Genomic DNA, 46,751 nt, shown 5'->3' with positions numbered 1-46,751 from the left:
TATAACTAATAGTTTATCCCTTACAACCTTGTAAGGGATAATAGTATTCTATTATTGATATAATTCTTTACGAATATTCACTAATACTTGTTTAATTAATTCGGGATTGATTTTTTCTGGTAATTGACTTTGTTGAAAAGCTTGCTCAATTTTTTCTATTAATATTTTACTTCGCTCAAATAATGTTTCATAACTTAAAGCGCCAGATTTAATTTCTAACAATTCATCCCTGTTATCACACCAAACTTTGACTTTTTTTTCAGTAGCAATTCCTAATGCAATATAAAGCAACCTAAAAGTGTGCATCATATTTTTACTATCGTAACTTCGTCCATGTTCAATATTTTGCTGATAGCGGGCTTCATTACGCTCCTCAACCCATTGCCAATAAGCATGATACTGCTTGCAATAGGTACTGTAGCCGTCTTTATTAAAACTAAGATAGGCTTGTAATATAGCTGTTTCAGAGACACTGCTTAGTAAAACATCGGTGGCATTATCTTTTTTTATTACGCCTTGATAATCACTATTTGGATCATAAAAAACTGCATAAAGATTTTGTGCATGATTGATTTTAACCAACCCAATATTTTGCTGCTCCCAACAACGTTTTTTAAGCCAATTATTCAGTAATAGGCTTTTTCCATCTTCAATGATATAACAGAAATCAAGGATTGTTTTTAACTCTTTATCTATAGGATCCATGATCTTCTTATTTAACCCTTGCGCTTTTTTTATTTGCCCTTGAGCATAATGCACAAAAGTCTGTACGCATTCCTTTGATAAAAACCATTCTGGGTTAAATTGCATAAATAATGGATGACGATAAATAACAACATGCTCTGGTGCATTTAATAATTCTAAAATATTAGGATTAGACGCACACAGTAATTCAACAAATCGCCCTAATTCATAATAAACGATATCATTAGTTTTATTACTTACTTGTGGCACATAATCAGAGCAATAAAACATCTCTTTAGGTAGATAAAAAACACCTTTAATATCAGTATCTGAACTATCTGTTGCCAAATTTTGTGAACGACTACCTGAAATTGTTTCAAATAAAAGGTAAGGCTTTATATTGTCAATGGTCAGTTTCATCAAGTATTTTCCTAAACCAATTATTTAATATTTCACTATCTGGTACGGTGCGTTTCGCTAATTGAGTTGCTGTTTCTTGCCATAAAAAAGTGATCAGTTTTTGTATATTATCGGTTGGTAGCCAAGTAAAGTGTTCATCTTTATCTGCTTTAAAGCTCACTAACTCTCGAATAATTATTTGCTCATCTGTAGTTAATATATTTATTAGCTGATTAAGTTCCATCGGTGGGATATTCCCCGTTTTTACTGTCCAATAAGCAGCTAAAAGTGAACGTAATAGATAGAAATATTTTTTTAATTTTATGGGCTCATCTATCGCTTTACTTGCATGACTCTCTTCAAAATGATGTCTACTAACGGCTTTTGCGATCCCTCTATAATGATGAACAATGATTTGGGGTTGATAATATAATTGTGCCAACTCAAATAATTCTTTTTGGATACCAGCATATTGTTGATAAACAATAGGTGATTGTAACCACTCAAATAAGATAGCATTTGACTTACGTAATAGATGCAATGCTTTCGTAATATCCCAAGCTCCTACATCAAACCAATTATTTTCTATCCACTCAAATGTTTCTTTAGGTTTATCAATTGAAAGATATGCATTGCGAGGCCGTATAAAAATACCTCGTACATCATAGTCACTATTCGTTGATGCGAAGCCCCAAGCACGGCTTCCACTTTCAGCAACATAAAGTAGTTTTATTTGATGCATTTGCTCTATTTGTGGCAGTTTTTTTAATATCTGATTATGCATGATGATGTTACTCGGTATTTCCTTACAACTCTTAAATTTAATAATGTTGCCAATTATGATGATGACTAGAGCTAACAATAGCAACATAACTACTTTAGTGTCTTAATTTTATAATTTATTTTTTGATACCGTCTCCTATACCGTCATTTTTTTCGGTTCTTGTCAACCATTAGCAACCATAGAAAACAAAAAAGCCACCAGTAACTTACTGATGGCTCTTGGTTTTTTAACCTTTATCAACTATTGCTGATAAACGTTATTTTATTCCCACTCAATCGTTGCTGGTGGTTTTCCGCTGATATCATAAACCACGCGAGAAATACCATTTACTTCATTGATAATGCGATTAGAAACACGGCCTAAGAAATCGTAAGGTAAGTGTGCCCAATGTGCAGTCATAAAGTCTACGGTTTCTACAGCACGTAATGAAACTACCCAATCGTATTTACGGCCATCGCCCATAACACCCACTGAACGGACAGGTAGGAATACTGTAAATGCTTGGCTGACTTTATTGTATAAATCGGCTTTATGTAGCTCTTCAATAAAGATAGCGTCAGCACGACGTAGTAAATCACAATACTCTTTCTTGATTTCACCCAATACACGCACCCCTAAACCTGGTCCTGGGAATGGATGACGGTATAGCATGTCGTAAGGTAAACCTAACTCAAGTCCGATTTTACGCACTTCATCTTTAAATAGTTCTTTTAATGGCTCCACTAAACCTAACTTCATATCTTCAGGTAAGCCACCTACGTTATGGTGTGATTTGATCACATGCGCTTTACCTGTTGCAGATGCGGCTGATTCAATCACATCAGGATAGATTGTGCCTTGTGCTAGCCATTTGACTTGCGGTAATTTAACCGCTTCTTCATCAAAGATTTCAATGAAGGTATGACCGATAATTTTGCGTTTTTTCTCCGGATCGTTTTCACCTTTTAACGCAGTTAAGAAACGATCTTCAGCTTCAACATGGATAATATTGAGGTCAAATTTGCCTTTAAACATCGCCATAACTTGTTCGGCTTCGTTAAGGCGTAATAAGCCATTATCAACAAATACACAGGTTAAGCGTTTACCAATGGCACGATTTAATAATAATGCGGTAACAGAAGAGTCTACACCACCCGATAGCGCGAGAATAACGTGATCGTCGCCAATTTGTTGTTTTAAACGAGCAACAGTATCTTCAATAATCGCCGCGGATGTCCATAATGCGTCACAACCACAGATATCTAACACAAAGCGTTTTAAAATGGCTAAACCTTGATGGGTATGAGTAACTTCTGGGTGGAACTGTACACCATAGAAACGCTTCTCTTCATTTGCCATAATCGCAAATGGGCAAGTTTCAGTGCTAGCAATAGTGACAAAATCAGCGGGAATAGCCGTAACTTTATCACCGTGGCTCATCCATACATCTAATAAAGGTTTGCCATCTTCACTTACGGAGTCTTGAATATCACGGAACAGTTCGCAGGTTTCGCGGATCTCAACTTGTGAATAACCAAATTCACGCTCACCTGAGACTTCAACATCACCGCCTAATTGCATAGACATAGTTTGCATGCCATAGCAGATACCTAATACCGGCACACCCGCATTAAAGACGTATTCCGGAGCGCGTGGGCTATTGTCTTCTGTAGTACTTTCAGGGCCACCAGACAGAATAATACCATTGGGGTTAAATTCACGAATTTGTTCTTCGGTAACATCCCATGCCCAGAGTTCACAATAAACGCCGATTTCGCGAATACGGCGAGCAATAAGTTGTGTATATTGCGAACCGAAATCAAGGATAAGAATGCGATGATTATGGATATTTGCTGTCATTTGTGGTGAATTCCAAAACAAATAAAAAGTCATTAAATTGAAAGGCTTGTTAACATAATCTGTTTTCAAGCCTTTCTCGAATAATTACATACCTAAACGATAGTTAGGCGATTCTTTCGTGATAGTCACATCATGAACATGGCTTTCCTGAATCCCCGCACCACTGATGCGAACAAATTCAGCTTTGGTATTTAATTCTTTGATGGTTGCACAGCCTGTTAAGCCCATACATGAACGTAAGCCACCCATTTGTTGGTGAACGATATTTTTCAGTAAGCCTTTATATGCCACACGACCTTCAATACCTTCTGGTACTAATTTGTCTGCTGCATTATCAGTTTGGAAATAACGATCTGATGAACCTTTAGACATTGCGCCTAAAGAGCCCATACCACGATAAGATTTATAAGAGCGACCTTGGAATAGCTCGATTTCACCCGGAGATTCTTCTGTACCTGCAAACATAGAGCCAACCATCACACATGCTGCTCCAGCGGCTAATGCTTTAGCAATATCACCAGAGAAACGAATACCACCATCGGCAATCACCGGAATATTGCGATCTTTCAGTGCTTCAACAGCATCAGCAATCGCAGTGATTTGTGGAACCCCAACACCTGTTACGATACGAGTGGTACAAATAGAGCCAGGGCCAATACCCACTTTAACAGCACTCACACCTGCATCCGCCAGCGCTAAAGCCCCTTCTGCGGTTGCCACATTCCCCCCAATAATAGGTAAGTTTGGATATAAAGCGCGAGTTTCACGAATACGCTGTAATACCCCTTCGGAATGACCATGTGAGGAGTCGATAAGAAGAACATCAACACCAGCTGCCACTAATGCGGCGATACGCTCTTCGTTACCTGCGCCAGCGCCAACCGCAGCACCTACACGTAAACGACCATGCTCATCTTTACATGCATTAGGCTTGCGTTCTGCTTTTTTGAAATCTTTAACGGTGATCATGCCTTTTAAGTGGAAATGATCATCGACTACTAAGGCTTTTTCTACGCGCTTCTCATGCATTTTTTGCATAACAACATCACGCGCTTCACCTTCTTTAACGGTAACTAAACGCTCTTTTGGCGTCATTACCGCAGTGACAGGTTGGTCTAAATCAGTGACAAAGCGAACATCACGACCAGTAATAATACCCACTAATTCATTGTCTTTAGTCACTACCGGATAGCCAGCAAAACCATTACGCTCTGTCATTGCTTGGACTTCGCGTAAAGAAGTTTCTGGTGTTACCGTGATAGGATCCGTCACAACACCGCTTTCATGTTTTTTAACACGACGAACTTCTTCAGCTTGGCGTTCGATAGGCATGTTTTTGTGGATAAAACCAATTCCACCTTCTTGAGCTAATGCAATAGCTAAAGATGCTTCAGTCACAGTATCCATTGCAGCAGAAAGCATAGGCACATTTAAGCGAATTGTTTCAGTCAGTTGAGTAGATAAATCAGCAGTATTAGGAAGGACAGTCGAGTGTGCAGGAACTAACAAAACATCATCAAATGTAAGTGCTTCTTTTTTAATTCGTAACATAGCAATATCTCACCAAGGCGGCTTTTAAGAAATGGAAAATATTGCCGCGGCATTATACACACCGTAATCGGTTGCTTCTAGCTTTTTTTGAAAATTTTTATTGATCCTCTGGCTAACTTAGGTAGTATCAGTCAATTAAGTCTTTGTTTTAAAATTTGATCTGGCTCACATGACTCTACCGATAAACAATAATATTTTTACTGTTAGCCGTCTAAATAAGACCGTTCGCCAGTTATTAGAAATGGAAATGGGTCGCATTTGGATCAGTGCTGAAATTTCCAATTTTACTCAACCTGCTTCTGGTCATTGGTATTTCACGTTAAAAGATACCCATGCTCAAATTAGAGCGGCGATGTTTCGCGGTCAAAACACAAAAGTCACTTTTCGCCCTCAACATGGTCAGCAAGTATTAGTACGTGCGACTATCACGCTGTACGAACCCCGTGGTGATTACCAACTGATTGTCGAAAGTATGCAACCGGCGGGTGATGGATTATTACAGCAGCAATTTGAGCTTTTAAAACAAAAACTAAGTGCTGAAGGTTTATTTGATGCTCTTCATAAAAAACCACTACCAACACCTGCTAAACAAATTGGGGTGATCACCTCCTCAACTGGCGCAGCCTTACACGATATTTTAAATATTCTACGTCGTCGTGATCCCTCATTACCTATTATTATTTATCCCACAGCCGTTCAAGGTGCGGAAGCACCAATGCAGATAGTCCATGCCATTGAGCTGGCTAACCGTCGTAAAGAATGTGATGTGCTAATTGTCGGCCGAGGCGGCGGCTCATTGGAAGATCTCTGGGCATTTAACGATGAGCGCGTAGCCCGTGCTATTTTTGCTAGTGATATTCCTATTGTCAGTGCCGTGGGTCATGAAACTGATGTGACTATTGCTGATTTTATTGCCGATCTTAGAGCGCCAACCCCTTCTGCCGCCGCAGAGTTAATTAGCCGCAACAAACTCGAGCTATTACGCCAATTGCAGTCACAGCAACAACGTCTTGAAATGGCGATGGATTATTATCTAGCAAAAAAATTACGCGCACTAACACAACTTCATCATCGCTTACAACAACAGCATCCACACTTACGCCTTGCTCGCCAACAAAATGTATTGGCTGCAACTAAACAGCGTTTAGTGACCAGTTTTCAGCGCCTCCTACAAACAAAACAGAATCAACACACTCAGCTAAAAAAACGCCTTAACTATCAAGAGCCAAGTCCACAAATACAAACACTACTGCGCCAACAACAACAGTTAATTTATCGTATGAGAGAAAGTATTTCACAACAGCTTGCTCGTCAACGTGAACAATTTGCAATTAGCTGTTCACGTTTAGAAAGTGTGAGTCCTCTCGCAACCCTTTCTCGTGGTTACAGTATTAGTGAAGTTGCTTCAGGTGACGTACTGAAAAATACGAAACAAGTTAAAAAAGGTGATACGCTAAAAACGCGTGTTGAAGATGGCTGGATCACCAGTGAAGTGATAAATACACAAAAAATACCTGCTAAACGTAAACCAGCCCCCAAGAGTAAGTCATCCATTTAAACCATACATGGCAACCATAACAACGGCATCTTAATGATGCCGTTTGTGTTACTTGGTAACGATGGATAGCAGAAAACGCTTTCGTCCTGCTTTCAGGGTATATTACCGTTTATATTAAAAACGAATTTCTCCACCAAACAGGAAACTTCTGCCTCTAGCCGTTTGTTTATTTTGTCCCTGTTCATCCATAATTGGCGCTGAATTACTTCTATCAAGTGCATTTGAATAATTTTTATTCATGAGATTATGTACCGCAAATTTTAATGACACATTTTTATTCATTTGATAGTTAGCGTACGCGTTGATCACGGTAGGGATTTTTTCTTGTTCGACCATGGGAATAGTGCCTGTATCAAAATCAAACCCTTCAGCTGAAGCTTTACGACTTTTACCGGTAATTTGAATGATGGTGCCTAATTCGAGAGATCGGTCATCGAATAACCTCACACCAGCATCAATCGTTGCGTAGTATTTGGGAAGTTCTGATGCAGGACTTTGCCCAAAATCCCCCATCGCAAGAGAAGTGGGTTGTGAGGTACGCTCATTGCTATAAGAAAGTGTGGTATAGAATACATCAGCATCATAGTTTACTTGTAGTTCATAGCCTCTCATCGTGACAGGATCAAGGCTATTTGTGTATAAATAGATATTTCCATCGTATTCCATGCCACTGTAGTCATCGTCAGTAAAAGTGCCATCGATTTTACAGCGTTTACCCCCTTTACAAACATTATAAGAATCACTGGAAATATAGTTTTTAACTTTAGTATGATACCAAAGTGCTTTTAAGCGAAAGCTGTCTCCAGCAACAATTAAATCAGGGCGATAACTATTAAAACCTATTTGGAAAGTATCTGCTTTCTCACTTCTTAAAAAGGGGTTCATCGATGCCCCACCTTCATTAGCAAAGAAAATTTCCTGTGGGTTCGGCGCCCTTGTCGTATGGGCATAACTGATAAATGGTTCAAATTCAGGGATAATTTGTGCAGAAAAGAGTGCTCCCGGCTCCCACGCTTTTTCGTGGCGATTAACATTCATCGCACCTTCAGGAAAACACGCTGCTTTGGGATCACAAGCGGGTTTATATCCTTTAATATGATAATCCGTATAGTTTAAATTTAATGCGAGGGTATAAATATCGTATTCAAATTTTATTTGTGAAAAAAGACTGCTGATGTCGTTTTTTCCTTGCGGAGCAAATACATTGTATTCAATCATATTTTGTGATTGCCATGGGTCGCTCGAAGGAGCTGTCACTTCTCGATTATAATCAATCGACATCAGTTTAGTGCCTAATGTTAGTGCCATATCCAGCTCATGATAATTAAATCGACTGGTATTTTTAGCGACAAGTGCATTGGAAATATTTTTCGCATGTCCATTGCGTAATGACATTAAAGAGTCACCGGCAAATTTTTGCGAAGCTTGGCTTCTACTCAATAATATTTCACTATCAAAAAGATCGTTTAGCGGGGTATAACGATATTTAGCATAATAATCTTGGCTCTCTATGGTTCTTCGATTAAATTTATTATTATAAAACCGACCGCTTAATTCTATTTCATGAGAATCATTGGGTTTAAACGATATTTTTGCTAATTCAGAATGTGGCTTTTGGTTAAAGTCTTTAGTGGTTGCAAACTCATGACTATTAAAACCTGCCCCATTTTTATAAGAAGATTCAATATTATGTCCACTTATGGCAAACATAGCGCCAATATAACCATCATGATTAAATATCGGCTGTTTTCCTGCAATCGCAACCATACCGTTATAACCTAATCCATTAGTCCCTCGAGCCGCTTTACTTCTTATTCCCCAACGATGATTAGAAAATAAAACATCATCAATACCTATTGTTTTAAAATTAGCACTCCCCGCTAACGCATTAATACTATTTTCACCATCTTGTTGACCACGAGAAATATCAATTTGCACAATAAAGTTAGGATCGATCATGCTATTAAACTGGTTGTATGGTTGTCCACCATGCGCATATTGGCTAGGTGACGTGCTATACATCGTTTGTGTCACCCCATCAATCATCATATTGACTCGACCAAAACCACTTAATCCCCGGATATTAACCCCAACCCCCGGCTGACTGGCATCCATTTGGGTGTAAGTTCCCGGTGTAGATCGTAATGCTTGTTCTACCGAGCCAAGATTATTGATTTCACCAATAGCGCTATAAGCCCCCGGCTTAGCTAACGCTTTTTGCTCTGGTGTTTGTTTTTGTGCCGATGAGACTTTTAAACTACTAAATTGAACTGTTTTTTCCGTTTCAGCCGCAAACACCAGAGAATGAATACCAGAAAATAAAATACAAGAGCCAAGTATGTTCCTTGTTAATTGAGTTTTCATAATAAACCTATTCTTTGTTTTATTTAAATAGGCTCACTTTGCTTTCTATAAGCTAAAAGTTATTTAATTTAATAAATAACGATATTGTTATTATTGTTTTATAAGATAAAAATTAATAGCATTAACCCTGTCTCTCATTAAAGAGAGACAGGTTAATCATTAAAAATTTAAAAGGCTTGGTTTAATTACTTGATATTTTGTGTCTTAAAATAAATATCAGGCTGCTCTAACATTAAAATAAAGGCATATTCTCTCGCAGTATCACGTAGACGATTAAAACGACCGGATTTACCTCCATGTCCTGCACTCATATCGGTTTCAAGCAGAAGTAAATTATTATCTGTTTTTAATTCACGTAATTTAGCCACCCATTTTGCCGGCTCCCAATATTGAACTTGAGAATCATGTAAACCTGTAGTGACCAATAAATGAGGATAGGCTTTAGCCTCAACATTATCGTAAGGGCTATAAGATTTTAAGCGGAAATAAACGTCTTTATCCGCAGGATCACCCCACTCTTCATATTCACCTGTTGTGAGCGGAATAGAAGCATCCAGCATGGTTGTCAAAACATCGACAAATGGTACCTGAGCCACAACACCACGGTAGAGTTCAGGTGCCATATTAATAACGGCTCCCATAAGTAATCCACCAGCACTACCGCCCATCGCGTAGACATGTTTGGGTGCACCATAACCTTGGTTAATAAGGTATTTTGTGGCGTCGATAAAGTCAGTAAAGGAGTTGACTTTATGCTCCATTTTCCCTTGGTTATACCAGCGTTTGCCTAATTCACCACCACCTCTAACATGGACAATGGCATATACAAAACCTCTATCTAATAAACTTAAACGGGCAGAGCTAAACGAGGGGTCGATACTGCTGCCGTAAGAGCCATAACCGTATATTAAGATTGGGTTTTCGCCTTTCTTAAATAAGTCTTTACGATAAACCAGCGATACAGGCACCTCTACACCATCTTGTGCTTTTACCCAAATACGTTCACTTTCATACAAATCATGCTTAAAGCCTTTCACTTCCTGCTGTTTAAGCAATTGTTTTTCTTTGGTTTGCATATTCCATTGATAGGTAGAAGAAGGCGTGGTCATTGAGGTATAACCAAAACGTAACTCTTCGCTATCAGCTTGTGGATTGACACTTAGCCATGCCATATAGACAGGATCATCAAAAATAATATTTGTTGATTGTCCTGTTTTCCAATCAATTTGGCGTAATGACACTAAACCTTGTTTGCGCTCTTCAAGCACTAACCAACGATTAAACAGTTCGAAGCTTTCCAAGTCTACTTCTGGCTGAGGAGCAATTACGGTTTGCCAAGGTGCATCGATAGAGGCCGTTTTATAAAGACCATATAGCTCACTTTCATGATTAGAGCGAATATAAAATTCACCTTTAAAATGATCGATATAATATTCTCGACCTTCTTGGCGAGGAGAAAAAACCACCATGGGTTTTTCTGGTGCATTGGCATCAATTAAACGATATTCAGAGGTTGTAGAGCTTGCAATAGTGACTAGAATATAATCTTCTGATTTGCTTTTCTCCATCCAGGTATAAAAACGATCATCATTCTCTTCAAAGATTTTCACGTCTTGTTTTCTATCACTACCGTATTGATGGCGATAAATTTGGTATGGCAATAAAGTTTGCGGATCTTTATCTACATAGAACAGTGTTTGGCTATCATTTGCCCATACTAAATTCGCTGAAATATTGGTTAAAACATTCTCTTGCCATGTTTTGTCTGTCAGATCTTTATAAGCAACTGTATAGTTGCGACGTCCTTCTTTATCTTCAGCAATAGCAATACGTTTGTTATCTGGACTAATGGCTAAATCACCTAATTGATAAAACTCATGTCCTTTAGCTCGCTCATTACCATCAACAAGAATTTCCCATTCTCCATCACTTCCTATTGGTTTACGTTGATAAATAGGAAAGTCTTTACCTTCTTGGTAAATGGTTTGGTAAGTATAGCCATTATAGTCATAAGGCACTGAGGCATCATTTTGTGCCATACGCTCAACCATCTCATTATAGAGCGTATTCTCTAGTGTTTTGCCCGCTGCCATTACTGACTCAGTATAAGCATTTTCAGCCTTAAGATAGTCAATAACTTGTTTATCTTTGCGTGCATCATCCCTAAGCCAATAATAATTATCAGTACGAGTGTCACCATGTTCTGTCATCACATGGGGGATTTTATTCGCTTTCGGTGGCATCATAATAACGTCCTTCTCTGTTTGAGCCATTGTCGGTGTTGCGGTGATCAAGATTGCCATCATGGCACCTGTTAATCCCTGCGTCACCGTTTTTCTTGTCGCGGATAACATGTTTAATTCCTTGTTATGTTAGGATTATAAAGTCAATGTGGAAAATTCAATTGCCATTTCAATTGTTATTTGACCATTAAAAAGCAGTTCTTCTGGGGGCTTTGGTAATGGCTGAGCACGCTTAATAACACTTTGTGCCTCTTTATCTAGTGAGCGCACACCACTGCTATTAATCAATTCGCAGGCTATGACATAACCTTGTCCATCAACAATAAAACGCACTTTAGGTGCTCCCGTACGCCCTTTTCTTTTCGCTTCTTCAGGATAAGCTTTATAACGATTTAAATGACCTTTGGCTTTAGCTTGCCATAATGCCAAGGCATCTGCTTCTTTATTTGCATCACTATCATAATTTGCAGAAACATCGTTAGCCTGTTGTTTCGCAACAGAATGGCTTGTTGAGGGCGCGGATAGGCTAGATACATTTTCACTGACAATAGGTGAAGGTTTGGTTGGTGCAATTGAAGGGGCAACCTTAACTGAAGTCTGGTTTTGTAGCACTTTTTTCGGCTTTTCAAGCAAAATATCTGCATTTTCATTAATAATAAGATTGGGTTGTTTCTCCGCAATCTCTTGCTGCTGCTTTTTTTGGCTGGCGACAGCCATTTGCTGATCAACACCGACAATCTGTTTTTCTTTATTCACCGCTTGGACGTTTTCACTTAAGCTAAGCATAACAGCCGGTGCAGGTTGATGGATTATCACCGGGCGTTGTTGCGTGATATAGAAATAACTAATAACTAAAGTAAAATGAAATACTATTGATAAAATAAAGCCTGAATATCGACAAGGCTGTAATTGCGCCATTTGGTTAACGGAAGAAGAGATCAACATATGCGTATCATCAATAATCAAGGATGGGCTGCAGGGGTTATCCACAAATAATCGGCATGTTCAGAGGTAATATCGCTACCTTCTTCTGCCATGATAAGTACCGTGACTGTTTCATTAGGGGCTAAATCTTTAATATGTAAAGGTACACCCATTAATTTAGTGGCATGAAATGAGCCGGCAATCAACAGTGCGGGCATAGGGGCATTTAATAAACTTTTTGCCATTGCACGATCACGCAGTTGTTGGATCACGGTCATTTTTTCAATTTGTGTTTTATCAAGTGCACCACCATGAGAAAGCTCAATAGTTTTACTAATAAGCTGACGAACAGCAGGTTGCGTTGAATATTCACCTTCAATATTAGGTGGATTTTTATATGCATTTGTAATATCACTGCGATCGATATTAGCAGCTAACAATGGATAATCTGCTTGTAGCCCTTCTTTAATCAGATTGCCATACCCTTTCCAAGACCAGCCTTTATTCCAATTGAGTACAGACATTAAACGTTCATCACGTAAATATTGTGAGCTAGAGTAACGTTTTTTCGTATTATCAACTAAGTTTTGCTGATCTGGCGTCAACATCTCTAATAAAACCGCACCTTGAGGACGTTTATTGGGAAGTTGTGTCATTAACCAATACTCAATCTCATGGTGATATTGATTGTCATGTTTTTCGCCAACAATCACCCGCGATTGGCTGGCTAATTGAGTTAATAGCGCATTAGCTGTGATTGTCTTTCCTGTACGCGTATCAATAATATTGGCTGATGTAATAATAGCGGGAGTTGTGCTAGGTACGGTGTTTTTTTCTACTGTACTACATGCGCAGACAGTAATAAGTGAAGCTAATAACAGGAACCATTTAGATATTGAAAAAAACATATTAACCTTATAGTTATATTTACTTATTTTTAATATAGGCTTAGATTAATATTAATAAGAATAATTATCAATATCATTGTTATAATTATTTGTATTTAATGTTGACGGATTGATACCGTAAAATAAAAACGCCTTTTATTAAAAAAGGCGCTTTGCTTAAAGTGGTTATTTTAATCAGTTTAGCGATTAGCGTTGAGATTGTGTTTGTGCTTCAACCACAGCTAATGCCACCATATTAACAATGCGACGAACAGATGCAATTGGCGTTAAAATATGGGCAGGCTTAGCAACTCCCATTAACACTGGACCTACCGTTACCCCATCGGAGCTAGTGACACGTAATAAGTTATAGCTAATGCGCGCCGCTTCCATTGTTGGCATCACTAACAGATTAGCTGAACCTTTTAGTGGGCTGTCTGGCATAATATCGCGACGAATTGACTCAACTAAAGCAGCATCAGCATGCATTTCACCATCAATTTCTAATTCTGGGGCGCGTTGTTTAATAAGTTCTAACGCTTTTCTTAATTTTATAGATGATGGGCTGTCAAAAGAGCCAAAACTTGAGCGGGATACTAATGCTGCTTTTGGCTCAATACCAAAGCGACGAATAGTATCTGCCGCCATTATAGTGATATCAGCAAGTTGCTCAGCGGTAGGATCTTCATTTACATAGGTATCAGTAATAAAGGTGTTACCACTCGGCAGTAATAGTGCATTCATCGCCCCTGCAGTATTAGATCCTTCACGTAAACCAAAAACATTTTTATATATTTCAAAATGTTCCGAATAACTTCCCACGGTTCCACAGATCAAGCCGTCTGCTTCCCCTCTACGTACCATAATTGCGCCAATCAGTGTTGGATTACCAATAACGGCTCGACGAGCTTGTTCTTGCGAAACACCGCGACGTTTCATTATTTGATAATATTCTTGCCAATATTCTTTAAAACGCGGATCGTTTTCATTGTTTACAACTTCAAAATCTCTACCCGCTTGAATATGTAAGCCTAATTTCTGAATACGCATTTCAATCACACTAGGACGACCAATTAGGATCGGCTCAGCAAGTCCTAAAGTGACTAATTCTTGAGTCGCATGCAGAACGCGGTTATCTTCCCCTTCCGCCAATACAATGCGTTTTTTCTCTTTTTTCGCTTGAGCAAAGATAGGTTTCATAAATAAATTCGTTTTATAAACGAATTCATTGAGGTGTTCGATATAAGCGGCGAAATCTTCAATTGGACGGGTTGCCACACCTGAATCCATTGCAGCTTTTGCAACGGCAGGCGCAATTTTAACAATTAAACGTGGATCAAAAGGTTTTGGAATAATGTATTCTGGGCCAAATGACAGTTCTTGATCGCCATATGCGCTAGCAACCTCTTCATTTTGTTCTGCTAGTGCCAATTCAGCAATTGCATGTACACAGGCAAGTTTCATCTCTTCATTGATAGCGGTTGCCCCCACATCCAGCGCACCACGGAAAATGAACGGGAAACAGAGAACATTATTGACCTGATTAGGAAAATCAGAGCGTCCGGTACAAATAATCGCATCTGATCGTACCGCTTTGACTAACGGTGGTAAAATTTCTGGCTCCGGATTTGCTAGCGCAAGGATCAGCGGGTCGCGTGCCATTTTTTTCACCATCTCTTGGGTCAGTACCCCCGGCCCTGAGCACCCTAAGAAAATATCGGCATCGTTGATCACATCATCAAGTGTGCGGCTGCCGTTATCTTTAATCGCATAAGCCGCTTTAGTTTCTGCCATATTGGCTTCACGGCCTTGATAAATAACCCCTTTTGAGTCACAAACAACAATATTTTCACGCTTTAACCCTAAAGCGACAAGTAGGTTCATACACGCGATAGAAGCAGCACCGGCACCTGAAACCACTAAGCGAACTTTATCAATATTTTTACGAACAATACGTAACCCGTTGATAATAGCGGCCGTAGAAATAATTGCCGTACCATGCTGATCATCATGAAAGACAGGAATATTCATTCTCTCACGCAGTTTTTGTTCAATATAGAAGCATTCCGGTGCTTTAATATCTTCTAAATTGATCCCACCAAAAGTCGGTTCCAATGAAGCGATAATATCCACCAATTTATCAGGATCGGTTTCATTCACTTCAATATCAAATACATCAATGCCGGAGAATTTTTTAAATAATACGCCTTTACCTTCCATCACAGGTTTTCCTGCTAAGGCGCCAATATTACCAAGTCCTAAAACAGCCGTACCATTAGAGATAACGGCAACCAAGTTACCTTTCGCTGTAAAGCGATACGCAGCTAAAGGATTAGCCGCAATTTCAAGGCAAGGAGCCGCAACACCCGGTGAATAAGCTAATGCTAAGTCACGTTGTGTTATTAGTGGTTTAGTTGGTGTCACTGTGATTTTGCCAGGATTAGGGAATTCATGAAAATCCAATGCACTTTGTTGTAGTTTGTCTTCCATCTTCATATCCTTTGTATCAATAGGGTAAGGGCTTGGTTAGTATAATGGTAATAGCTCGTTAAATCATGATGGTATCGACACTTTTTTCAAATTAGTTCATCTCATTTATTATAAACCGCTCATACCTATTTCTGGGTATATTATTAACCCAGTTTAATTTCATTATGGAAATAAACACGAACAGAAAAAATACAATCTTTGTTTATTATTTATCTATAACTAAATTAACTCTTAAAATAATTAAACTTTTTATATTGTTTTATAAATCAATAACTATTTTTACTTGTAGTTGCATTTTAATATAGTTAAAAATTAACTTAATACATTGTAATAAAAGGATTTATCTATCATTAGAACTTTTATTAGTCGTTTTGGTTATTTTCTTTTTTACCCGTAACAATAATTGGTGTAATATTGCCAACCGTCAATTTTATTTTCTTATTGTTTTAATAAGATATCTGATTCTAATTTTTATTCCTTATTTGGAATTTATTTTTTATTTTCTGCTGTTGAAAAGATTACGCATATTATTTTTTAGGGAGAGGGGTTATGCCTAGCTACTCAATTATGATAGTGGATGATCACCCTATCATGAGATATGGATTACGGCTATTGTTAGAGCAAGACAAGGAATTTATTGTAGTAAGCGAAAGTGGCAATGCTCAAGAAGCAATCACCACAGCAAAACAGTTAAATCCTGATCTTATTATGATGGATTTACACCTTCAAGGACGCTCTGGTATTGATATTATTCGTTCTCTGCGTCGCTGTGGTTTAACATCTTATGTATTGGTTTTATCAATTTCAGATTCTCGCAATGATGTGTATGCTGCATTAGATGCTGGTGCTAACGGTTATTTATTGAAAGAGTGTGAACTTGATATGTTGCTACTCAGTTTACGTAAAGCGGTGGTTGGGCGCCCCGTTTACAGTGAAAAAGTTTGGCAATATATCCAATTAAGACAAAACTATTCTGATCCGCTATCTGCATTAACAAAAAGAGAGCTTGATGTCCTTCAAGAAGTGGCGGTGGGAATGAAAAATAAACAGATTGCCGAAAATCTGTTTATCTCAGAAGAAACCGTCAAAGTACATATTCGTAATATCTTAAAGAAACTACAAGTGACATCACGTTTAGCGGCGAGCCTTATCTTAATTAAGCATCAGCACTAAACGAATTTACCCCGACATTAAGTCGGGGTAATTAAGTTCTTAAGGAAGCCATTTTCTCACTTTAGAAAATCACTCAATAGGGACAGGATAACTTAATACTTTGAAGTGATTATCGGGTAACTTTTCAATTTTTAACTGATAAAGCTCTCGATTGATACCGTTAATCACTATATCCAGTTCACTAAATGCTGACTGTACATCACTATTTCTAGCCCAAGCAGGAATATCTTTGACACCATAATAAAAATAGATAGTACTTTTATCTGAATCGATAGGTTGTATCTCTTTTATTTGGCTAATAAAAAGGTGTCCATAACAAAAATCTTGATATGGTTGCCAAGCTTTTCGTCCTTTCTCGCTTAGAGAGAACACCCACTCGTCACCATCGACAGTTTGTTCAATTAAACCAGCATCCATTAATGCATTCATTCGCTCTAAAACCCATGGAGCATCATTTTCATTACTGTAAACGGGCCATTTCCCTTCGCCTAAACACAATAAATAATCACTGTTAAAAAATGCCTGTAGGGCTGTTTTATACTCATCAACCTTTTTGCTGTCTTCATCTTCATTAGCCCAGCTAAAAGTAGAGAGTAAAAGCAATATAAGACTCAGTGAAATACTTTTCATATTTTCTTTTACCAACGGAAATCTTTATTTCTATTACTCTACGTTACACAATTCGTTACACTTAGGTGACAGGTTAATATCCAATATATTTTATAATGTAAATAGGATTTTTCACTACAACAAAACCTGCTACTTTGGATCTGTATAACACTTATACGTATTGATACCAATATTACGTATTGTCATATAAGGAAAATATCATGTCTACTACTAACCTGACATACACGATGTACGGCATAAAAAATTGCGATACAATCAAAAAAGCACGTAAATGGCTAGATGATAATCATATTCCTTATGTTTTTCATGATTACCGTAAAGACGGTTTGAAGGAAGCATTATTACTCACCTTTACAGAAAATTTAGATTGGCAGACATTGGTGAACAAAAGAGGAACAACTTGGCGTCAATTATCTGATGAAGAAAAAAATGCTATCACTGATGTGAATGCAGCCATTGCACTTATGCTTGATAAACCTGCCATTATTAAACGTCCAATTTTAGTCTCTTCTGATAATCGTTTTATGGTAGGTTTTAATGCTAATGATTACCTGACTTTTACAGGAGCCTAATTTTTATGTCCTGCCCTGTTATTGAACTTGCACAACAACTTATTTCTCGACCTTCCGTAAGCCCAGATGACCAAGGTTGTCAGCAACTGATCATCGAAAGATTAACACCTTTGGGCTTTACCATTGAAAAAATGCCTTTTGGTCAGACCGAAAATCTTTGGGCATGTCGTGGTGGTGAGGGAGAAACCCTCGCATTTGCAGGACATACCGATGTTGTTCCTCCCGGCGCTAATGCATTATGGGATAACCCGCCTTTTGAGCCATCTATTCGTGATGGAATGTTATATGGCCGAGGTGCCGCCGATATGAAAGGCTCTCTCGCAGCCATGGTTGTCGCGGCTGAACGATTTGTGCATGCTTATCCGCAACATCGTGGACGTCTTGCTTTTTTAATTACCTCCGATGAAGAAGCCGATGCGCATGATGGTACCGTTAAAGTGGTCGAGTCATTAATATCTCGAGGAGAGCGACTTGATTATTGCTTAGTGGGTGAACCATCAAGTCAGCATCAACTCGGCGATATGATAAAAAATGGCCGACGGGGTTCAATAACAGCAAATGTCACTATTTATGGTACGCAGGGCCACGTTGCTTACCCTCACCTTGCACAAAACCCTATTCATATGGCGTCACCTTTTATTCACGAGTTAGTGAATACAGTATGGGATAATGGCAATGAGTATTTTCCCGCCACTACCATGCAAATTGCCAATATTCATAGTGGAACAGGCAGTAATAATGTGATCCCAGGTGAGTTATTTATACAGTTTAACTTTCGTTTTAGCACCGCTATTACAGATGAAGAAATTCGTCAACGTACTGAAGCATTACTACAAAAATATCAGTTGCGTTATCACATTTCTTGGTCTTTATCTGGGCAACCTTTTATCACTGGTGAAGGAAAATTACTGGATGCGGTACGTTATTCAGTAAAACACTACACCAATATAGAGCCAACGCTTTCAACTAGCGGAGGCACCTCCGATGGACGATTTATCGCCCAAATGGGTGCACAAGTTGTTGAATTAGGGCCTATTAATGCCACCATTCATAAAGTAAATGAGTGTGTCAGTGCTGCTGATTTACAACAACTTAGTCGCATCTATCAGCGGATCATGGAGCAGATTATTTTATGATAACCCCTTTAATGTTAACGGGTCGTTCTACAGATCATTTAGTGACTTTATCAGAGCGACATCATTTACAGTTTAATGCGACAAAAGCCTTTTTAGCGTTACAACAACAAGCGGCCAAAGCGGGATTTAAATTAATGCCTGCCAGTTCATTTAGAAGTTTTGAACGTCAGTTAGCGATATGGAATGGCAAATTTGAAGGCACTCGCCCTGTATTAGATGCTGAAAGTCAACCTATTGATATTCAGACATTATCAGAAGGCCAACGCTGTGAGGCGATTTTAAAATGGTCTGCATTACCCGGAGCAAGTCGCCATCATTGGGGCACCGAAATTGATTTTTACGATCCTTTCCGTTTACCTAATGGGCAATCATTGCAATTAGAACCTTGGGAGTATGAACAAGGGGGCTATTTTGCACAACTTAATGACTGGCTGACTGAAAATATGTCAGCTTACGATTTTTATCGCCCTTTTACCGATAAAGAGAGTTATATTGCCTATGAGCCTTGGCATATCAGTTATTTGCCTCTCTCTTATGAAGCTTCGCAGGCCTATACTATCGATATCCTTCGCGCTGTTTTAGAAGAAGAGCCGATTTTAGGTAAACAATGGCTATTAGATAACTTAGAAACGGTTTATCAACGCTATATTGTGCTACCAGAATAATTAGATTTTACTTATCTCAGGAGACATCTTGTTTATCTATTACAGGAAGTCTCCACATAAATATCAACAGACAGGCTAAAATTATCAGCAATAAAATTCTCACCCACCACATTGAGACCAACCATAGCGAGATAGCAAAAGTTACTAAAATGACTAAAATAGCTTTCGGCTTAGCCCCCTTAGGCATGGCGCGATAAGTTTGCCAATAACGCAAATAACCACCAAACCAAGAGCGATATAGCAACCAGTGATGAAAGCGTGTTGATGAGCGAGAAAAACACCATGCCGCTAATAACAAAAATGGTGTAGTGGGTAACACAGGTAAAACAACACCTAATGTGGCTAATCCAACACATAACCACCCTGCTATAATCAATAATATCCGTTTCATGTTATGCTTTCCAAATTATGCTTGGTCGCTCTAGGGTAAAGAGTAAATAAAAAAGCTCCTCATTCTCAATAACAATTTTAAAACATAAGGCGGGTTTATGCACTGGATCACTGACTATTGGTGGGTTATTTTAATTCTTTTAGTTGGAATAATTATTAATGCCATAAAAGATATGAATAAAATAGATCCAAAACAGTTTCTAAAAAATAAACGGAAACTGCCTCCCCATCGCGATTTTAATGATAAATGGGATGATGAGGACGATTGGCCCAACAAAAATGACCAGAAGAAGTAGTCGTTAACCAATGTTGGTAAGCCTGTGCTAATTGCTCATCTTTTTCTGCCATCAGTTGTTGGCATTGCCGACGTAGTGTCGTGACAAGGGCTTTCTTACCCGATAACGAAAATTGTTTTACACAGGCCTCTACAGATTGCTTATCAATAAAAAATGCCACTAATAACGGGTAGCGTGATCTATCACCTTGCAGAAAATAACCAACACTTTGATATACCGTTAATATAGAGCGATGGGCGAAAGCAAAACCTGCCATCATCAGCCAGTGATCTGCTTCACTGGCGCTAGGCAATGCAGTAGCAAGAGAGATACCTGTTTGCTGAGTGATATAATCACTTTGTAATGCGAGTGCTTGTTGTGCAACTTGTAATAATTGCTGCCCCTGAGCACTGATTGGGTAAATAGCCATAGCAGTATAACAGCCACTACTGGCTTCTTTATGAACGCCTAATCTCACCAGATAAAAACCACATTGTTGCCAAAAATTGGCTAATGCGTCGGTATAGCCAAAACTGACAGAAAGGTAATCAATATTCTGTTTCTGGCACTGCTTAGCAATATCCGCAACTAATTTTGCAGCGACTTTTTGACGTCGATATGCTGGCAATACCGCAATTCGGCTGATGCGTAATGAAGTTAAACACATTGCCTCAATGGATAAGCCGTAAGTGACTAACGATTGGGCAACAAGATTACCTCTTGGTCGACGTATACCTCGCCAAACATCTTGTGCTAAGGCTTTCGCTAGTCCCCCTTCTTCAATACACCACACCGCCCCAACAAGATGCCGATGAATAAATGCAGACCAATAGTGCTGCTTTTGTCCATCGAATAAACGTCGAAGATCTAAAGGCGTGGTTCGATAATGAGCACTAGTTAAAAGTTGATAAAAATTGGCTCGTTGTTCACTATCGAAATGCTGGCATGAGGTGATCACCACCTCGCCAGATTGGTTAGCATGATGAAAAGAAGGCTCATCAAGTAACAACAGTTGATTAAGCCAATTTTCGAGTGGATCGTCCTGCGCCCAGCGAATAGGTACGGTAAGTTGATAATTTTGTAACGTTGGAATGCTATCACCCAGTTTTAAAATAAAGCCGCGCCCTGTTCCTTCATAGCCTTGTACCGTGGTGGTCATTAACACTCGAGGGAAGTGCTGACAAAGAGCTATAAGTTGAGCAATGGGTATAGTCGCCGCTTCATCAATAATTAACCAATCTCGACACAAATGCTCTGTATGACAAAGGGCTAACAAATTATCCGGTGAGTAGAACTCGATGGTTTTATGTGTATGAGATAATAGCACTTCAATACTGTTTCTCGCAGGGGCACAAACCGTCACTGAGCCAGGCCACTGCTCTATCAACATTCCTGCTAACGCTGATTTTCCTCTGCCTCGTGGTGCCGTGATACTCCATACGCCAGATTTTGCCTGTAAAAGATGCGCTAATAACTGTTGCTGTTGTATGGTTGGCATCCCTTGAGGCAACGCCCACTGTTGGCCTGTATTTTTTATTTCAGGTAGAACAAGGGGCTGCGATGCTTGCCAAATAATGGCCTGTTTATCTGCTAGTGTAATTTTTGCTAACCAAGCCATAAAATGGGGAGTAGATATAACCCCTTGCGCATCATTCCAGCGCTGACTATCGTTATCAATATAATGTTGCCACTGAACAATATCGGGTAAACATAAGATAAGCCAACTTCCTGCTTTCAACGTTCCCGTTAGCATCGCTAGTGCATCAGCATTAAAAGCATGGTTAGCGTCAAATACAGCGTGAAGATATTCACGGCCTAATAGTTGATGAGCATGTTCTGGTTTTATCGCCTCAGACATCTCTGAAGAGAGTATTAGCCAATCGCCTTTACACTGCTGTTGGATAGCTCGAAGTTGTTCCCTTTGCCATGTATAGCTCCCCGCTAAAAGGAGTAATCGCCGCTGACCTAGTCGAGCGAAGGCTTGTTGATAGCGCAATAAATCTAAAGATGGCACTACTATGACTTACCTATCAATAACGAAAGGATCCCCGCAGCAATCAGTGGACCTACTGGAACCCCCCTAAATAGGGCGACACCAATAACGGTTCCTACGAGTAAACCCGCTACCGTTGACGGTTGGTTATTCATAAGTGACACCCCTCGTGCCCCTAACCAAGAGACGATGATACCAATTGCAATCGCTAGTAATGATTTCCAATTTAAAAAAGAATTGAAAACTTCTTGTGCGGAAATGCGGCCTGTGGCAATCGGTGTCATAACACCTACGGTGAGGATCAAGATCCCAATGGTCATACCGTATTTTTCGACTAATGGAAAATATTGGTTTAACGGTGTGATTTTAATAACCAATAAAAAGATCATTGCTAAAGTGACAGTCATATTATGACTAATAATGCCCAGGCCTGCGAGTACCAGCAAAATTAGCAATGAGGGATCAACATTACTCATCTATTTTTATAATCCTTCTCTTTCTCTGAATCATTCTAATATCATTTAAGCGTGAGATGGTATTAGTTCAATGACGAAGAAGCAAATGTATCACAAGATTTAATATCGCCACTATTGTAGCCGCGCATAAACCATGTCTTACGTTGTTCTGCAGTGCCGTGAGTAAAGCTATCCGGTACAGCGTAACCCTGTTGTTGGCGTTGCAGCCTATCATCACCGATAGCTTGTGCGGTTTTAATGGCCGTCAGTAAGTCCGCTTCATCAACACGGCCTTCACCGGCAATAAAGCGCCCCCACATACCCGCAAAACAATCAGCTTGCAGTTCTAGTCTTACTGATAAGCGATTTGCTTCCACTTTTGAACGTGCCATTTGCTGTTTTTCACGCATTTGTGTGGTGATACCAAGTAGATGCTGAACATGATGTCCCACTTCATGAGAAATCACATAACCTTGAGCAAACTCTCCCCCCCCACCAAGGCTGTTTTTCATTTCATTATAAAAAGAGAGATCGAGATAAATTTTTTGGTCTGCAGGACAATAAAAAGGCCCCATCATTTTAGTGCCGGTACCGCATTGCGTTGTGGTACTGTTGGTATATAGCACTAATTTAGGATCACGATATTGTTCGCCGGCTTTGGCAAACATCCCTTGCCAAAAATCTTCCGTACTGGCTAATACAACACTGCTAAAATCTGCCGCTTCATTATAAAGGGCAGATTGTTGTTGGCTATTTTGTGTTGGTTGTGATGTTTGCCCTGTAAGCGAATTAAAATCAAACCCCATAAAGCTTGCGATCACCAAAATAATAATGATCACAAAGCCATATTTTGTACGCAATAATAGTGCAATTAATCCTAATGGGAGATTACCACCACCGGATGCAGAAGAAGGCTGCCCTCTTCTATCTTCAACATTATTGCTTCTTCGGCGATCATTCCAACGCATAACCCTTCCCCATTATGTAATTCACTTAATTTTAATTGCTAGGTCATTTTGATGACAACTTATCTTAGATAATAACAAAAATTATCTCATCACTATTGCCTATTTTTTAAGAGCAAAATAATAGCACCCATTAGTCACTTTCAATTCATCTTAGTTAATTTTTCTTTATAGCATATTAAAAAGGTCAGTTTTTAAGCTGACCTTTTTCTTTTATGGATAATATTGCTGACGTAATCGATTGCGCAGTTAGTCTAAAGAAACACCAATTCGACGTGCAACTTCTTCATAGGCTTCAATTAATCCACCTAAACTTTGACGGAAGCGATCTTTATCCATTTTATCTAAGGTGTTTTTATCCCATAAACGGCTACCATCTGGTGAGAATTCATCCCCCAGTACAACTTTACCGTTAAAGAGGCCAAACTCTAATTTAAAGTCAACGAGGATCAGACCGGCTTTATCAAACAGTTCACTGAGGACATCGTTTGCTTTATAACTAAGACGTTTCATTTCTGCGAGGTTTTCTTTTGATACCCAACCAAAAGTTTCACAGTAAGATTCATTAACCATCGGATCATGACGGGCATCGTCTTTTAAGAAGAGATCAAAAATAGGTGGGTTTAAGACAGTACCTTCTTCAATACCTAAACGTTTAACCAGTGATCCAGCCGCTCGGTTACGAATAACACATTCAACAGGCACCATATCGAGTTTTTTTACTAGCACTTCATTATCAGAGAGCAAACGTTCCATCTGCGTTGGGATACCCGCTTCTTCCAATTTGTTCATAATGAAATAATTGAACTTATTGTTCACCATTCCTTTACGATCAAACTGTTCAATACGTTGGCCATCTAACGCTGATGTATCGTTTCTGAATTCAAGAATAAGATAATCAGAAGACTCAGTGGTATAAACCGTTTTCGCTTTACCACGATACAACTCAGCTTTTTTTTGCATCTGACACACTCCAAAGATGTGATAGGTTTAACAAGAAACTTGCTTTCCATACTCTACTCTAGATTGGATAAAAAAGCTTTTAAAACGTGGAGGGGATCACTAAAAAATATCACTGTCGACTATTTTTTAGCGGCTCTAATCAATAAGAGAAATAAGTGAATTGAGTGATAAAAAGGCCGCACATTTTCTGTACGGCCTGATATTTAATAGATAAAAAGAGCTTTTATTTTATTGGCTTACTAAAGGCCGCTTTCATTGCAGCAACCATCTGATCATTTTCAGACTGTGTAAGAGGTTTACCTTTATCACTGATAAATTGCAAACTACTGCGGTTATTTAAGTCACCGACTTGTAGTTTGTAATCCCCTTCATTAATTGTTGGTTTATCAACCCCTAATGTGCTCCAACTTGCACTACTTAAGCCTTTATAAGTCACTTCAATTGAACCTTTCGAACGAGTACGATCGCCCATTTTCATACCCACGCTTTCTAGCGCGATAGGTAATCTATCCCACACAACATCAAATGGTGCTCGAACAATAATGACAGGCAGCCCAGCATTATCACTTCCCGTTTGTACGTCGATAATACCTTGCAAATTACTCGTTGCGCTATTTTCACTTAAGTTACGCATGCGGTTTAAACCGTCAACCACTTCATTTAATAGTAAGGTGTTATAACGCTTCACTTCCATTGGATCGGAAATCTCGTTTTCACCTTGGCGTAACCCAGTATTCGTAATCGTTAATATCACAACATTACCTGACTGGCTTATCGTTAAATTATGGCGACTTTGGAAAGGCACATTTTCATCAGCACGAGTCCAAGTGATCCAATCGGTAACAATCTGTTTTTGTCCTGCATCACTTTTAGCCAGTGCCACACCTTTATCCGCTAAAACAGCAGAAACTTGCTCGTATAAGGTGGTATTTTCGGGCGTGTTGGGTAATAACAGTCGGCTATTATCCGCATTATTCTCACTACGTGAGCCACTTAATAAGTTTAAAGCCTGTGTTGGTGGGCGAATATCTAATGCTAAACCCACAGGCTCACTCTTTTTAGGCGTAGGAATATCATATTCCCCATTTTGCAAAGGCAACACCATACCCGCTGGGACAACTAAATTTTTTAGCGCTGCTGACTCTAAATACGACTCGTCACCACTGACTTGACGTTTATAGCGCTGATCACTGGAACAGGCTGCCAATAAAACCACCAGCGACAGACCCGCGACTTTCATAATCTTTGATTTATGCAATAGTGTTGCCATTAAAATTCCCTAAGTTTTACAGTATTCCCGCTGTTAACAGCGCTTTCTCTACGATATCCTGACCCGCTGATGTTAATGGAGTCATCGGTAAGCGCAATGTGGCGTCTTCAATCAATCCAATACGTTGACACGCCCATTTAGCTGGGATTGGGTTAGGTTCAACAAATAACTGATGATGTAAGTCCATCAGGCGTCGATTAAGTTCACGTGCTTTTGCAAACTCACCCGCTTTTGCCAATCGACATAATTCTACCATTTCTAACGCAGCAACGTTAGCAGTAACCGAAATAACACCATGACCGCCAAGTTGCATAAAGTCTAATGAGGATGCGTCATCTCCACTTAATAAGATAAAACTATCATCATTAACTAACTGTTGGATTTGACTAACACGACTTAAGTTCCCTGTCGCCTCTTTAATTGCCACAATATTATCCAACTGAGCTAAACGTGCAACTGTTACTGGCAATAAATCACATCCTGTACGGCCGGGCACATTATACAAGATTTGGGGTAAAGCCGTGCTTTCAGAAATCGCTTTAAAATGTTGATAAAGCCCTTCTTGGGAAGGTTTATTATAGTATGGAGTAACCGTTAAGCACCCTGCAATACCTTTATTTTCAAACTGTTGTGTAAACCAAATAGCTTCAGAAGTTGCATTAGCCCCCGTGCCTGCAATCACAGGAATACGACCATCAGCCATATCCAGAGTCATTAATACGACATCAACATGCTCATCATGGCTTAATGTTGCCGATTCTCCCGTTGTTCCCACAGAGACAATAGCATCTGTACCTGCTTTAACATGATAATCGACCAACTTGCGTAAACTAACTCGGTCAACATTGCCTTTCGCATCCATAGGGGTGACTAATGCCACCATACTGCCTGTAAAATCAAAATTGTTACTTACCATAATTCATTGCTCCGAGATAGACTTATACACAATGGTACTCATTCATTGCTCTATTGAAAACTACTTAACTCTAGGTTTCTAATGAAATTTGCTAATATTCTTTGATTTGAATTAAAGAGAGATAATAATGAAAGATAGTGCGCTTCTGATCTTGGCAGAAATCAAATTTTGTGTTTACCTGTTAGGAATAAACTGAAAGTCAAAAGGAAGCCTATTTTGCCTATACCTGATAAACATTTTCTCGTACTCACTGCATTAGGGACTGACCGTCCTGGTATCGTTGATACCATTACGCAATTAGTTAGCCAATGCGGGTGTAATATCGAAGACAGCCGGCTTGCGATGTTCGGTCAAGAATTTACGTTTATCATGCTACTTTCTGGTGGTTGGAATGCGATTGCCCAACTTGAAGCATTACTGCCGATAAAAAGTGCAGAACTTGATTTATTGACTGTGATGAAAAGAACCAAAATGGGTGCGCCAGTCTCTTACCCATCAACCATTACTGCAAAAGTAGATATAGAAGATGCCCCCGGCATTGTTGAACGTTTTACCAATTTATTTAGTCAACATCACTTTAATCTTGCAGAATTAGTTTCTAAAACTCATCCTTCTGAGGATGGTACTCCTGCTCGTTTAGAAATTCAGATCACGGCCCATAATCCGTTAGATGATCATGGTCTCGTTATTCATGAGAAATTCAATCAATTATGTACAGAGTTAAACGCTCAAGGCACAATAAGTATCGTAAATAGTCTGATGATGAAACAATAAAAGAATGGAGAATTAGGTAATGAACCCATTAAAAGCCGGTGATAAGGCACCTCAATTCAGTCTGCCTGATCAAGATGGAGAAATTATTAATCTGTCTGATTTTGCTGGCCAACGTGTGCTCGTTTATTTTTATCCAAAAGCGATGACACCAGGCTGTACAACGCAAGCTTGTGGCTTACGTGATGAGATGGATACACTAAAAAAAGCCAACGTCGAGGTATTGGGAATTAGTACTGATAAGTCAGAAAAACTTTCCCGTTTTGCCGAAAAAGAGATGTTAAACTTCACCTTACTTTCTGATGAAGATCATAAAGTTGCAGAGCAATTTGGCATTTGGGGTGAAAAACAATTTATGGGGAAAACTTACGATGGCATTCATCGTACGACGTTCCTAATTGACAAAAACGGTGTGATTGAACATGTGTTTGATAATTTTAAAACCAGCAATCACCACCAAGTGGTTATCGATTATTTAGCTGCACACCCATAGTTTATGATCACAGCTTAATGCTGATAAATAAAACAGACAGCCATTAACTATCGCTGTCTGTTTTTTTATTATCAATAAGTTGATGATAAATCGCGTCTATATTACTTTTTCTTTTCTAATGTTTCTAAAGGCGGCTCATTGGCAATTTCATCAGGCAGCGCATGTAATACTGCTTTGATTAACGTCGCTAAAGGAATGGCGAAAAACACCCCCCAAAAACCCCACATACCACCAAATATAATCACAGATAAGATAATGACTAAGGGGTGCATATTGACAGCTTCAGAGAACAATATCGGTACTAATAAGTTGCTATCTAAACCTTGAACCACTAAGTAAGCGATAAATAGCGCCCAAAAATCAGAGCCTAATCCCCATTGAGAAAGCGCAATTACAATGACTGGAATAGTCGCGAGTACCGCCCCCACATAAGGCACTAAAACCGAAACGCCAACTAAAACCGCTAATAAGACTGAATAACGCAAATCAAAAAAAGCAAAGACAAAATAGGTAAATACACCAACAATCACCATTTCGGTAACCTTACCACGAATATAGTTGGTGATTTGCTGATTAACCTCAATCCACACTTGTGCTGCAAGAATTCTATTTTTGGGTAATACCCGACGGACAGCATTGAGCATTTGTTGCTTATCTTTTAATAAAAAGAACGTCATTAATGGCACAAGGATCAGATAAATAGAGAGCGTGATAACGCCGATTAAAGAGGCTAAAGAGACTTTTAACACTGACTCTGCCACCGTTGAAAATTTACTGCGCAAGTTTTCCGCCATCATATCCACGATGCCAACATCCATTAATGCGGGGAATCGCTCAGGTAATTCTCGAGCAAATGCATTGAATTTATTGATCATATTAGGGATATCTGAAATTAGCGTCATGGCTTGTTGCCATACCGTTGGCGCTAAAATCAAAATAACAATGGCACTAATACCTATAAATAGTGTCAGAACGATTGATACGGCCCAAATTCGTGCACATCCTAGCTTCTCAAGTAAGTGTGTTGGCCATTCCAGCAAATAAGCTAATACAATGGCGACTAATAATGGTGCAAGTATGCCACTGAAAAAGTAGATAATTGAAAAACCGGCAATTAGGATCACCACCAGCGCGATAACTTGGGGATCAGCAAATCGACGTTTATACCATTGAACAAGCAAGTCCAGCATGAAAATAGAGGTCCTTTATAATAATAAGTCAAATATATCTATATGTATTGATTTACATAATCAATAATCTTTTGACGGATTTTACGTTAGCTTTTGCTATGATACATCATTAATTATAAATTTTTCGTTAAGATAGCTATCAGGATGTTGTTGTATGAAACTCAGACTTAAAAAACCACTGGTCGCGCTTCTTGTTTCTACTTTGCTATCAACATCAGTGTTGCCTGCTCACGCTGCGATTGATATTGAAGATACCCTGCCCGATATGGGAACGACAGCAGGCTCAACATTGAGTATCAATCAAGAAATCGCTATGGGTGATTACTATACTCGCCAATTAAGAAATAGTGCACCATTAGTTTTTGACCCTCTACTTTCTAATTACATCAATAATTTAGGTCAAAGATTAGTCTCTAATGCCAGTTCGGTAAAAACCCCCTTTCACTTTTATTTAGTGAATAACCCCAATATTAATGCCTTTGCTTATTTTGGTGGCAATATCGTATTGCACTCAGCACTATTTAGATACAGTCGCAATGAAAGTGAATTAGCTTCTGTTATCGCCCACGAAATTTCTCACGTTACCCAGCGTCATCTTGCAAGAATGTTAGAAGATCAGTCTAAAACCACGCCACTGGCTATGGCTGGAATATTAGGCTCTATTTTAATATTTATGGCTAACCCCAATGCCGGTTTAGCCACCTTTACGGGAAGTATGGCTGGGATGCAACAAAACATGATCACCTTCACGCAAATGAACGAACAAGAAGCTGATCGGATAGGAATACAAACTCTTTATCGTGCAGGATTTGATCCACAAGGTATGCCTAATTTTATGCAGATCTTAGCAGACCAAGTGCGCTATAGTTCTAAGCCGCCTGAAATGCTATTAACGCACCCCTTACCTGACAGCCGTTTATCTGATGCACGTAGCCGTGCAGCGCAATATGCTCCGCGCAAAGTGCCACAATCGGCTAATTTTCTCTATGCTAAAATGCGGGTATTGACCATGCTAGAGAAAAACCCCACATCAAGTAACGCCTTGCAAACCACGCTGGATCAGTTTAGGCAAGGAACGGAATTAGAAAAATCAGCCGCCAATTATGCACAAGCCTTACTCTATTCTCGTGATCGTAAATTTAATGACGCGAGAAAAATACTCGCCCCTATGCTGGCAAAAGAGCCAAATAATATCTGGCTTATTGATGCCATTACCGATATTGACGTAGAGCAAAACCGTGCTGCAGAAGCGATAACACGTTTACAACAAGCGCTTAAGCAATCACCTAACAACAAAGTACTGACGGTTAATTTAGCTAATGCTTATATGCAAAATAAGCAATATAACGAAGCTAATCGATTATTATATCGCTATACCTTTGACAATCCTGACGATCCTATTGGTTGGCAGTTGGTGGCGGAAAATGCGGCAAAACAAGGTAATCGAGCCCAAGAGCTTGCAGCTTACGCTGAAGATTTGGCATTACGAGGAGATTTTGAAACTGCCATTCGTTATCTTGGTGATGCGAGTCGTCAAGTAAAATTAGGCAGTAATGAGCAAGCTCGTTTTGATGCACGTATTGATCAATTGCGTAAACTTCAACATAAAGACAGTCAATTTAAATAAGGGATAATATGACCAACAAAGTAACGATTTATCATAATCCGCGCTGTTCTAAAAGCCGTGAAACCTTACATTTATTAGAAGAGATGCATATCACCCCTGACGTTATTCATTATTTAGATACGCCGCCTTCTGTCGATGAGTTAAAAGCATTACTCAAAGCGCTAGATTTTGACGATGCAAGAAAATTAATGCGCACCAAAGAAGAAATTTATAAAACCCTAAAGCTTGCTGATGAGAGCTCACAAGAAGCATTAATTCAGGCCATGCATAATCACCCTAAATTAATTGAACGTCCTATTGTGGTCGTTGGCAATAAAGCGCGTTTAGGTCGTCCACCTGAGCAAGTTACCGCCCTTTTTAAGTAGGCTAAATTGGCAATTGCCGACATTGACGGTATGGCGCATCACTAAAACGTAATCTGAGTGATTTCAGAGCATTGAGACGAGAAACCTTACGGCTGTTTTCAAAGATCGGTGGTGCGCCCTAATAACTCATTATCTGCAGTGCGCTCAAAATGACAGAAAACCAACACGTTATACCTATTAACTTACTTCACTCCTCTTCATATCAATAACACAATTCTCTACTGCTTTATTACCACATCACAACGGTGTTACCGCCATCTGTATATTCTAAAGGTCACTAATGTTAATTTTATGTTACAAGCACTAAGGAAACACGATAGTTATTTCCATTAGTAGAATAAGGTAGTTTATTGCTTGCTTTCAAAATATTTCATCTTAATTTCATTTTTTTTATAGTGAATATTTTACCAAGATCAAAAATATCTATCACGATCACATTATCCTGTTACAAATAACAGCCAACAGAAAAAATTTATGAAACGTTTCATTTGTATTGTGACAAAAGTCTCTTTACACGAGTGAATTCCTACTTATTATGGTCTTCAGAAAATATGATGGCAGATTTGATTTGCGATACACTTCGAACCATTTTTATTTTCGTTATCATCCAATTCAGAAATTAATATTAGAGATACAATTTAAACAATACTGCAACATAGCAAAATACGTTAATTCGCCACTTCTTTTACACATGCCTACTCGCTATCTCACTAGAGATAGTGCGTTATATTTTTTTTAAAGTGTATAGATATCGGCAAACTAACTGAAAATATAGCCAACATATGGGCGACTAAAACTAATCAATCATCAAAATACCAGATGATTGCCAGGCTAATAGGAAATTTAATGAACATCGTACATAGACTCAAACTTGTTTCATTCCTCCAATTTTTTATTTGGGGCTCTTGGCTTGTTACGTTTGCTTCATATCTATTTGATAAATTACATTTTAAAGGTACTGACGTTGGGCTAATTTTTAGTGCTTTAGGATTAGCATCACTGATCGCACCGGTGATCATGGGATTTATTGCGGACAAGATAAATAACCGTAAGCTGGTCTTTATTACCCTGCATATTTTATCCGCGTTTGCTTTAGTGCTGATGTCCCAAATGACCACAGTGACTACCCTCTTCTTTGCGACACTTCTGCATTTATTGTTCTTTATGCCAAGCATTTCTATGGCAAACAGTATTATTTTTGAGTTACTAGAGCAAAAACACCTAGAGCCAAATGACTATTTCCCCAAAATCCGTGTTTATGGCACCGTGGGTTTTATTGCTGCAATGTGGGTTATTAGCTTCTTAGGTTTCGGTAATAGCTACGATCAACTGTTTGTTGCTGCAATAGCCTCTATTATCTTAGCGGTATTTGCGATGTTTTTACCGGCGACAAAAGCGACAGATAAAACAGAAGCAAAAGAAGAAGTGGCCGCTTTTAGCTTATCGAATACCTTACAAGTGTTTAAAAAGAAAAATGTGGTTATTTTCCTTTTCTTTGCCACATTGTTAGGTTCAGTATTGCAAATTACCAATACATTTGGGGTTCCATTCTTACAAGATATGGCCAAAGCACCTAATGCTGATGACTCTTTCTTGGCTCATTATCCTTCTGTTTTCTTATCCATTTCTCAAATTTCTGAAGTGGTCTTTATTCTATTTTTACCCCTGTTATTAAAACGAGTTAGAATAGAAACTATCGTATTATTTAGTATGATTGCATGGATCTTACGTTTTGGTTTCTTCGCTTACGGTGACTATTCATCATTAGGCCAAATCGTTCTGTTGTTATCCATGATTGTCTATGGTTGTGCTTTCGATTTCTTTAATATCTCCGGCTCGCTATTCCTAGAAAAAGAGATCCCATTACAATATCGCTCTACCGCACAAGGTATGTTTATGACCTTAGTGAATGGTTTTGGTACTTATTTAGGTGCGATGCTAAGTGGCTGGGTTATTGATTTGTATACCACAGATGGTGTTATTGATTGGCAGTCATTCTGGTTGATCTTTACGGGTTACACTGTGGCTATCACCGCACTTTATCTGATTTACTTAGTGGTTCCGCAGAAGAAAACAAAAGTTGTAGAAGCACATTAATTATTTCCCCCATTCTTTATTTGTTGCACTCACCGCTTATCTTTCGAGATAAGCGGTTTTTTATTACTGGTTATCTATTGCATAATACGTTGTTTTAAATAGCTTGCGATTAAAGCTTAAGAATATCTTTTACGAAAGGAATGGTCAGCTTACGTTGAGCCACAATAGAGGCATGATCGAGTTCATCTAGCATTTCAAATAATGTGCGCATTTTTCTATCTAAGCGCTTTAATACAAAACGACCCACATCTTCGGGTAATTCAAATCCTCGCAGTTTCGCTCTTAATTGTAGTGCTTGAATTTTTTCTTCATCGCTTAGCGGTTGTAAGCGATAAATTTGCCCCCAATCTAGGCGAGAAGCGAGATCAGGAAGTTGTAAATCAATTTGACGGGGAGGTCTATCCCCTGTGATTAATAGACAGGTGCGACCAAGTTCTAATACGCGATTATACAGATTAAACAGAGCAAGTTCCCACTCTTCATCACCCGCAATACATTGAACGTTATCGATACAAACTAATGAAAGATGCTCCATACCTTCAAGCACATCTGGTACGAAATAAGCCCGTTTATCAAGAGGAACATAACCAACTGCATCTCCGGCTAAAGAAAGCTCTGCACAAGCTGCATGCAACAAGTGGCTTTTTCCGCCCCCATCACGAGACCAGAAATAGATATAACTGCCATGTGATTGGTGAATAGCAGTTTGGATCGCTGCAACGAGTGATGCATTTTCCCCTGCGTAAAAGCTATCGAATGTCTCATCATCGGGCAGAGATAGTGGTAATGATAGCTGTGATGGCGTATTCAGAAGCACCTCACCTGAATAGTTTAATAAACGTCGTGATTCTAACACAAATTCTATCAATGACAGAATCAATATTAAAAAAGCAAGACGAGCTGCTTAAGATGACAGCAATAAATAGCGAAACTGTTTATTTTGACATCAATATAAGATCAGTTTAGCGATGCTATTTCACTATTTAAACGTTATCTTAGAGAGATCGTGACCTGAGGGTTGCTGGTAAATATCTAATTTAAAATACTTAGCACAAGCATTTATATACTCAAAAATTTCTGATTGCGTCTCTTCATATTCCACCCATGTGGTAGCACGAGTAAAACAATATAATTCAACGGGTAGTCCCATTGGTGTGGGGGGCATTGTTCTTATCACCAAATACATATCCGGCCTCACATCACCACGCATTTTGATCCAATTTAACATATACTTTCTAAAAAGTTGTAGATTGGTCACCCCGTTGGTTTCTAACCAAGTATTAATATCGCCTATCTCTTCTTCTTTACCTTCTAACATCGCTTCAATGCTTTTTTTAAGTGGCGCAGTATTTTTTAGCTCCTGCACTAACTGTTCTGTAGCAAATGAAATAGAGGATTGATCAATATAGAAACTACGCTTGATACGACGGCCTCCTGAAGAGAACATCGGTTGCCAGTTAGTGTATTTTTCGGTTAAAAAGTCCTTTGTGGGTATACGAGAAATCGTGTTATCCCAATTACGTACTGTAATTGTGTGCAGTGCGATATCAATCACTTCACCACTAATATTACTGCTGGGTAATTCAATCCAATCATATAGTTTTAACACTTTACCATTTGAGATCAGAATATTAGCGACAAATGAGATAAGGGTATGTTGGAAAACAAACATCAATACCGCAGCGATCGCACCAAAGCTGGAAATAATAATCAGTGGGGATTGTTCAGTAAATAGCGCGATAATAAGAATAAAAGCGATGATCCACACCACTATCTTAGCAATTTCAATATAACCTTTAATCGAATTGTTACGGTGCCACGATTTTTTAGCATGCCTGATATTGAAAATATCTAACGCGTTATTAAGAAGAGAAGCAATATTGATGACGATAAAAGCACGACAAACCGTTTCAAAGATAATATTCATCTGTGCTGAAAACGAAGGCAATAACTGGTTTATATAGAGAACCAGAGTGACTGCAACAATAGAGGCACTTTTTTTCGCAATATCTTCTATCGTCTCTTCATCTGAGAGTTCGGTGAATAAAAACAATAGACGCTTGGCTATACGACGAAAGATCATCTTTGCCAGAAACCACACCACCAGCAACGTGATCACTAAAAACAGCGTGGTGAAAATCTGCTTAGATACGATAAAGTCGTATATATCAACAAGTTTTTCCATAACTAGCGTCGTCACCCTTTTAAAAGCTTTGTTACAACCTTAAAATAATTTTTAGCTCAATAATAGCTAAAAAGTATCGCTATCACTAAACCACTAACAATCTCATTGTCTCATTTATTTGCGTTAAATAAATATTATTATTAAGTTTATTTTCTTTTTCTAAGTTTTAAACGCTTTTTATAACAAAAGAGTTCTTGTTTATCTTATAAGAATAAAAAACAACCAATAAAAAAAGCAGTCTATGACTGCTTTTTAGTTCAATGACGAAATATTAGCGAAAAAAGCTCATCAATGATTACTTGGTGTTTGTATGTTCGTTAATTGACTCCAGAGTATCATCCACTAACTCAGTTTCTGGGCGAATAATACTCACCAACTTAAATACTAAACTTAAAACAATACCGACTATCGTTGCTAAAGCCATGCCTTTTAGTTCAGCTGCGCCAATTTGAATTGATGCACCACTTACACCGACAATTAAAATGATCGCTGTTAATATCAAGTTTTGTGGTTTGTTATAATCAACTTTCGAATCTAATAATACGCGAATGCCGGACGCCCCTATTACACCATACAGTAATAAAGAGACACCGCCCATTACCGGTACGGGAACCGCTGCAATCGCGGCTGCCAATTTACCAACACAAGAAAGTAAGATGGCGATAATTGCTGCACCACCAATGACCCAAGTGCTATACACTTTAGTAATAGCCATAACACCGATATTTTCACCGTAAGTCGTGTTAGGTGTAGAGCCAAAAAATCCGGAGATAATGGTTGAAAAACCATTTGCAAACATAGAGCGATGTAAGCCTGGGTTTTTCATGAGATCACGTTGAACAATATTCGCGGTTACCACAAGGTGCCCTACGTGTTCGGCAATAACCACTAATGCCGCCGGCAAGATAATAAAAATAGCACTCCACTCAAAACGCGGCGAATAAAAGGTAGGCAGAGCAAACCAATTGGCTTCTTTAATCGGTGTCACATCAACAACGCCCATAAAGAAAGAGAGTGCGTAACCGGCTAACACGCCAATAAGAATAGGAATAATAGCCAAAAATCCCCTAAACATCACTGAGCCTAAAATAGTCACACCCAGTGTCACCATAGAGATTATCAATGTTTGACTATCAACGGGATTATCTGCGCTAGGTAATAATCCAGCCATATTAGCGGCGGTTCCGGCCAACTCAAGACCTATTACGGCAACGATTGCGCCCATTGCCGCAGGAGGAAACATCACATTAATCCATCCTCGTCCGGCGATTTTCACAATGCCAGCAACAAGGCAAAATAGCACCCCACAGACAATAAACCCGCCCAATGCTAATTCATAGCCTAAAGGAAGTAGCAATAACACCGGAGAGATAAAGGCGAAACTTGAACCTAAATAAGCAGGAATACGACCTTTACAGATAAAGAGATAAAGCAGAGTACCGATACCGTTAAACAATAATATGGTGGCCGGATTAACCTTAAACAAAATCGGCACAAGTACAGTAGCACCAAACATGGCAAACAGATGTTGAAAACTCAATGGGATTGTTTGTAATAATGGTGGGCGCTCTTCTACCCCGATTGCACGACGAGTCATGCTTACGACCTCTCTTTAAAATAGATATAAATGGAATTTAAATTTCAGCGATAAAACAAACCAATAAGTGATCCAAAAAAAAGCCGACTATCAAAGTCGGCTTAATCATTATTTTGTACCAAATATCTTATCACCCGCATCACCAAGGCCTGGGACAATGTACCCATGCTCATTAAGATGCTTATCAATCGATGCAGTATATAACTCAACATCAGGATGAGCTTCTTCTAATGCTTTGATCCCCTCAGGCGCAGCCACTAACACTAAAACTTTAATTGAAGTACAGCCTGAATTTTTTAATAAATCAATTGTGGCAATCATAGAGCCACCAGTTGCTAACATTGGGTCAACAACAAGTGCCATACGTTCTTCAATATGAGAGGCTAGTTTCTGGAAGTAAGGGACGGGCTTTAAGGTTTCTTCATCGCGGTAAACACCAACTACACTGATCCGGGCGCTAGGAATATTTTCTAATACTCCATCCATCATCCCAAGACCGGCACGGAGGATAGGTACAACAGTAATTTTTTTTCCTTTAATCTGTTCTATCTCAACCGGGCCACACCAACCTTCAATTGTTACCGTCTCTGTTTCTAAATCGGCGGTAGCTTCATACGTCAGTAGACTGGAAACTTCTGAAGCCAATTCACGAAAGCGTTTAGTGCTTATATCATGATCTCGCATCAGCCCCAATTTATGTTGAATGAGTGGGTGTTTTACCTCAACGATCTTCATAATTTCTCCTAATGTACGACGCAGCCAGACAAAAAAATCGCGAGATTATACCGCTTTTTTAGTGACTTTCCATCGTTTTTCTATTGATATTGATCAATCGCACAGCTTTTAACCACACTAACATGAATAATTGTGATCTAAAAAGAAGATCCTCGCAAACGTTTGCTTTGCCTGCTAGAATAGCCACCGCACACATTTTTTCTTAACAGCAACTTGCCGTGAGGGCTAGACGTGACTAACAAATCCTCTCTCAGCTATAAAGATGCCGGTGTCGATATTGATGCAGGTAATGCTTTAGTCGATCGTATTAAAAGTGTAGTAAAAGAAACTCGCCGTCCTGAAGTTATGGGGGGTTTAGGTGGTTTTGGTGCATTATGCGCTATTCCCACTAAATACCGCGAACCTATTTTAGTGTCAGGCACTGACGGTGTCGGTACTAAACTTCGCCTTGCGATGGACTTAAATCGCCACGATGATATTGGTATCGATTTAGTCGCAATGTGTGTTAACGATTTAATCGTTCAAGGTGCTGAGCCTCTCTTCTTTCTTGACTACTATGCCACAGGCAAGTTAGATGTCGATACTGCCGCACGGGTTGTAACGGGTATCGCTGAAGGTTGTAAGCAATCCGGCTGTGCCTTAGTGGGTGGCGAAACAGCGGAAATGCCCGGCATGTATCATGGTAACGATTATGATATCGCCGGTTTTTGTGTTGGTGTCGTTGAAAAATCACAGATTATCGATGGTAGCAAAGTTAAAGCGGGTGATGCATTAATTGCTCTCGCTTCAAGTGGCCCTCATTCTAATGGCTATTCACTGATCAGAAAAATTCTTGAAGTCAGTGGTGCCTGTGCTGAAACTACCCCATTAGGTGATACATCACTGGCTGATAAACTCTTAGCGCCAACCCGTATTTATGTAAAATCACTCCTGTCATTAATTGAAAACGTTGATATTCACGCAGTGGCACATATTACTGGCGGTGGATTTTGGGAAAATATTCCGCGCGTGCTACCTGAAAATACGCAAGCTCGTATTAATAGCCAAAGTTGGCAGTGGCCTGAGGTCTTTAACTGGCTACAACAGGCAGGTAATGTCAGCACTCATGAAATGTATCGTACCTTTAACTGTGGTGTCGGCTTATTAATCGCCGTGAGCCAAGCTGATGTTGAAAAAACGCTATCACATCTTAATGCCTGTGGTGAAAAGGCATGGTTAATTGGTGATATTGCCCCGCAAGCAGCGGGTGATGCACAAGTGATTATCAATTAGTAAAAGTACCCCCATGAAAAATATTGTGGTCCTGATCTCAGGAAATGGTAGCAACCTACAGGCGATTATTGACGCCTGTAGGGCGCATAAAATCGCAGGCCAAGTTGTGGCTGTTTTCAGCAATAAAGCACAAGCTTATGGGCTTGAACGAGCGAGACAAGCGGATATCCCTGCTTACTTTATCGATCCGGCTGATTATCCTGATAGAGAAGCTTATGATAAAGCGTTAATCACTCAAATTGATGGCTATCAGCCTGATATTGTGGTTCTTGCTGGCTTTATGCGTATTTTATCGCCGTTATTTGTCAACCATTATCAGCATAAGCTATTAAATATTCATCCCTCTTTACTTCCCAAATATCCCGGTCTGCATACACATAAACAAGTTATTGAGAATAAAGATACTTTTCATGGTACTACCGTACACTTTGTCACGGAAGAATTAGACGGTGGCCCGATGATCATTCAAGCGCGTATTCCCGTCTCTCCTGATGATACCGAACAAAGTTTGCAAGCAAAAATACAAACACAAGAGTATCGCATTTATCCTCTCGCAATTAGTTGGTTAGCAGAAGAGAGATTAAAAATGATAGATAATCGGGCGCTACTTGATGGTAATGTTCTGTTTGACAATCTTGATTAACGGTTTCACTTAAGATAAAAAGTCACTTTGTGCTACACTGTAGCCCGCGGTGACTTTTATTGTGTCACCCTTTTCTCTTTTTATTCAATGCATTTTCACCGAGGTGCTTATGTCCGGTGGTAAGAAAGTTCCACCTATAAAATTACGTCCTCTCGAAAGAGAAGACCTTCCTTTTGTCCATAAACTTGATAATAATGCTAGCGTTATGCGCTACTGGTTTGAAGAGCCTTATGAAGCTTTTATTGAGTTAAGCGACCTATATGAAAAACATATTCACGACCAAAGTGAACGACGTTTTATTGCTGAAAGTGAAGGCACAAAAGTCGGTTTAGTTGAGCTGGTTGAAATTGATTATGTTCATCGTCGTGCTGAGTTTCAAATCATTATCGCCCCTGCTCATCAAGGCCATGGTTATGCAGCCCGCGCGGCAAAGTTAGCGATGGACTACGCTTTTTCTGTACTTAATTTATACAAACTCTATTTAATCGTCGATAAAGAGAATGCTAAAGCGATTCATATTTATGAAAAGCTTGGCTTTAAGAAAGAAGGTGATTTAATAGATGAGTTTTTTGTTAATGGCTCTTACCGTTCTGCGATTAGAATGTGTACATTCCAAGCCCCTTATTTTGAACAAAAAGCCAAAGCAGCAAGACCGGAAAATTTTGTTAAACCGGGTGCAACGATAAAACAATATGTCTGATTAATTCAGATAATAAGATTTAACTTTAACCCATGTTGGAGTTCAGATGTCCCAAGAACGACTCTATATTGATAAAGAGATCAGCTGGCTTGCGTTTAACGAGCGAGTATTGCAAGAGGCGGCAGATAAACGTAACCCGCTAATCGAAAGGGTCAGGTTTTTGGGGATCTATTCAAATAATCTTGATGAGTTTTATAAAGTTCGCTTTGCGGATGTAAAACGGCGTATTTTAATTAATGAGGAGCGCGGCTCACGCTCTGGCTCTAGTCACGCTCGTCATTTAATCAAAAAAATCCAATCTAAAGTTGCCAAAGCCGACCAAGAATTCGACGCACTGTATAACGACTTGCTTTTAGAAATGGCGCGTAATCAGATTTTTTTAATCAATGAACGGCAAATCTCACCTAATCAACAAATTTGGTTACGCCAATATTTTCGCCAAAACTTAAGAAAACATATCACGCCGATCCTTATCAACCCTGAAACTAATTTGGTTGAGTTTTTAAAAGATGACTACACATATTTAGCCGTTGAAATTGCTCAAGGGCAAACTATTCACTACGCTTTGTTAGAGATCCCCTCAGATAAAGTCCCTCGTTTTGTTATTTTGCCCACAGAACAAGGCCGAGGTAAGAAAAAGTCAATGATCTTGCTGGATAATATCTTACGCTATTGTCTTGATGAGATTTTTAAAGGCTTCTTTGACTATGATTCTTTAAATGCTTATTCCATGAAAATGACACGTGATGCTGAATATGATTTAGCCACTGAAATGGAATCCAGCTTATTAGAAATGATGTCATCGACCTTAAAACAACGTCTTACCGCTGAGCCTGTTCGTTTTGTCTATCAACGTGATATGCCCGATGAAATGGTTGCTTTACTGCGTAGCAAATTAGGTTTATCTAATAATGACTCGGTCATTGCTGGTGGGCGTTATCACAACTTTAAAGACTTTATTAATTTTCCTAATGAGGGTAGTAAGTTTCTATTAAATAAACCTATTCCTCGTTTACGCCATGTTTGGTTTGATAATTTCCGTAATGGCTTTGATGCAATTCGTGAACGTGATGTGTTACTTTATTATCCTTATCATACCTTTGAGCATGTATTGGAATTATTACGCCAAGCGTCTTTTGATCCCAGTGTTATTTCGATAAAAATCAATATCTATCGCGTAGCAAAAGACTCTCGGATTATCGATTCGATGATCCACGCCGCCCACAATGGTAAGCGTGTCACTGTGGTCGTTGAATTACAAGCTCGCTTTGATGAAGCCGCGAATATACATTGGGCTAAACGCTTAACCGAAGCTGGCGTCCACGTTATCTTTTCAGCGCCCGGCTTAAAAATTCATGCGAAATTATTTATTATTTCTCGTTTAGAAGAAGGCGAAATCATTCGCTATGCACATATTGGTACCGGGAATTTTAATGAAAAAACCGCACGCCTTTATACCGATTATTCTCTGTTAACCGCGAATACAGAAATTAATAATGAAGTACGTCGAGTGTTCAATTTTATTGAAAACCCTTATCGTCCGGTGACTTTTGAACATTTAATGGTATCACCGCAAAACTCACGTATTTTGTTAAACCAGTTGATCACAAATGAAATTCACAATGCTCAAGCGGGGCACCCTGCGGGTATTACCTTAAAAGTTAACAATTTAGTCGATGAAGAGTTAGTTAATCGTCTTTATGATGCCTCACAAGCAGGTGTTAAAATCCGCCTATTAGTACGCGGTATGTGCTCTTTAGTCCCTAATCAGCCCGATTTTAGTGAAAATATTCAGGTCACCAGTATTGTTGACCGCTTTTTAGAGCATGATCGTGTTTATGTCTTTACCAATAAAGGGGATGAGAAAATTTTCCTATCATCCGCAGACTGGATGACTCGTAACCTTGATTATCGTATTGAAGTTGCCGTACCACTACTCGACCCTCAGCTAAAACAGCGTATTTTGGATATTCTTGAGATCCAGTTTAATGATACTGTAAAAGCACGATATTTAGATAAAGATCTAACAAATAGCTATGTTCCTCGAGGAAATAAACGTAAGATCCGCGCCCAACTTGCTGTATATGAATACCTTAAATCATTAGAACAACCAGGATCACGAGCGTAATCAATGCCTTTATTACAAGATGACTCTTCTTCACCACGTCCTTTAGAAATTGCGGCTATAGACCTTGGTTCTAATAGTTTTCATATGATCATAGCCCGTGTTGTCAATGGTGCCTTACAGGTATTAAGTCGTTTAAAACAACGGGTATATCTTGCCGATGGTCTTGATGATAATGATAAACTCAGTGAAGAAGCAATGTTGCGGGGGCTTTCTGCACTTTCCCTTTTTGCTGAAAGGTTACAGGGATTTCCAGCAGAAAATGTCACTGTGGTCGGTACACATACGTTACGGGTTGCTAGCAATGCCAAAGTCTTTTTGCAACGCGCAAAAGAGGTGATGCCCTATCCTATTGAAATTATTTCTGGTCACGAAGAAGCACGCCTGATCTTTATGGGCGTTGAGCATACGCAATCTGAAAAAGGGCGTAAGCTAGTGATTGATATTGGTGGAGGCTCTACCGAATTAGTGATCGGAGAAAATTTTGAACCCATCTTGATCGAAAGCCAGCGTATGGGGTGTGTCAGTTTTAGCCGTCAATTTTTCCCGAACCAAAAAATTAGCGAATCCGCTTTTCGTAAAGCACGCGAAAAAGCAGCACGTAAAATGGAAAAAATTGCTTGGCAATATAAAATGACCGGCTGGGATGTCGCATTAGGCGCATCGGGTACTATCAAAGCTGCACATGAAATTTTGGTTGAATTTGGTGAAAAAGATGGTGTGATCACCCCTGAACGCCTATTAATGTTGACCAAACAGGTACTACGGTTTAAAAAATTTAAGGATATCACCCTACCGGGATTATCCGATGAACGTAAACACAGTTTTGTACCTGGTTTAGCCATTTTATGCGGTATTTTCGATACCCTAGGCTTAAAGGCTCTCCATTTATCTGATGGTGCATTACGTGAAGGTGTATTGTATGAAATGGAAGGCCGTTTTCGTCATCAAGATATTCGCCAGCGTACCGCCAAAAGCCTTGCTGAACACTATAATATCGATCGTGAACAAGCTAAGCGTGTCCTCACCACAATGCAATCACTGTATGCTCAGTGGGCGGAACAAAATCCTAAACTGGTTCGTCCTGATCTAGAAGCGATTTTAGTATGGGCGGTGATGTTGCATGAAGTGGGATTAAGTATCAATTTAAGTGGTTTGCATCGTCATTCTGCTTATATTCTTTCGAATACAGATCTACCCGGTTTTAATCAAGAACAACAACAATTATTAACTACATTAGTTCGCTATCATCGCAAAGCAATTAAGTTTGATGAGTTACCTAAATTTAATCTATATAAAAAGAAACAGTATTATCCATTAGTACAAATACTTAGGTTAGCAACACTACTTAATAATCAGCGTCAATCAACCACTAAACCGGTTTCTTTACGTTTAGTGACCGATGATAATCACTGGACACTCTATTTTCCTAAAAATTATCTTGCCGATAACACATTGATGGAATTGGATTTAGAAAAAGAACAGGAGCATTGGCAGGCCGTTCCAGGCTGGAAACTGGATATAAAAGAGGAATCTGCTTAACAATATGATATTATACAGAAAAAGACGCGGTATAATGCGTCTTTTGTTGCATTTATCATACAACAACTATCACATAACAACGTAAGGTTTGATTTGTGACGATAATATGAAAATACCCAATGTAATATTTTCAAGATCGCTATTTTTTTATATGGAGAAGACCGATAATCATCCTAAAATGGAATAATGAATACTAATGGTTATCTCCCTCGTAAGAATTAAAAAGGAATAACATGTCTCAATCAGCTATCAATAATGATACTGCGGCTGCCATCAATCCATATTCACAAAAAGTGGCACACCTGCGTCAGCAAATTCTGAACATCTTTCTTGAAGATGACCGTTTTGTTGAAACAGTGTTAGGTGAAGCAAGTGAAAGTGATAGGCTGAGCCACCATGAACTTCATGAAAAAATCACCACTGTTAGAGAATTACTACAAGATCTACACGCGGCAGATATTGCAGATATTCTTGAAGCCCTTCCCTATGATGAACGTTTAGCCCTATGGCATTTGGTTGATAATAATGAGCGTGGTGCGGTTTTAGTCGAAGCCTCTGTCGCCGTTTGGGACAGCCTAATTAAAGATATGACGGATCGTGAATTATTACGCTCAGTCGCTTCTTTGCATGTGGATGAACAGGCCTATATTGCGGAGCATTTACCCCGTGATACCATGCGTCGTCTTTTGACCTATTTAGAACCAAGTCTGCGTAATAGGATCAGAGAAGTCCTGCAATATCCGAAGGATAGTGTTGGACAGATGATGGATTTTGAGTTTGTCACCGTGCGTGGCAACGTAACATTAAAAACGGTTCAACGTTATTTACGCCAACGTGGCTCTATTCCTGAAGCCACGGATAAAATTTTCGTTATTGATAATGCCAATCATCTGTTAGGTGAATTACCCTTAACCACAGTATTAACCCAGTCGCCGGATAAACGGGTCTCTGATGTCATGAAAACCGATACTGTCAGCTTTATGCCCGAAGAGAAAGGCGAAGATGCAGCGGGTGCGTTCGAACGTTATGACTTAATTTCGGCTGCAGTTGTTGATAGTAATGGCCTGTTAATGGGACGTTTAACCGTTGAAGATATCGTCGATAATATGCATGAAGAGAGCGATACCAACATTCGTCGTATGGGGGGGTTAAGCCCAGAAGAGGATGTATTCGCCCCTGTCGGGCAAGCGGTTAAAACACGTTGGACATGGCTTGCTATCAACTTATGTACTGCTTTTGTCGCTTCTCGTGTTATCGGTGTGTTTGAGCATACCATTTCCCAATTAGTCGCCTTAGCAACTTTAATGCCCATTGTTGCAGGTATTGGGGGAAATACCGGTAACCAAACCATTACTATGATTGTGCGTGCATTAGCACTACATCAAATTCAGACTGGTAGTTTCTCGTTCTTAATTTTAAGAGAGTTAGGTGTTGCCCTTATCAACGGTATTGTTTGGGGGGGAATAATGGGAGTTGTAACTTACTTCCTTTATGGTGATATTGCGATGGGCGCCGTAATGACAATGGCCATGGTACTCAACCTGTTGATGGCTGCCATGATGGGGGTATTAATACCAATGACCATGATAAAACTGGGTAAAGATCCGGCTATTGGCTCAAGTGTGATGATCACCGCGATCACCGATACTGGTGGCTTCTTTATTTTCTTAGGCCTAGCCACTATTTTCTTAGTTTAACAAGACAGATAAAAACGCCACTGTAGAGTACATCACAGTGGCGTTTTTGTTTTTATAGATTTTTTAGGTTGTTGTTGAAAGAAAGTAATAGACCAGTAGTAATGCGACAACAAGCGATACCATAAACGTTCTTCTTACCGCAACACTGACTGATAAATTATCTTGTTGCAGACTCCCATACAGCGTTTTTTTTAGTAGCAGACTACTAGCTAAAGCGACAACAAACACAGATGCAAATAGCACAATCGCGGCTAACAACACCGCACTTATCGAAATTGAATTCATCACTCCCCCTGCTATATCCACCGACATCTGATGTAATTATAACCAGATAATGACGCTTTGAGATGATTTTTGCTGTTTTTCCCTATTTATCATTTAACTATTTAAAATCTATATTTTAAATAAAAATGCGTAACCACGCTTACAATAACCATATTGATTGACATTTAATATCAATAATTTTCAATTTTAAGAAATTTAAAACTAATGAACAACTAGATTCATTTTAGATGAATACCCTAAAAACAATACTAATAACAGGTTATATTGCTACAAAACATCAATATTTATTAATTAATAATCT

At 39.1% G+C, this 46,751-nt stretch carries 40 protein-coding genes; 17 read left to right on the top strand and 23 right to left on the bottom strand.

What is annotated here, in order from left to right:
* Nucleotides 1–51 precede the first annotated feature (51 nt).
* The 4 genes from AACU95_RS15180 to guaB form a co-directional block, all read right to left on the bottom strand.
* Nucleotides 52–1,104, bottom strand: a complete 1,053-nt coding sequence (locus AACU95_RS15180; RefSeq protein WP_004250906.1) for a DNA polymerase beta superfamily protein — start codon at nt 1,102–1,104, stop codon at nt 52–54.
* Complete coding sequence (locus tag AACU95_RS15175; protein ID WP_141192239.1) at nt 1,088–1,867, bottom strand: nucleotidyltransferase domain-containing protein; 780 nt, start codon at nt 1,865–1,867, stop codon at nt 1,088–1,090. The genes AACU95_RS15180 and AACU95_RS15175 overlap by 17 nt, the downstream gene beginning before the upstream one ends.
* A 261-nt stretch (nt 1,868–2,128) precedes the next feature.
* A complete protein-coding gene (gene guaA / locus AACU95_RS15170; protein ID WP_004250844.1) occupies nt 2,129–3,706 on the bottom strand; it encodes a glutamine-hydrolyzing GMP synthase in 1,578 nt (525 codons plus the stop codon).
* Nucleotides 3,707–3,790: 84 nt separating this feature from the next.
* Complete coding sequence (guaB, locus tag AACU95_RS15165) at nt 3,791–5,257, bottom strand: IMP dehydrogenase (protein WP_004243391.1); 1,467 nt, start codon at nt 5,255–5,257, stop codon at nt 3,791–3,793.
* A gap of 169 nt (nt 5,258–5,426) precedes the next feature.
* On the opposite strand from guaB, the gene xseA reads away from it, so the two are divergent.
* A complete protein-coding gene (xseA, locus tag AACU95_RS15160; protein ID WP_036907869.1) occupies nt 5,427–6,815 on the top strand; it encodes an exodeoxyribonuclease VII large subunit in 1,389 nt (462 codons plus the stop codon).
* A 114-nt stretch (nt 6,816–6,929) separates the two neighbouring features.
* On the opposite strand, the gene AACU95_RS15155 is transcribed toward xseA, so the two are convergent.
* From AACU95_RS15155 to maeB, 5 genes are all read right to left on the bottom strand, one after another.
* Nucleotides 6,930–9,179: a TonB-dependent receptor domain-containing protein gene (locus AACU95_RS15155; RefSeq protein ID WP_087740738.1), complete on the bottom strand. Its 2,250-nt coding sequence runs from the start codon at nt 9,177–9,179 to the stop codon at nt 6,930–6,932.
* Nucleotides 9,180–9,364: 185 nt separating this feature from the next.
* Entirely contained in the window at nt 9,365–11,533 is a 2,169-nt protein-coding gene (locus AACU95_RS15150; RefSeq protein WP_004243395.1) for a S9 family peptidase, read from the bottom strand.
* 24 nt (nt 11,534–11,557) lie between these two features.
* The gene (locus AACU95_RS15145) at nt 11,558–12,367 is read right to left on the bottom strand and encodes a TonB family protein (RefSeq protein ID WP_004248270.1); all 810 of its coding nucleotides are present in this window, start codon (nt 12,365–12,367) and stop codon (nt 11,558–11,560) included.
* A gap of 17 nt (nt 12,368–12,384) precedes the next feature.
* The gene (locus AACU95_RS15140; RefSeq protein ID WP_012368031.1) at nt 12,385–13,254 is read right to left on the bottom strand and encodes a ChaN family lipoprotein; all 870 of its coding nucleotides are present in this window, start codon (nt 13,252–13,254) and stop codon (nt 12,385–12,387) included.
* A gap of 186 nt (nt 13,255–13,440) precedes the next feature.
* A complete protein-coding gene (gene maeB / locus AACU95_RS15135) occupies nt 13,441–15,723 on the bottom strand; it encodes an NADP-dependent oxaloacetate-decarboxylating malate dehydrogenase (RefSeq protein WP_004250839.1) in 2,283 nt (760 codons plus the stop codon).
* A gap of 549 nt (nt 15,724–16,272) precedes the next feature.
* Here maeB and AACU95_RS15130 point away from each other — a divergent pair.
* Entirely contained in the window at nt 16,273–16,896 is a 624-nt protein-coding gene (locus tag AACU95_RS15130) for a response regulator (RefSeq protein WP_004248273.1), read from the top strand.
* Nucleotides 16,897–16,965: 69 nt separating this feature from the next.
* On the opposite strand, the gene AACU95_RS15125 is transcribed toward AACU95_RS15130, so the two are convergent.
* Nucleotides 16,966–17,526: a hypothetical protein gene (locus AACU95_RS15125; RefSeq protein ID WP_004248274.1), complete on the bottom strand. Its 561-nt coding sequence runs from the start codon at nt 17,524–17,526 to the stop codon at nt 16,966–16,968.
* 200 nt (nt 17,527–17,726) lie between these two features.
* On the opposite strand from AACU95_RS15125, the gene AACU95_RS15120 reads away from it, so the two are divergent.
* The 3 genes from AACU95_RS15120 to AACU95_RS15110 are packed head-to-tail and all read left to right on the top strand — an operon-like array spanning nt 17,727 to nt 19,899.
* Nucleotides 17,727–18,098, top strand: a complete 372-nt coding sequence (locus AACU95_RS15120; protein WP_004248275.1) for an ArsC family reductase — start codon at nt 17,727–17,729, stop codon at nt 18,096–18,098.
* A gap of 5 nt (nt 18,099–18,103) precedes the next feature.
* Nucleotides 18,104–19,234 (top strand): succinyl-diaminopimelate desuccinylase, encoded by a 1,131-nt coding sequence (gene dapE / locus AACU95_RS15115; protein WP_012368032.1) that lies wholly within the window; start codon nt 18,104–18,106, stop codon nt 19,232–19,234.
* Nucleotides 19,231–19,899 (top strand): M15 family metallopeptidase, encoded by a 669-nt coding sequence (locus tag AACU95_RS15110; protein WP_004250835.1) that lies wholly within the window; start codon nt 19,231–19,233, stop codon nt 19,897–19,899. The genes dapE and AACU95_RS15110 overlap by 4 nt, the downstream gene beginning before the upstream one ends.
* A 16-nt stretch (nt 19,900–19,915) precedes the next feature.
* Here AACU95_RS15110 and AACU95_RS15105 read toward each other — a convergent pair whose 3' ends face one another.
* Entirely contained in the window at nt 19,916–20,290 is a 375-nt protein-coding gene (locus AACU95_RS15105) for a DUF454 family protein (protein ID WP_004248280.1), read from the bottom strand.
* 97 nt (nt 20,291–20,387) lie between these two features.
* Between AACU95_RS15105 and AACU95_RS15100 the strand changes: the two genes are divergently transcribed.
* Nucleotides 20,388–20,585: a YpfN family protein gene (locus tag AACU95_RS15100; protein WP_004243408.1), complete on the top strand. Its 198-nt coding sequence runs from the start codon at nt 20,388–20,390 to the stop codon at nt 20,583–20,585.
* Here the strand turns inward: AACU95_RS15100 and AACU95_RS15095 are convergent.
* The 6 genes from AACU95_RS15095 to dapA all read right to left on the bottom strand — a co-directional run bounded on the left by AACU95_RS15095 (nt 20,527) and on the right by dapA (nt 27,126).
* On the bottom strand, nt 20,527–22,578 hold the full coding sequence (locus AACU95_RS15095) for a tRNA(Met) cytidine acetyltransferase TmcA (RefSeq protein WP_036971667.1): 2,052 nt from the start codon (nt 22,576–22,578) through the stop codon (nt 20,527–20,529). The genes AACU95_RS15100 and AACU95_RS15095 overlap by 59 nt on opposite strands.
* Nucleotides 22,579–22,580: 2 nt before the next feature.
* Nucleotides 22,581–23,033: a DUF441 domain-containing protein gene (locus AACU95_RS15090; protein WP_004243411.1), complete on the bottom strand. Its 453-nt coding sequence runs from the start codon at nt 23,031–23,033 to the stop codon at nt 22,581–22,583.
* Nucleotides 23,034–23,095: 62 nt separating this feature from the next.
* Nucleotides 23,096–23,980: a KPN_02809 family neutral zinc metallopeptidase gene (ypfJ, locus tag AACU95_RS15085; protein ID WP_004243412.1), complete on the bottom strand. Its 885-nt coding sequence runs from the start codon at nt 23,978–23,980 to the stop codon at nt 23,096–23,098.
* Between the two features lie 246 nt (nt 23,981–24,226).
* On the bottom strand, nt 24,227–24,940 hold the full coding sequence (gene purC / locus AACU95_RS15080; protein WP_004243413.1) for a phosphoribosylaminoimidazolesuccinocarboxamide synthase: 714 nt from the start codon (nt 24,938–24,940) through the stop codon (nt 24,227–24,229).
* A 223-nt stretch (nt 24,941–25,163) separates the two neighbouring features.
* Nucleotides 25,164–26,210, bottom strand: coding sequence for an outer membrane protein assembly factor BamC (gene bamC, locus AACU95_RS15075; protein WP_049208063.1), 1,047 nt, complete (start codon nt 26,208–26,210; stop codon nt 25,164–25,166).
* 16 nt (nt 26,211–26,226) lie between these two features.
* Nucleotides 26,227–27,126, bottom strand: a complete 900-nt coding sequence (dapA, locus tag AACU95_RS15070; RefSeq protein WP_004243415.1) for a 4-hydroxy-tetrahydrodipicolinate synthase — start codon at nt 27,124–27,126, stop codon at nt 26,227–26,229.
* 216 nt (nt 27,127–27,342) lie between these two features.
* On the opposite strand from dapA, the gene AACU95_RS15065 reads away from it, so the two are divergent.
* Complete coding sequence (locus tag AACU95_RS15065) at nt 27,343–27,900, top strand: glycine cleavage system transcriptional repressor (protein WP_004248283.1); 558 nt, start codon at nt 27,343–27,345, stop codon at nt 27,898–27,900.
* 19 nt (nt 27,901–27,919) lie between these two features.
* Nucleotides 27,920–28,390 carry a thioredoxin-dependent thiol peroxidase gene (bcp, locus tag AACU95_RS15060; RefSeq protein WP_004243417.1) on the top strand — a complete coding sequence of 157 codons (471 nt, stop codon included), beginning with the start codon at nt 27,920–27,922 and terminating at the stop codon, nt 28,388–28,390.
* Between the two features lie 101 nt (nt 28,391–28,491).
* Here bcp and AACU95_RS15055 read toward each other — a convergent pair whose 3' ends face one another.
* Nucleotides 28,492–29,580, bottom strand: a complete 1,089-nt coding sequence (locus AACU95_RS15055) for an AI-2E family transporter (protein WP_004243419.1) — start codon at nt 29,578–29,580, stop codon at nt 28,492–28,494.
* 154 nt (nt 29,581–29,734) lie between these two features.
* Between AACU95_RS15055 and AACU95_RS15050 the strand changes: the two genes are divergently transcribed.
* The 3 genes from AACU95_RS15050 to AACU95_RS15040 all read left to right on the top strand — a co-directional run bounded on the left by AACU95_RS15050 (nt 29,735) and on the right by AACU95_RS15040 (nt 33,669).
* The gene (locus tag AACU95_RS15050) at nt 29,735–31,207 is read left to right on the top strand and encodes a beta-barrel assembly-enhancing protease (RefSeq protein ID WP_004243422.1); all 1,473 of its coding nucleotides are present in this window, start codon (nt 29,735–29,737) and stop codon (nt 31,205–31,207) included.
* An 8-nt stretch (nt 31,208–31,215) separates the two neighbouring features.
* The gene (gene arsC / locus AACU95_RS15045) at nt 31,216–31,572 is read left to right on the top strand and encodes an arsenate reductase (glutaredoxin) (protein WP_004243423.1); all 357 of its coding nucleotides are present in this window, start codon (nt 31,216–31,218) and stop codon (nt 31,570–31,572) included.
* An 846-nt stretch (nt 31,573–32,418) separates the two neighbouring features.
* Nucleotides 32,419–33,669 (top strand): MFS transporter, encoded by a 1,251-nt coding sequence (locus AACU95_RS15040; RefSeq protein ID WP_012368036.1) that lies wholly within the window; start codon nt 32,419–32,421, stop codon nt 33,667–33,669.
* Between the two features lie 109 nt (nt 33,670–33,778).
* Here the strand turns inward: AACU95_RS15040 and hda are convergent, their stop codons facing one another.
* The 4 genes from hda to upp form a co-directional block, all read right to left on the bottom strand.
* A complete protein-coding gene (hda, locus tag AACU95_RS15035; RefSeq protein ID WP_036896130.1) occupies nt 33,779–34,486 on the bottom strand; it encodes a DnaA inactivator Hda in 708 nt (235 codons plus the stop codon).
* 162 nt (nt 34,487–34,648) lie between these two features.
* Complete coding sequence (locus AACU95_RS15030) at nt 34,649–35,854, bottom strand: mechanosensitive ion channel family protein (protein ID WP_004243426.1); 1,206 nt, start codon at nt 35,852–35,854, stop codon at nt 34,649–34,651.
* Between the two features lie 295 nt (nt 35,855–36,149).
* Nucleotides 36,150–37,451, bottom strand: a complete 1,302-nt coding sequence (gene uraA / locus AACU95_RS15025; protein ID WP_004243429.1) for a uracil permease — start codon at nt 37,449–37,451, stop codon at nt 36,150–36,152.
* Nucleotides 37,452–37,559: 108 nt separating this feature from the next.
* Nucleotides 37,560–38,186, bottom strand: a complete 627-nt coding sequence (gene upp, locus AACU95_RS15020) for a uracil phosphoribosyltransferase (RefSeq protein ID WP_004248287.1) — start codon at nt 38,184–38,186, stop codon at nt 37,560–37,562.
* A 231-nt stretch (nt 38,187–38,417) separates the two neighbouring features.
* Between upp and purM the strand changes: the two genes are divergently transcribed.
* The 6 genes from purM to mgtE all read left to right on the top strand — a co-directional run bounded on the left by purM (nt 38,418) and on the right by mgtE (nt 46,165).
* Nucleotides 38,418–39,458: a phosphoribosylformylglycinamidine cyclo-ligase gene (gene purM, locus AACU95_RS15015; protein WP_004248288.1), complete on the top strand. Its 1,041-nt coding sequence runs from the start codon at nt 38,418–38,420 to the stop codon at nt 39,456–39,458.
* Nucleotides 39,459–39,471: 13 nt separating this feature from the next.
* Nucleotides 39,472–40,101: a phosphoribosylglycinamide formyltransferase gene (gene purN, locus AACU95_RS15010; protein WP_004243435.1), complete on the top strand. Its 630-nt coding sequence runs from the start codon at nt 39,472–39,474 to the stop codon at nt 40,099–40,101.
* A gap of 109 nt (nt 40,102–40,210) precedes the next feature.
* The gene (gene speG / locus AACU95_RS15005) at nt 40,211–40,801 is read left to right on the top strand and encodes a spermidine N1-acetyltransferase (protein ID WP_004243436.1); all 591 of its coding nucleotides are present in this window, start codon (nt 40,211–40,213) and stop codon (nt 40,799–40,801) included.
* Between the two features lie 46 nt (nt 40,802–40,847).
* Nucleotides 40,848–42,929 carry a polyphosphate kinase 1 gene (ppk1, locus tag AACU95_RS15000; protein ID WP_004243437.1) on the top strand — a complete coding sequence of 694 codons (2,082 nt, stop codon included), beginning with the start codon at nt 40,848–40,850 and terminating at the stop codon, nt 42,927–42,929.
* A 3-nt stretch (nt 42,930–42,932) separates the two neighbouring features.
* Nucleotides 42,933–44,468, top strand: coding sequence for an exopolyphosphatase (gene ppx / locus AACU95_RS14995; RefSeq protein ID WP_004243438.1), 1,536 nt, complete (start codon nt 42,933–42,935; stop codon nt 44,466–44,468).
* Nucleotides 44,469–44,701: 233 nt separating this feature from the next.
* The gene (gene mgtE / locus AACU95_RS14990) at nt 44,702–46,165 is read left to right on the top strand and encodes a magnesium transporter (protein ID WP_004243440.1); all 1,464 of its coding nucleotides are present in this window, start codon (nt 44,702–44,704) and stop codon (nt 46,163–46,165) included.
* Nucleotides 46,166–46,228: 63 nt separating this feature from the next.
* Here mgtE and AACU95_RS14985 read toward each other — a convergent pair whose 3' ends face one another.
* A complete protein-coding gene (locus tag AACU95_RS14985) occupies nt 46,229–46,450 on the bottom strand; it encodes a hypothetical protein (RefSeq protein ID WP_036895187.1) in 222 nt (73 codons plus the stop codon).
* Nucleotides 46,451–46,751: the final 301 nt, after the last annotated feature.

The organism is Proteus sp. G4415, from assembly GCF_963896075.1.
GTDB classification, from domain to species: Bacteria; Pseudomonadota; Gammaproteobacteria; order Enterobacterales; family Enterobacteriaceae; genus Proteus; species Proteus mirabilis.
Note: the sequence above shows the minus strand (reverse complement) of the source record. Positions and strands in the feature narration are given on the sequence as shown.

Excerpts from the sequence above, each read along its gene's own strand:
- AACU95_RS15180 (WP_004250906.1), bottom strand. The coding sequence starts at position 1,104 with ATGAAACTGACCATTGACAATATAAAGCCTTACCTTTTATTTGAAACA.
- AACU95_RS15175 (WP_141192239.1), bottom strand. The coding sequence starts at position 1,867 with ATGCATAATCAGATATTAAAAAAACTGCCACAAATAGAGCAAATGCAT.
- guaA (WP_004250844.1), bottom strand. The coding sequence starts at position 3,706 with ATGACAGCAAATATCCATAATCATCGCATTCTTATCCTTGATTTCGGT.
- guaB (WP_004243391.1), bottom strand. The coding sequence starts at position 5,257 with ATGTTACGAATTAAAAAAGAAGCACTTACATTTGATGATGTTTTGTTA.
- xseA (WP_036907869.1), top strand. The coding sequence starts at position 5,427 with ATGACTCTACCGATAAACAATAATATTTTTACTGTTAGCCGTCTAAAT.
- AACU95_RS15155 (WP_087740738.1), bottom strand. The coding sequence starts at position 9,179 with ATGAAAACTCAATTAACAAGGAACATACTTGGCTCTTGTATTTTATTT.
- AACU95_RS15150 (WP_004243395.1), bottom strand. The coding sequence starts at position 11,533 with ATGTTATCCGCGACAAGAAAAACGGTGACGCAGGGATTAACAGGTGCC.
- AACU95_RS15145 (WP_004248270.1), bottom strand. The coding sequence starts at position 12,367 with ATGTTGATCTCTTCTTCCGTTAACCAAATGGCGCAATTACAGCCTTGT.
- AACU95_RS15140 (WP_012368031.1), bottom strand. The coding sequence starts at position 13,254 with ATGTTTTTTTCAATATCTAAATGGTTCCTGTTATTAGCTTCACTTATT.
- maeB (WP_004250839.1), bottom strand. The coding sequence starts at position 15,723 with ATGGAAGACAAACTACAACAAAGTGCATTGGATTTTCATGAATTCCCT.
- AACU95_RS15130 (WP_004248273.1), top strand. The coding sequence starts at position 16,273 with ATGCCTAGCTACTCAATTATGATAGTGGATGATCACCCTATCATGAGA.
- AACU95_RS15125 (WP_004248274.1), bottom strand. The coding sequence starts at position 17,526 with ATGAAAAGTATTTCACTGAGTCTTATATTGCTTTTACTCTCTACTTTT.
- AACU95_RS15120 (WP_004248275.1), top strand. The coding sequence starts at position 17,727 with ATGTCTACTACTAACCTGACATACACGATGTACGGCATAAAAAATTGC.
- dapE (WP_012368032.1), top strand. The coding sequence starts at position 18,104 with ATGTCCTGCCCTGTTATTGAACTTGCACAACAACTTATTTCTCGACCT.
- AACU95_RS15110 (WP_004250835.1), top strand. The coding sequence starts at position 19,231 with ATGATAACCCCTTTAATGTTAACGGGTCGTTCTACAGATCATTTAGTG.
- AACU95_RS15105 (WP_004248280.1), bottom strand. The coding sequence starts at position 20,290 with ATGAAACGGATATTATTGATTATAGCAGGGTGGTTATGTGTTGGATTA.
- AACU95_RS15100 (WP_004243408.1), top strand. The coding sequence starts at position 20,388 with ATGCACTGGATCACTGACTATTGGTGGGTTATTTTAATTCTTTTAGTT.
- AACU95_RS15090 (WP_004243411.1), bottom strand. The coding sequence starts at position 23,033 with ATGAGTAATGTTGATCCCTCATTGCTAATTTTGCTGGTACTCGCAGGC.
- ypfJ (WP_004243412.1), bottom strand. The coding sequence starts at position 23,980 with ATGCGTTGGAATGATCGCCGAAGAAGCAATAATGTTGAAGATAGAAGA.
- purC (WP_004243413.1), bottom strand. The coding sequence starts at position 24,940 with ATGCAAAAAAAAGCTGAGTTGTATCGTGGTAAAGCGAAAACGGTTTAT.
- bamC (WP_049208063.1), bottom strand. The coding sequence starts at position 26,210 with ATGGCAACACTATTGCATAAATCAAAGATTATGAAAGTCGCGGGTCTG.
- dapA (WP_004243415.1), bottom strand. The coding sequence starts at position 27,126 with ATGGTAAGTAACAATTTTGATTTTACAGGCAGTATGGTGGCATTAGTC.
- bcp (WP_004243417.1), top strand. The coding sequence starts at position 27,920 with ATGAACCCATTAAAAGCCGGTGATAAGGCACCTCAATTCAGTCTGCCT.
- AACU95_RS15055 (WP_004243419.1), bottom strand. The coding sequence starts at position 29,580 with ATGCTGGACTTGCTTGTTCAATGGTATAAACGTCGATTTGCTGATCCC.
- AACU95_RS15050 (WP_004243422.1), top strand. The coding sequence starts at position 29,735 with ATGAAACTCAGACTTAAAAAACCACTGGTCGCGCTTCTTGTTTCTACT.
- arsC (WP_004243423.1), top strand. The coding sequence starts at position 31,216 with ATGACCAACAAAGTAACGATTTATCATAATCCGCGCTGTTCTAAAAGC.
- AACU95_RS15040 (WP_012368036.1), top strand. The coding sequence starts at position 32,419 with ATGAACATCGTACATAGACTCAAACTTGTTTCATTCCTCCAATTTTTT.
- AACU95_RS15030 (WP_004243426.1), bottom strand. The coding sequence starts at position 35,854 with ATGGAAAAACTTGTTGATATATACGACTTTATCGTATCTAAGCAGATT.
- uraA (WP_004243429.1), bottom strand. The coding sequence starts at position 37,451 with ATGACTCGTCGTGCAATCGGGGTAGAAGAGCGCCCACCATTATTACAA.
- upp (WP_004248287.1), bottom strand. The coding sequence starts at position 38,186 with ATGAAGATCGTTGAGGTAAAACACCCACTCATTCAACATAAATTGGGG.
- purN (WP_004243435.1), top strand. The coding sequence starts at position 39,472 with ATGAAAAATATTGTGGTCCTGATCTCAGGAAATGGTAGCAACCTACAG.
- speG (WP_004243436.1), top strand. The coding sequence starts at position 40,211 with ATGTCCGGTGGTAAGAAAGTTCCACCTATAAAATTACGTCCTCTCGAA.
- ppk1 (WP_004243437.1), top strand. The coding sequence starts at position 40,848 with ATGTCCCAAGAACGACTCTATATTGATAAAGAGATCAGCTGGCTTGCG.
- ppx (WP_004243438.1), top strand. The coding sequence starts at position 42,933 with ATGCCTTTATTACAAGATGACTCTTCTTCACCACGTCCTTTAGAAATT.
- mgtE (WP_004243440.1), top strand. The coding sequence starts at position 44,702 with ATGTCTCAATCAGCTATCAATAATGATACTGCGGCTGCCATCAATCCA.
- AACU95_RS14985 (WP_036895187.1), bottom strand. The coding sequence starts at position 46,450 with ATGAATTCAATTTCGATAAGTGCGGTGTTGTTAGCCGCGATTGTGCTA.